Consider the following 57,671-nt stretch of genomic DNA (forward strand, 5'->3'; position numbering starts at 1 on the left):
GATAAGATCCCATGGAGACAACATGGTAGATAGGCCGGGAGTGTAAGAGCAGCAATGTTTTCAGCTGACCGGTACTAATCGATCGAGTTCTTGACCAAAGAAGAAGACGCAATACGAAGTAGCTGTTTAGTTTTGAGAGAATAGGTAAGACTATCGAAACAGATAAGAGTATTGAATAGGATAAAGTTTCTGGTGGCGATACCGGAGGGGGTACACCTGTTCCCATCCCGAACACAGCAGTTAAGCCCTTCAGGGCCGATGGTACTTGGAGCTCGCGCTCCTGGGAGAGTAGGTCGCCGCCAGATTAATTTTAAAACCCTACAGTCAGGATGGCTGTAGGGTTTTTTGTTTTGCCAGCAGGTAAGTGCAGGAAGTGGTTGTGTTCTTTACCTTCCCGGGAGACGATGAACCAAATCACCCCTTAAGGACATGCTAGGAATAATAAAAGTTAGCAAAACTTAATTTTTTCTTCCCACCAGCCAAAAGCAACTCTGCCTATTATTTTTTCACTACTTGTTTCTGGTGGAAGATAATTAATAGCAATAAGCCCAACAAAATATTTGCCTTGAAGCGATTTGTATAAGGGAATAGGAATATTAACGGATTCATGAATGTGCATTTTAACACTCCTAAAAAGTTTTTTGAAAATATGTATTCTAATATCAAATCAAAAAGAACCTATATATTGGTGCCGGGTAAATTGATATGGTTGTTAAAAACCTTACAGTTGTAACGCGACTGTGGGGTTTTGTTATGTTTGAGGTGCCGATTGTTGAATTGCTATCATGTTATGGTAATTATAAGTTATTCAACCATCGGACCTTTTTCTAAGCATTGACCTAAATAGTCTAATGTGATATTTTGTAAAAAAATACAGTAATTTCATTTATATTTTAATTAATTAGCATCCTTATTTCAACGGGGGTGATTTATTGAATAATAATCTAATTATGGCCAAACTCCGATTACCTTATTTAGGCAGGGGAATTATAGATAGACACAGGCTGTTATTAAAAATGGCGAATTTTAAGGAGAGAAAAGCAACCTTTGTTGTTGCTCCTGCTGGATATGGCAAGACAGTATTTATTAAACAATTCATGGATTGTGTGAAAGTACCCTTTGTATGGTATCAACTTGATTCCTTTGACAACGACCCTGTAAAGTTTTTCGAATATTTAGTAAAGGGCCTCGTGACAGCTTTACCAGATTTTCGGGTTATTTTACCCGAGTTTAACCCGGAAGATATAAAGGCCGATAAAAAATTTTATAGACTAATGGTCTCTATTCTTAATGAACTAGAAAATAAAGCGAATAATGGACTGATTATTGTTTTTGATGATTTACATTCGCTAAAAGAGACAGAGGTATTAGAGTTTATAGAATATTTTATTAGTTATATTCCGAGCACAGTCCATGTCATCATTTCCTGTAGGTATCAACCAAATTTTTACCTGTTAAACCTCAAGGCCAGTGGGAGTATCGTAGAAATAAACCAGCAGGACCTGAAATTCACGTCAACAGAAACTACGATGTTATTTAATGTAACAGATGAGTGCTATTTTGATGAAGAATATCTCGCAGCAGTTCACGGTAAACTGAGCGGCTGGGCTTTGGGTTTAAAGCTCTTTAAATTGGCATTTAGAGATGCATTGGATCAATCAACGGATACTGCATTATTTAAGGCCAAGAATGAAATATTTGACAACATCTTCAACGAGTTATATATGGGTCTCCCACCAGAAATTCAAAAATTTTTGCGGTATACTTCCGTACTCGAAAACATGACGCCGGGGGCCTGTAATTATATGCTTGACATACAGGATGCTGGGAAGAAGTTAAAATATATTGAGAGGAAAAACCTCTTTATTACAGTTACAGGTTCGGGGGACAAGATTTCATACAGGTATCATGATGTTTTTAAGGAATATTTAGTTAGTTTGATTGAAAATAAAAATGAAGTCTATGCCAAAGCGGGCCACTATTATATGCAAAGTGGTTCTAATGAACAAGCAGTAGAGTGTTTCAGATTAGCCAATAATGATGTCATGCTGGTAAAGGCGATCGAACAGACAGGAGAGCAAATGCTTCAACAAGGAAGATTAAAGACGGTCGAAGCTTGGCTTTCCATACTGGAGGAAAGGGGACTTTTAAACAGTCCAGTATTAATCATGCTAAAAGTAGAGCTTCTGTCTTATGGCGGAAGTTTTGGTGAGGCAGGGGACTGGATTAATCAAGCCTTCCATTTATTCAAGGAGACTGGCGACAAAGAAAGGTTGGTGAGAACAGCAATCCACAAGGCCAGGATTCTTAGGTACCGAGCTTCCTTTTCGGAAAGTACAAAATTTATAGACCGCTTTATGGAAGCTACAGAAGAAATTCCGGATATGTATAGACTGGAAATAGCTGCTGAAAAGGTTTACAATCAATGGCTGACGGGAAATATAACGGCAGCCATCGAAACGGCGAAATTAGCCCTAAGCCATAAAGAAAGCCGGAAGAATGAGAAAGCAGCGGCAAGACTTTCCAAGTATATGGCTGTTTTATACAGCCTGCGAGGGAGTTACTCCGTTGCGTTGGAGCTTTATCAACAGATTTTAGATTCCTGCCAGGGCAATGAGGATACCCTCGAACAGGGGTCCATTCCACTGTATATGTCCTGTATATACAGGGAGCGGGGTGATCCGGCAAGGGCACTGGATATGATGAAACGATCGTTGGACAGGAAACAAAGGGTCGGTTTTACCGAGGATTTGCATCTGATTTATTTCAATATAGCAATTACCTTACTCGGTTATGGGGAACTGCGAGAAATTGACCACTACTGCCGGCTGGCACAGGATGCTTTTAAACAAGCCGGAGGACAGCTTACATGTTATGAAATGATGCTGAAAGCTTTTCAAAGTGCAACTTTAACATATTTTAAGGGAGAAGCTTCCCAAGAGGCAGAATCTTTGATGGAACAAACGGTTAGTACTCTTAATAATGAATCGAAGTATATGCTGGTTTATATCACATCTTATTTCGTCATTTATTATCTTAAATACAAACAGCATGAGAAGGCCAATGGGCTATTAAAACTGGTCCTAGCTGTGGAAGAAACCAGCGGACTTAAATCTCAAGTAGCCATTCTCTATGGTCTAAAGGCCGTGATCTTAAAAGAAAAAGGTGACCAAAAAGGTGCAATTGCATTTACTAAACAAAGTTTAGAGTTGGCTGCGGCTGAAAGATATGAAAGGTTTTTTCTGACCTTTCCAGAGCTGTTTCCCTGCCTGGAAACTGCTATCGTAAATGGGATAGAACAGGAATTTGTAGAAAAAATAATTTCCCGTTATGATGCGCGGTTCATGCCACTGCTTTTAAACTTACTAAAGCATCCAGACACCAAAGTTCGCGGCAAGGTGGTAAAATTGATAAAAAGTGGTAATTACGGGCCAATACGAAAGGAAATAGAGTTGCTTTTCTTTGAGCCCGATATACGGGTGAGAGACACGGGATTTGCTTTATTAAAAGAAATGACTGTAGAAGAGGAACAAAGGACAAAACTTTTTGTTCGTTGTTTAGGAAACCTAAAGGTGTACCGATACGATGACTGGAACAATTCCCTGGTTTGGCGCACATCAAAGGCAAAGGAGCTTTTTGCCTATCTTCTGCACTGGCAAGAACAACCTGTTTTAACCGAAAGGATTCTGGCCGACCTATGGCCGGATACCAATGTTGATAAAGCTCGCAATCTTTTTCATACCAATCTTACACATGTAAAAAAATTGCTAAAACAGTGTGGGCTTAACGATAATCTGCGGAGGTACCAAACTGGATATGCACTGGCTACTCGGGGTATGGTCTGTGATCTTTGGCTGCCTAATGCCAGTGGATACAGAGGTGTATACCTTGAGGATATCTATTCTGATTGGCCGGAGGTCAGGCGATTAGAACTGGAGCAAGAGATTCTTACAAAAAAATAGGTTCATTTAGCTTCCTCTACAGGAAGATATTTATCTGGGCACTTATGTGCCCTTTTTTGTTTTGCCAAACAGCAATAATCACCGAAAATTGAGCACGGGTTGAATATTCTGTTTTCTATAATTTACATATAATTGATGTGCGAGAAGTAGTTCCGTGTTTCTCTCCACTTGAAAGCAAGAAAGCACATCACAAAGTGACTGAGAATTTTGTCAGGATTCCAGTGAAATACGGGTTTCACTTGAGGTGCTTTTTGCTTATCTTTTTAAATTATCCAGAGCGGTACACATGGTTTTTCTAGCATATTTATTTCCGGGAAAACAGTTCAAGTAAAAATTATAGCATGAAAAATGGAAGAGCATGTAACAGGATTTTTTGACTAACACGTGCCCTGACAGGCTGGCAGGCACAATTGAAAGTAAAATCTTGTTTGGAAAATGTTTGGAGATGCAATGTAAAATTTTTTTAGGAAAAAGGCCCCATAATAATGAACGATCTGAATATAAGTGTATCGTGCTACTAAGTTTGTTACCTAAAATTGGATGGTGGCAAAAGTTGAAATTTACAGTCTCAACCACAGATCAGGCAAGAATAAAAATATTATTGCTGGCACTGACCCTGCTGGTGGTAATTATGACCTATACAGGAACCCTGAACTACATGACTTATGCAGATAATTATAATAAATCCCTGGTAAGCACTTATTCCGTTGCCGGCAATGAGTTAGTTAGGAAAATAGAATATGCCTTATATTACGGGAAGTCGATGGAAAATTTTTACGGCATGAGCGATACCTTAAAGGAGTTAAAAGAAATTGTTAAAGAGGTTGAGCAAGTAAATATAATTTCGCCCGGTGGGGAGATCTTATATGATTTGAACGGTTTTGCAACGAATAAAACATTGCCTGAGGAGTTGCTAAAAACAGCCACTTTTCAGCAGGGGATGATCAATGATCAATGCAGCTACCAGTCATTCGCAGGAAAGCATTATATATTCCTAAAGATTTTTGGGCCGGATGCGAAAGCTATTGCTGCCTTGGAAATGGTTTTTCCAAGGGAATTATTTCAAAACTCGATCGATAAAAACCAAAAGGAATTAGTTGCATATCTGGGTGGCGTAGTCTTACTCGCATTTTCCTTATTATACCTACTTCTATTAAAGACCAACCTTTTAACCACGGACAGTAAGGTAAATAGGAAAAGGATTTTTATTACCTTTATTGTAGTTTTAAGTTCGGTTCAGTTGTTGTATTGCGGCCTTAACTATCATCTTTTTAAAAAGGCCTATGTCCACTTGGCCCTGCAAAGTAAAGGCTTTGTCGAGAGCACGGTGGCCCAAAACATGGAAAAGGTTTACCGTATGGGGATCAGCCTGTCAGATGTGGACGGGGTAGAAGAATATTTGGAAAACATTAAGGCCGGGCTGCCTTTAATTGAAAGCATCGATGTTATAAAGCCAGGCGGCGGTGCGGGGGAAGTTGTGCTTGATCCAGCTAATTCCCTGGAGGTTGCCCAGGTTAGAGTTAGTATTTCCTCTGCTTATATTGATCGGCTGATGTTCAAAATTTTGCTGGACATGATAACTGTCCTGGTGATTTCTTTCCTTTTTATGATTGAATTAACCCTATTGGCAACCATCTTAATGAGTAGAACAAGCTCCCAGGGAGAACAGGAGATGTTTAAACCACCTCTTCTGCATGCTTCCCAGTTAATTAGAGGATTAATATTTACTGTTAATATTTGCGTTTTTATGTCTATTACCTTTGTTTCCATCGTGATGCAAAAGTTATATCAACCCCTGCTGGGCTTACCCCGGGACGTGGTGCTGGGGCTGCCAATTTCTGCTGAAATGCTGGGAGGTATACTGGCCATTTTAGTGGCCGGGTTACTGATCGATAAAAAGGGCTGGAGAAAAATTTTTTATACGGGTGCAGTGTTGATAGCAGTGGGAAATTTGTTTTCGTGGCTAAGCTCCAGTGCGATTCTTTTTATTTTTTCCAGAATCCTAGCCGGTTTAGGCATTGGCTTTATCTTAATGGCTTTGCGCAGTTTAGCGGTCTCCTTGCCGGAAAGAAATATTGCCATTGCAGAGTTTTCTGCTGGTTCCATAGCTGGATTAAATTGTGGTGCAGTTATCGGGGGCATGTTGGCCGACAGAATTGGCTATCAGCCTGTTTTTTGCTTATCTGCAGCCATGGTGCTTTTTTCCTGTGTTTATGTAAACAGGTTAATGGCAGGTTTAGAAATTGGGTGCAGGGTTACCAGTAAAATCTCTGCCTGGAATAAGTTTATCAATTTTATAACCGACAGAAGTGTTCAGATATTTTTGTTGTTAATATTCGCTCCCTTCTTTATTGCCGGAACATTTCTGGATTATTACTTCCCATTATTTGCCAAAGGACATGGTCTCTCTCAAGGTGACATCAGCCGAGCTTTCTTGTTAAATGGCTTGTGCATTATCTACCTTGGCCCGGTTTTAACCAAGTTTGTGACCCACTTCGGGGATAAAAAAGGGATTGTGGCTTCATTGTGCGTGTGTGTTTGTGCGTTGGCGGCTTTTACCCTTTGGGGTACCATTCCCGCGGCTATTGTAACGGTTATTCTACTTGGTATTGCTGAAAGCTTCGGGGTGGCCATGCAGACAAGTTATTTTTTAAACCTAAAAACAGTTAAGAACTTGGAGATAAGCAAAGCCATTGCATATTTTAGTGTAATGGTCAACGCCAGCAGGATGGTTGGTCCTATTATTTTTGGTCTCACCCTAGCCCTGGATCTGAGAATGGGAGTGGGGTTGATAGCTGGGATTTTATTTATTTTGCTGATCATATTTATGCTCATACCTCATAGATACCATGAGCAAAGCCAATAAAAAGGGGAAATGGGGGCGGTGATATGAATAGGCTTGCTAAAATACTGTTTATTTGCCTTTTTTTATTATCTACAATAACTGGCTGTTTTAGTGCAGATTTGGCTAAACAAAGAGCAAAACAGGCTGGCAAAGGAGCGAACATTATGATTGGAGTTCCTGTTCCCCATGAATTTACCGAAAAAAATACCGGGTTTTTAAAGGGTCTAACCTTAGCCCTTGAGGATATTAATGACAAGGGAATAAATGGTAAAAAAATTCAGCTGGAAATTGCGGATGATCAGGCGGTTTTTAAAGATGCTGTGGACATCGCGCAAAAATTTTCTCAAAACACCCGCATGACGGCAGTAATCGGTCACTGGTACTCAGATATTTGTATTCCGGTGGCAGCTATCTATGAAAAAGCTGGCATGTTGGAAATAGTGCCCACCGTATCGAACCCTGAGCTGACGGAAAATAATTTCTGGTACGTCTTTCAAAACATACCCAGTGATAAAAAAGTGGCAGGACAAGTGTGCCAGTATGCCTTGCAGCAGGGGTATAAGAAGCTGGTTGTTTATTATGAAGATAGCTCCTATGGACGGAATTTGGCCGATGCCTTTGAAAGAGAAGCAGAAGCGAAGGACATGAAAGTGATTGATAGAAGTTCAGGCCTGGTAAGTGATGTAGACCTTAAAAGGGCCCATGATAAATGGCAGGCCTTGGATTTTGATGCTGTTTTCCTGGCCTTGAATATGCCCGAAGGGGCACAGTTCATTAAAGAAATCAGAAAAATCAATCCAAGCATCCCGATTTTATCCGGCGATGGTCTGGATGTAAATGAATTTACGAGTACCCTGGGAAAGGATAGCGAGGGCGTGGTGATAGCCAGCATATCCAACCCCCACAATGAAAAACCCGAATTTAAGAAATTTGCCAACCGATACAAGCAGAGGTATGGTGAAGAACCCGATGTGTGGGCTGTACAGGGCTATGATTCACTGCTACTAATTGCACAGGCAATTGAACAAACGGATAGTTGCTCACCGGCGGTGTTGGCTGCTTATCTGCGGGATATGGAAAGTATGAAGCTTATTTCAGGTGATATCTCTTTTAATGAGGACGGGGAAATTCAGGGCAGAGAAATATATATGAAAAAAGTAGTGAAAGGCACCTTTGAATATCTTAATTGACCATCATAACCGGAGGAGGTAAGGACATTATGGCCGAAAATAAGGTTTTCCGAAAAGTATCCCTGGATCGCCTATCTTCACCGGAAGAGTTGGATCAGCGTCTAACAGTTACATCGCCCATGGGTTGGCTGGCCTGTCTGGCGATTGCTTTATTAATCTTAGCCGGCATTATTTGGGGGATCTTTGGGAAGATACCCGACAAGGCCATCGGTGAAGGAATTATTATTTCCAGCGGTGGTGTTACGAATGTAATTTCCCAGGTCAATGGACATATAACGGATGTCAAGGCCCAGGAAGGTGATTACGTAAACAAGGGAGATGTAATTGCTAGGGTAGAACAAACGGAAATTGTCGATAAAGTAAATCAACTGAAAGAGGATTTGGAGGTTATCAAAAATCTGGACACGGATAACCCCCAGTTAAAGGATAATAAGCTGAATTTAAATGTTTATGGGCAAATAATTGAAAATATTGAGGATATGGAATACGCCAGGACAAACCTTGACGTTCAGAGAGCAAATTTAACATCTGCAGATAAAAGTCAGGCGATCAATCTGGAGCAGGCTAAATGGGAACTGGAGCAGGCAACGTTGCAACTGGAAAAGGACAAGGAGCATTATGAAAAATCAAAATACCTGTTTGATCATGCTGTGTTATCCCAACAAGAATTCACAGATGCTGAGCGTAATTTTATATTGAGCGAAGCAGCTTTACAAAACAAAAAAGAAAAACTGCAGAATCTAATAGCGGAGGCCAATGTATTACCTCGGTCACAAGTTCTACAGGCTGAGCAGAATTTAGATGTATTAAAACAAAAGCTCAAGGATACCAGGTTGTTAATGGAAAAGGATTTGGAAAAACAAATTGCCAAGATGCAGTTGGAGCTTATAAATAGCAGTGAGATCACTGCTGACGTTTCTGGACGTGTTGTGGAGTTGCAGGTTAAAAAAGGTGGACTGCTGGGAACGGGCAACAGTGTTTGCAGTATTGCTAGACAGGAAAAAGAAGCAGAATCACTGACAGTGGTAATATACATGCCTGTGGAGCAAGGAAAAAAAGTACGGCCTGGCATGGCGGTCAACATTTCACCCAGCACAGTTAAAAAAGAAGAGGATGGGTTTATGCTGGGAAACGTGAAGTCCGTTTCCCAATATCCGGCCAGCAGTCAGGGCATGATGCTTACCCTAGGCAACTCGGAACTGGTAAATCGATTGACGGGTCAGGGTTCGCCCATAGAGATTCGAGTGGAATTGGTAAGGGATAGCAGGACAGTGAGCGGATATAAATGGTCCACACCCGAGGGGCCGGAAATGATCATTGATAGTGGTACCTTGTGTTTGGGAGAAGTTAAGGTAAGTGAAGAGAGGCCCATCAGTATGGTTATTCCCTTTATAAAAAGGATATTGCCTATTTAATGAAGCACTTCAATATTGGGGTGATTGCCTTGAAAAAAAAAGGTGAGATAAAAAAGGTTCCGTCTATTTTACAAATGGAAGCAGTGGAATGCGGTGCTGCATCCCTGGCCATGATTTTTGCCTATTATAAAAAATATCTCTCCCTTGAGCAACTTCGGGTTGATTGCGGGGTTACCCGGGACGGTGTAAAAGCAGTCAATATACTCAAGGCTGCCCGGAGACACGGATTTGAGGCCAAAGGCTTTCGCAAAGAACCAGAAGATCTCAAGGAGATGGCATTGCCTGCCATTATTCACTGGAACTTTAATCATTTTGTTGTTCTTGAGGGGTTTCGTGAAGGCAAGGTCTATATTAATGATCCCGGCAGTGGGCCTAAGGTGATTTCAGAAGAAGAGTTTGATTTATCCTTTACCGGAGTAATCTTGACCTTTCAACCCGGGTCGGATTTTCAACCCAGCGGTCAAAAAAGTAATTTTTTAGACTCTTTAAAAAACTGGGTCAAAGGGTCTCAAACAACACTGGGTTACCTGGTTGTTATTGGATTATTAATGGTGATACCGGGGCTCATTGTTCCTGCCTTTTCCAAGATATTTATTGATAATATTTTACTGGCCGGCAAGGAAGACTGGCTTAAACCTTTACTTTGGGCTATGGGCACAGTGGTTGTTTTACAGGCTGCCCTTACCTGGCTGCAGCAGTATTACCTACTGCGAATGGAAACAAAAATAGCCCTGACCAATGCGGGAAAATTCTTTTGGCATATTTTCAGACTGCCGGTGCTTTTTTTTCAACAGAGATCCGCCGGTGATATTTCCAACAGGATGCAAAGCAATGACCAGGTAGCTGCCTTTTTATCAAGGGAATTGGCCGAAACGGTTATCGGTATGATCACTCTGATCTTTTATTTAATTGTGATGTTGCAGTACAGTGTATATTTGACCCTTATTTCCCTGGTTATTGGTGGCATAAGTATTGCCTATCTGATTTATTCGTCCAATAAAATCGAAACGATGAATAAAAAACTGTTGCAAGATAAGGGTAAGGTGATGGGTTTTTCTATTTCCGGCTTATATATTATTGAGACCTTAAAGGCAACTGGTTCTGAGTCGGACTTTTTTGCCAAATGGTCAGGTTACCATGCCAAGGAGATTAATGCCCAGCAAAAGTTAGGCCGAACCACGCAAATCCTATTTCACCTGCCAAATTTCTTAGCGGAGTTTGCCGATGTCATGATCCTGTTTGTGGGTGGGATTATCATTATTAACGGCAACCTGACCATTGGTTCCTTAATTGCTTTCCAGGGTTTGCTGGCCAGTTTCATGAATCCGGTCAACAGTTTGACCCAAATGGGTATGAGGATTAAGCAGGTTCAGGGGGATATCAACCGACTGGAGGATGTTTTTAAATACAAAGTGGATGAAAATGTCAACCGAGAGATAACCGTCAACAACGAAGAAGACAATTATAAAAAGCTGGAGGGATATATAGAGATCAAGGATCTAACCTTTGGCTATAACCCCTGGGATCCTCCATTAATTGAAAACTTTAACCTTACATTAAAGCCCGGTTCCCGGGTGGCACTGGTAGGCGGTTCAGGCAGTGGAAAAAGTACAGTGGCCAGGTTAATTACAGGTATCTATCAGCCATGGTCTGGGGAAATTCTGCTGGATGGCGTGAATAAAGACCAACTTCCACGGAGTGTAATAACGAATTCGTTAGCTGTGGTTGACCAAGATATCACGATGTTTGATGGGACTATTAGGGAGAATCTCACCATGTGGGATGCTACGATACCGGAATTTGAGCTTATACGTGCTGCCAAGGATGCCTGCATCCATGATGTTATTTCTACCAGAGATAAAGGATACGAGTACCGGGTACGTGAAGGCGGCGCGAACTTTAGCGGCGGACAGAGGCAACGATTCGAAATTGCTAGGGCATTAACCGGCAACCCTGCGATCTTGATATTGGACGAAGCAACCAGTGCCCTGGATGTGCAAACGGAAAAGATGGTTGATGAAAACATTCGCCGGCGCGGCTGTACCTGCGTGATTGTTGCCCATCGTTTGAGTACAATTCGGGATTGTGATGAAATAATCGTCATGGATAAAGGAAAAATTGTTCAGCGCGGTACCCATGAGGAAATGAAAAACACCGGCGGGCCTTACGCTGAACTAATAAGTGCCAGTTAGTACTACAGCAGTATCAGAGCAAATGGGGGTTGGACCGTGGACATTTTATTGGACTTGGAATTTAACGAGATAAGGGCTGAGGGCAACAACCCTTTACTCCTTGATGCCGGTAAAATGTGGGTTGTTAAAAAAGGACAAATTGATATATTTGTTGCCAAGGTTTCAGGCGGTAATACAATTGGCCGCAGAAGATATTTGTTTACCTGTGAAAAAGGGGACATCCTTCTGGGAAATGAGCCTGTTGTCAGGGAGCAGGAGCAGTACAGGTTACTGGCCGTGGGGAGCACGGGAACCAGTTTGCTAGAGACTGAATTTCTGCAGTTATTTAATGTGACGATTGGTGAAAATATCAAATTTCTAATCGATCTATTAGAAAAGTGGGTCAGGCATTGGGACGGTATTGGGATTAAGGAAAAACCCCAGTTTGAACTGGCTACGACACAAAACGCTATACTGGATGCCATTGTTGAATTTAATAAAGCAGCTTTTAACCAAGTTGTGGAGCTATCTATTACTGAAAAAAAGCAAGAATTGTTAAGGAATAAACTAAAAAAAGAAAAAGATGATTATTTCATGAGTGCCGGTTTGCGCAAGCTGGCCAAATCAATGAAGCGGCAAAAAGAACCCACTGCAACTGAACAGGAATTTTCGGTGGATCATTTGCTGTTCAGGGCTTGTGCGGCGGTGGGCAGGGCCAAGAATATAAAAATTGTCCCTTCCAACGAGCTCAAAAAAGGAAACCCAGCGTCAAAGGACCTACTGGGGGATATCGCCAGATCATCCCAGATTAGAATAAGACAAATTATCTTAAAAGAAAAGTGGTGGAAAGAAGATAACGGTGCTTTGCTGGTTTACAAAGAAGAAGACGGGCGACCGGTGGCGTTATTGCCGTTGTCGCCGACAAAGTATGAGTTATACGATCCTTCCGACGAGACCAAGGTCATTGTAGATGACAGTGTAGCCGATTCTCTTAAGCCCCATGCCTATACCTTTTATCGTCCCCTTCCCCAAAAGGTGATCGGTTATAGTGATTTGCTTAAATTTTTAGCTGGTGGGATTTGGCAAAGGGATCTTACGATGCTTTTGACCATGGGTATTTTGGGGGGATTATTGGGCATGCTGACCCCCGTGGTGACGGGAATCATTTTTGACAGTGTGATCCCAGACGGTGAAAGGGTACTATTGACCCAAATCGGTTTTTTGCTTATGTCAATAGCAGCAACTACCTTTGCTTTTAACCTGACCCGGGCCTTTGCCATGCACCGGATGGAAGGAAGAACAGAGTCTGATTTGCAAGCAGCTATCTGGGATCGGTTATTGAATCTGCCCGTACCCTTTTTTAAGAATTACACCGCCGGTGAATTGGCAGGGCGGGCTATGGGCATCAGCCAGATCAGGAGTATCCTGTCCGGTGCCGTTGCCAACACGGTTATCTCAAGTATTTTCTCGGTTTTTTATTTTTTATTATTGTTTTACTACAGCTGGAAACTGGCCCTTATTTGCACGGGTATTGTCTTATTCGTGATGTCTATCTCCCTCTTATTCGGCTATTTACAAATTCGCTATGAACGACAATTGGTGGATTTGAGAAATAACCTTTCAGGGAAGATTTTTAATTTGCTCAGCGGCGTAAGCAAAATAAAAACATCCGGGGCAGAAAAGAGGGCCTTTCATAATTGGGCTGAACAATTCAGCCGGATTAGGGATATTACCTATCAAAAGGAAAGCCTGGGCAATAAGTTAGTTGTCTTTAATTCGACTGTTAATGTTATCGCAACAGGGATAATTTTTTATGCCCTGATAAAAATGCAAAATGTAGACCTGGTTGCAGGTGAATTTATCGCTTTTAACTCGGCCTTTGCAAAATTCCTAAGTTCGATGCTGCAAATATCAAATGTGGTGTTGCAGCTCAATATTATCAAGCCCTTATACGAAAGAACAAAACCTATTCTGGTAACTTTGCCCGAGTTTGACCTGGAAAAAGCGGAGCCCGGTGAACTTCAAGGCAATATAGAGGTTAGCCATGTCAATTTCCGCTATGAAAAAGACAGTCCCTTGATCTTAGACGATGTCTCACTGGATATAAAACAGGGGGATTATGTGGGCATTGTGGGGCCTTCAGGCAGCGGCAAATCTACCTTGTTCAGGGTGCTATTGGGCTTTGAGAAGCCGGAATCCGGACAGGTTTATTATGATCAACAGGATCTGGAAAATGTTGATATACGGGGCATTCGTCGTCAACTGGGTGTGGTTCTCCAGGGCGGTCAATTAATGTCCGGCAGTATATTTGATAACATCATCGGTGCAAACCCTGGTTTAACCATTGATGATGCCTGGGCAGCGGCCCGTATGGCCGGTATGGAAGAGGATATTAAAGGTATGCCCATGGGTATGCACACCATGGTCAGTGACAGTGGCGGCACACTCTCCGGGGGACAAAAACAGCGGCTATTAATTGCCCGGGCCATTATTTCCAAGCCTAAGATTGTTTATTTTGATGAAGCTACCAGTGCTCTGGATAATAAAACCCAAAGGATTGTCAGCGATAGCTTAGCCAGACTAGATGCAACGCGAGTCGTCATCGCCCACAGATTGAGCACAATTGCCGAATGCAACAAGATCATTGTTTTGGACCGGGGACGGGTGATCGAATCCGGCACCTATGATGAGTTGTTTGAACAAAACGGTGTATTTACTCAGTTAGCTAAAAGACAGCTGGCTTAGTTTTCGAGGGGGTAGGACCATGCAAGGACAATTGTTATTTTTACGGGAGAATCATTTCGAACATACCAATGATACGTCCTGGGAAGAGATACCCTTGCAGGATGAACTTTTTGTCAGAGACTGGGAGGAATATATAAGCGATATTTCTCAACAGGGTTTTATCGCTTCGTTATCAAAAAGATTGGTGCAGCTTAATTTTCCGGTAAGGGAAGGAATGAGCCAAAATTCCAATTACCAACTGGCAACCAGGAGAGGGGCAGACATTTCTAAAATGCCTGAAACAACGAAGGTTGAACTGAAAGAGCCTGGCCATATTAAGGTGTATCTTTATCAAACATTGGCCGGCAGAATACCAGTAATACAGGTCAGTGACAGGAGCGATTTTGAGACCTTCGTGCGTGTGTTTGCCCACCGGAATGAACCGGTACCGATACCACCTTCCATGGGAGCCTGTATGATTAAAGGTTATAACAATTGGGATCGGGTAAAAAATTACAAGGAAAAATGGCAAAGAGATAACGCTTATAAAGAAAACGCAGATTTATTGTGGCAACTGGCATTTGAGAAGATGAAATCTCAAACGGAATTTTACAGGGATACCTTTTTAATCTTAAGCAATAAGGAATACAGCAATGTTCCCGCCAAGCTGCTGGGTATTGCCGATGCAGAGTGGCGGCGATTATCCTTGCTGCTTCGCCGGGAACATGAGGCCACTCACTATTGCACGCTGCGGTTTTGGGGCTCGGCCCGCAATCATTTATTGGATGAGCTGATTGCCGATTATATGGGCCTGGTTGCTGCCACAGGCAGTTATAAGGCCCAATGGTTTCTCTGTTTTATGGGTTTAGAAGATTATCCTGCATTCCGCACCGGGGGCAGACTGACGAATTATTTAAAGGACAGGGAGTTATCAAATAGGGCCTTTGAGGAATTAAAGTCTTATATCCATCAGGCAGCCCATAACCTAGAAGTGTTTAGTAACAAATATGCCCCAATTGTCTATCAGGGTGAGGGAAAATATCAGATGCTGTTAGCCATGGCCAAGATGAATTTAATTGAGTTGGCAGCAGAAGATATGGAGAAAAAATTACTCGATAGATTGGGAGGCCTTTTTGGGGGAGGTGCACAAAATTGAGTTTAGACCGTACACCTGTACAGGAAGCGCAATTGGATGTATCGGATGACTTTTCTGAAATATATCATAAATATTTTCCAAGGCTTTACAAGTACATCCTTTATAGGGTGGGTGACCTTAATAACGCAGAGGATCTGGTTAGTGATGTATTTGAAAAGGCACTGGCAAAATACAACACGTACTGCCCGGATAAAGGTAAGTTAAGCACCTGGCTATTTACCATAGCGAACAATACCCTAACTAATTATTTTAAAAAGAAAAACCAGAATACAGAGCGAATTAATCTTAATCATGTAGAAGCAAGAGATCGGCTGGAGGACTTGATTATCGACCGGGAACTAAAAGAAGTCCTTCTGAGGTCAATGGCGTATCTGAATGACAGGCAGAAAAATGTAATTGCCCTGAAATTTGGGGCCTGCTTAACCAATCGTCAAATCGCTCAGATGATGAATATAACAGAAAGCAATGTTGGAACCATTATCTTCAGATCCTTAAAAAAATTAAAGGATGTATTGAAGGAACAAAATATTATTTTTTGATCAAAATTGTGATTAGAGGTGTAACCAATGAATGATAAAAATTCCTTGGAGTCCTTTGTTTCAGATATAGATAAAATAGTTTTTGGCGAGTTAAGTGTTCAGCTTGAGAGGGATGATTGCGATGATGAGTACAAGGAATTATTATTCCTTGCTCAGATGCTGGTGCAAGCAGATTATTCCCAGGAAAGCCAGGGGCTGGTAAAAAAGGTGATCCCGAAACTGCAGAAAAACGACGAAATGGCAGATGATGAACTGGATATGGTTGCCGGCGGGGTGAATATGAACAAAATGACAGATGAACAAGGGAAAAAAGGTGGCCGATAGGCTGGGAGAGTATCACTAAGGGCTGATGTATAGATAAATTTAACTAAATATGCAAAAAGCATGTGATACCTTTTTGCTTTGCTTGTATAAGAAAGTAGCAACTTAATTACTGGGTATGCTGTAGTTTAGTTGATAACGGATGCGTGAACCAAGCACGAGTTTTCCCCGGAATAATAATAAGAGGAGGCTAAAAGTTATGGAATCAACTGTTTTAACAACCTATGAGCTGAACCAACTAATTGGCAAAAAGGTCGGTGAGAATGAGGAATTTCGTCTGGCACTATTAAATGATCCCATTGCAGCACTGGAAAAGGAATTTGCGGTCAAGTTTCCCGAGAATATTAAAGTGGAACTGCACGTGGAAAGCAGTAATGTGCTGCACCTAATTATTCCGGCTGCAAATACCGACGAATTGACGGATGATCAACTGGTAGATGTAGCGGGTGGTGTGATAAACCCGGGAAGTATGGTGGTTGCATATGGGATAACACCTGGCAACTGGAATTGGCCTAAGTGGTAGAAAAGACCATGATGCTTGGTAAACCAGTAACGGCGGTCTGGGAAATAACCATGGGATGCAACATGAGGTGCAAGCACTGCGGCTCCGGCTGCAGTACTGCCCTCCCGGGGGAATTATCCACCGAAGAAGCCCTCAAAGTATGTGATGAATTAGGGGCAATGGGACTCCAATGGGTAACTCTTTCCGGCGGCGAACCTACCACCAGGGATGACTGGCCCTTAATCGCGGCAAGGTTGCATAAAAATGGTGTGATTCCCAACCTGATTACCAACGGCTGGCTATTTGATGAAGGGATATTGGAGCGGGCCATTCATGCCGGAGTGGGAACCATTGCCTTCAGTGTGGATGGCCTGAAGGAAACCCATGATTTCATACGCAGGGAAGGTTCCTTTGTGAGAATCATGCAGGCCATGGAATTATGCCGCTCCAGGGAGATAGACGTAAAGGCCATCACAACCATTAATAAGATGAATCTGGGCGAGTTAAAGGAGCTTAAGAAACAGCTGGTGCTGCGGGGTGTCAAGGGTTGGCAGGTACAGATGGGATTTCCCATGGGCAACATGGCCAACCACAGCGGCATGGTAATAGAGCCGGGAGATATTGATACTGTAATTGATTTAGCCTACCAGTGCATGGTGGAGTCTTCCATCGAAGTTATACTGGGGGACTGCGTTGGCTATTTTAATCTAAAAGAAATCGAATTATTCAAGAAAAGATGTGGGGGCACCTACTCCCGGCAGGGATGCAGCGCAGGCAAATACACCTTTGGGATACTTCATAATGGTGATATTTTAGGCTGTACCTCCATCCGGGATAAAGAATTTATAGAAGGTAATATCAGACAGACCCCCTTAAAAGATATTTGGGAAAACCCGAACAATTTTAGTTGGAACCGCAACATGAAGAAAGAAAGCCTGGCAGGTTTTTGTCAAAAATGCCGGTTTGGGGATCGGTGCTTGGGTGGCTGCTCCAATAGCAAGCTGACCACCGGGGGCAGTGTTTATGCCGAAAACCAGTATTGTTCTTATAATTATGCCAATAAAAAAAGAATTGAGCAGTACGAGCACATAAAAACCGAAGAGCTTATCGCCATGGCAAGGAAATTTGCTGCAAAGGGGTATTGCCAATTAGCTGAAACAGCCCTCTTTGTAGTCCTGCAAAGAGCTGGCGCGGAAAGTAATGTGAATTTATTAAACCTTTATGGCTACGTTAGTTTTAGGTTGGGTAATTATCATGTTGCCCTGAAAGCAAATGACAGAGTACTTCAACTGGAGCCCAATGAAGTCTATGCCCTTAAAGGAAAAGGACTATGTCTTTCGCGCTTAGGCAGCCCGGAAGAAGGCATAGCACTTTTAAGGAAAGCAGTGTCCTTAACGGATGAAAACTTTATGGATCCTTATTTAGACCTGGCCATTGTATTGTCCGAAAACGGTCATCAAGAGGAAGCGATTTCCGTTATTGAACAGGGCCGGCAAAGGTCGCAGCAATTTGTGGTGCAAAGTCAAAAATTATATCAGCAGTTAAAGGGACTCGGTTAAATTATATATCAAATTGCTTCAACCTTTGGGGTGACGAGATGATCGAACAGGGAAAAATAATAAATCAACGGGACTTACAAGTTAACTCCTGCGTGATTAGGATGCTTGATACGAATGATCTGCCTCAACTAATGGCTTTACAGGATTTTGTTTTAAGTTTAATGAAAAGCAGGAGTTTTTGTGTGCCTTTGTCCCCGGAAGAACATTATCAGATCATGAGCGGCAGCGGAGAATCCATAGGGCTGTTTATTGGGGACAGACTTTACGCTGTATGTTCCATTTTATTTCCCGGTCACCGCCAAGATAATATGGCCCGGCAGCTTAATTTCAATGATGAAGAATTGCTTGGTGTGGCCCAGCTTGAATTGTCCATGGTTCATCCCGATTTGCGGGGAAATAATTTGCAAAAGAGAATGGCGGATATACTAGCCCGGCGAGCAAAAAAGAATTACAGATATTTGTTTACCACCGTATCACCCTATAACTATCCCAGCATTAAAACAGTTACTTCAATGGGTCTTCATATCGCCAAGTTGGGTAATCTGTATTATCAATGGGATCGGTATGTTGTGTACAAAGATTATATTAAGCCATTAAAACTGGATAAAAGCAGCAGCATCCAGGTGCCCAACACTTCTTTTAAAGAACAACGGCAGTTATTTGACAAAGGTTATTTTGGTTTTTCCCAGTCTAGGGATGAGGAAGGTATCAAAATCATGTTTGCCAAAAAATTGAGGGAGCAGCATTGAAAAAGACAATCATAATTTCTTTCATTGTCATTAGTTTGTTAACGATAAATTTAAACGGGCTAGTCAACCTGAATCCTTCCCAGGCCACGGCTGGAGAAGATAAGCTTACCCCTGTTATCAGAAAAGATGGCAGCAAGTGGCGCATCGGTTATTGTGAGAGTGAGGGATTTATTACCTACTCCAAAACCTTGGTGGGAATTGTGAATGGTTTGTATGAAAGGGGTTGGCTTACTGACCTTAAAGGGTTTGAGCAGGTCAGCAACAGCAGTGATGCCAAGGAAATTTGGCAGTGGCTGGCAACCAGGGAGGTTAGTCCTTATATTGAATTTATTTACGATGCATTTTACAACATGAAAAATTGTGATAATGATGCAGTTATTAAGCGTTTGAAAATGCAGCAGGATTTGGATCTCATGGTGGTGATGGGAACGGAGGCGGGTGTTGCCTTAAGCGAGGAAACCCAGGGTACCAATATTTTCGTATTTGCCGCTTCGAATGCTGTACGTGCTGGAATTATTGATTCAGTGGAAGATTCGGGGCGTGATCACCTGTGGGCTCATATGGATCAAAGTCGCTTTGAGCGTCAGCTCAGGGTGTTTTACGATATTATGAAATTCAAAAAGTTAGGCATGGTTTACGAGGATTCCGATATAGCGAGGGTATATTCGGCGGTAGATGAGGTTGAAACCCTGGCCGCAGAAAAGGGATTTGAGGTAGTCAAGTATTATGTTGCCGAACCCCGAAATCCGGAGGATTACCAACGCTACTATCGGGAGGTTCAGGAAGCCTATGATAAGCTGGCGACCCAGGTGGATGCAATGTTTGTTACAGTTGCTTCGCTGGAAAGTACCAAGCTGCCGGAGTTATTTACGCCCTTTTATCAACAAAAAGTAGCAATTTTTTCCCAGTTGGGCAATGTGGAAGTTGCAAACGGGGCACTGCTGACGGTGTCGGTGATGGATGAATTAAACGTGGGACGTTTTGGCGCTGACAGCATCATTAAATGCCTTCGGGGCACCAAACCCCGGCAATTAACCCAGTCATTTCAATCTGCACCAAGGATTGTATTTAATACCAAGGTGGCTGAAAAAATAGGTTTTAAAATACCCTTTGAATTATTGATGGTTACGGATGAAGTGTACCGGGAAATCCCGGTACAGCAAAGGTAGGGTAATTTTCCAATCGATCAAAAGCCCTAGGGCCTTTTGAATAAAAAAAATAAGGGGGTCATAATATGACAGAGTCAATGAAGAGCTTTTTTGAAAAGCTGGGCAAAGATGAGGCTTTGCAGAATAAGCTGAAGGAATGCAAAAGCCCGGAGGAAGCCTTTGAGGTTGCCAAAGGTGCGGTTGGTGGATTAAGCTTTGATGATTTTACTGCCACCATGAAGAAACTCAATGAGTCTCTCTCGCAAAAACAGGGTGAACTTTCCGATGCGGATCTGGGGCAAGTGGCAGGTGGCTGGAGTGATGATAATACAGCAACTGTTGTTAGTTCTACCGTTACCGCAGCAGCACCTGCAGCTGCAGCTGCTGTTTAGTGAAACAGAAGCCGGAATAAAGGTAGGGCGGCTTGGGCCGCCCTACCTGCTTCTAACATATCAGTTTTGCGGCAAAAAATTTTATACCATAAGGTGGATTTTAAGATGATCTGGTCCAAATATTTTCAAAACCCTACCTATATGGAAATGACACGAAAAACATTATTGAGTGAAGACCTAAGGCCTTTAATTTTGAAGTTCTGTATGATCAAACAGGGCATGAAACTGCTGGACGTAGGCTGTGGCACAGGCTGTTTTACCCGTTATCTTGCTGCTGGGGCAGAAAACTTAAAAATTGTCGGCATCGATAACGATGCTTTATTTATTCAGCAAGCTCAGGTGACAGCACAGAATAAAGGTATGGCAGATAGGCTTGAATTTATGGTTGGGGATGCCTGTGGGTTGCCCTTTGCTGAAAATAGCTTTGATGGGGTGGTAAGCCATACTTTTTTTACAAGTATAGAAGACCCTAAAAGGGCCTTGGCGGAGATGATGCGGGTAACCAGACCCGGGGGAATGATTATATCCATCACGGCCATGTCCTTTGTTGACCAGACCTGGCATAGGGGCTACTATCCGGTTGAATGTGCCTGGCATAAAGAATTATGCCGGTTGGAAGCAAAGGTATGGCAGATGTACCAGGCAATTAATCCCCTGGCCAATTACACCGGAGGAATACCTTCATCAGAAATACCCCATTTTTTTGCCGAAGCAGGTCTCCATAACGTCTCTTTGTATCCCATTGGCAAGGTTTTCTCCCTAAGCAATGCGGCGATGGCTGCCAGTGAAAAGCAGGAATATATTCTGGGCATGTATGAAGCCGAAAGACAAAAGCTGCTGAACTATCTGGAGCTTGCGGAGACAGAAAAATATATCAGCAGGAAAGAATGCGACCAGTATCTAACTCTGCTGCTGGCCAAGCGAGATTACCTGCTTCAGAATATTGGAGAAAACTACATCTGGGAATGGCAGGGAGGGGCAAATGTGCTGGTGACAGGGGAAGTTGAAAAAGAAAAATATATTCAAAAGAGTGACAAGAATGGATGATTTGAGATATAGCCGGTTTAAGGATGCCTTACCAGTAGATACAGTGTACAAGATCAAGAATATTCTCTACGATATGGGTATTCTAACCATTGACAATTGGCTTGACACCGGCATTGAAGGTTGTTATGCCCTCAGGGTTACAATTGCCGGTACATCCATGGGTACCAATGGTAAAGGAACGGACCCGGCTTATGCAATGGCCAGTGCTTATGCAGAGCTTATGGAACGTATGCAGAATAATATGCTCTATCTTGGCGGCTTAAGCGATGAAGCCATTGCCCATGCAGATTTTCTGGTGGCCCCCGATGAAAGGTATTTTTCCTATGAAGAAATTGCAGCAATGGATCATGTCCTGTTGAATCATGTTATATCCATGAGTATGGGGCAGCCCCCTGAAATCAACAGCAGCCACAGGCTGGCGTGCATAAAAAGCTGGACCCTGTTTAATCCGCCGGGTCATCCTCACAGTGCCATTACTGTCCCCTTCTATAGCTATATCAAGAGGAAGCCCCAATATCTCGTTTATGATATGTATTCCTCCATCTATGGCAGCAATGGGATGTGTGCAGGAAATACCCCGGAGGAAGCCCTGGTACAGGGCTTGTCAGAAATAATGGAACGTTATGTAAACAAAAAGCTGATTACGGACCGGATCACTCCACCAACCATACCGGATCATTATCTGATGAACGATCCGAGTTTGTATAAAATCATCCAGGGCATTCAGCAAAGCGGACGCTATAAAGTTGTGGTAAAGGATTGTTCTCTAGGTAAAAAGTACCCAGTGGTAGGAACCATCATCATCGATACCAGCAAAGGTACCTTTGGCCTGAAACTTGGGGTCCACCCATCCTTTCGAATCGCCCTGGAAAGAACCATGACCGAAGCCTTCCAGGGCCAAAGCATTGAAAGTTTTACCCAAAGCTGCAGCCTGGGTTATGGTGACGACTTCCTAGATCACAGGGATAATGCTGTCAATATTGCCAAGGTTGGAGCAGGTCAATATCCTGCGGCATTACTTTCAGATAAATTCAGCTATGAATTTACACCCTTTATAGCGGAATCTGTGCAGCCCAACAAAGCCATGCTGCAGGGCATGGTTCAGCTTCTGGTTAACCAGGGCTACGACCTGCTGGTGAGGGATGTTTCATTTCTTGGCTTTCCCAGTTACCAGATCATTGTGCCTGGGTTCAGTGAAATGTATCCGGTGGATCTATTGAGGACAAAGGAACTTAAAACATACACTGCCTTATCTAAAACAGTTTGTAATCTTAACCAGGCTTCCAACCTGGAACTGGAAAGAATTATTAGGTATATACGATTTAAAAGGTATTCACTGTTAGAAAATCATATGCACATGATCCTAGGCAGACCCCTTGTCAAGGTACTGCCCGGTGGCAGTAGAGAAGTTGATTTTCTGATGGCTGTGTGTCTGTGCAAGCTTGGCAGATGGGACGAGGCCTGCCGGGTATTTAGGTCGATGGCTCTAATTCATGATGCTGCCGAAGGTGATCAATATTGCTATTATAACTGCCTGGCGGATTATGCTAAGGCAAAATCAGCCGGCGTAGACCGGGCGGAAACCCAGGCTGTTTTGCAGCAATTATACCAGCCGGAGATTGCCCAAAGGGTCTGCCACCAATTAAATCAGCCGGAGCAGGTTTTTGATCGCATTTACCCCCAATTTAGCTGTTGGGACTGCGATAATTGTCAGGCCCTTAAATACTGTTGCTACCAGGAGACTGAGAAAGTATATAAGGTGATCAAGGAAAGATATGTGGCCAATCCGGTAAAGCAGGAGGGACTGGCTGAAATCCTTCATGGCGGAGGTGTTTTATGAGCCTGCTTTTGCATAACAAGTATAAAGAGATTCCGCCATCGGAAACAGTGCATAAAATCAGAGGCATCTTGCATGGCCTGGGGATCTCTACCATTGATCGGTGGACGGACTCCAAGGTGGACGGGTGTTGCTCCTTGCGGGTGGAAATTGCGGGAACAGCAGTGGGACAAAACGGCAAGGGGGCAACGCCTGAGTTTGCTCTGGCCAGCGCCTATGCAGAATTAATGGAGAGAATCCAGAATGATCTGCTTTATCCCGGTGATTATGACGAGGCTGTTTGGCAATACGGTAGTTTTTATTATACGCCGGATGAAAGACTGATGAATATCAAGGAACTGGCGGCAGAGCATAACCCATGGGTAGACAAGTTGCTGGAAATAATCAGACAAAGGGATGAACAAATTGAGTCCGGCAGTGCTATGCTTGGTTCACTGGCGGCGAGGTTTTTTAATATTGATGGGGCGGCAGTTGAAAAATATGAATCGCTTAAACCGTGGAGTTTCTCTCGGCCAAAGGGCTGCAGCCATGATTTTGTGACCATCCCCTTTCTCAGTCTGCAGACTGGAAAGCTTTATTATATGCCAGTCTCCATTTTAAGGGCCATCTATGGCAGCAATGGCACCTGTGCGGGTAATACCAGGGAAGAAGCACTGTTACAGGGCTTGTCCGAGCTGTTCGAACGCCATGCCAATGTGCGCATCATTAATGAAAGTCTTTCACCTCCTACCATACCTGAGTGGTATTTAAGTAAGTATGAACGTCTTTACGGCCTAATTAGGAAAATAGAAAAGATGGGGCCTTACAGGTTAATGATCAAAGACTGTTCCCTGGGCGGCGAATTTCCCGTCATCGCAGCTGTCTTAATTAATCTGGCTGCCCGAACCTATGTGGTTAAATTGGGGGCTCATCCGGTGTTTGAAATTGCCCTGGAACGAACCCTTACGGAGATGTTCCAGGGCCGGGATATTTCAACTGCAGCCCAGGCCTGCCGCATTGCCGAGGGCTTTGAACAGGTGGACGGGCCGGACAATTTACACAATATTCTAAAGGTGGCGGCGGGACAATACCCGGAACAGTTTTTTTACGAAAAGTACAGCTATGAATTTACACCCTTTGCCGACCATAAGGGGAAAACCAATAATGAACTGCTGGCGTATGTTATTGGCCAATTCGTGAACCAAGGTTATGAAATAATGATCCGGGACGTTTCCTATCTGGGATTTTGCAGCTTTCAGGTAGTGGTACCCGGCTTCAGCGAAATTTTTAATTTTGGCAGCCAAAGGCTAAGAGAAAAAAACAGCTTGGATGTAATTAGAAATATCCTTAGAAAACTACCCGAAGCCTCTGATGCTGAGGTGGAAAAACTGGTTAGATATTTGTCATATAAAAGGAATTGGCTTCTTGAAAACAGCCTGGAGTTTAGTGCCGGAGTGCCTTTAAAACAGGACTTACCCGGTGGTCAGTTGAGCTGGGATCTTTTACTCGCGGCTTCCTGTTATAAACTGCGCCGATTTAAGGAAGCGTATAGGGGATTTAGTTATGTTGCGACGCATATGGAGAACATGAAAGATGCCAAGGCAGCTTATTATGCCTGTCTAAGGGATTATACCGGAGCGTTAATGAGAGGGATGAAGCATGGGGAGGTCGTTGGTTTTTTAAATCATTTTTATGACCGGGATATTTTAGATCAGGTTGTGCAGCAGGCCGGAGTGCCTCAAGAAATTCTGAAGTGTCTCTATAAATCCCTCGCTTGTTTTAATTGCCAAGCATGTGATGTCAGAACGAACTGCTCCTATGGGGTAATCCGGGAGATGCGGCTCAGGTTAAAGGAAAAGCAGATAGAAAACCCGATCGATCAACAAAAACATATGGCCTGGGGGGATTAAAGTGCCGGATGTATGTATTGTTTCAATGCCTTACGATGTACTGCACATGCCTTCCATCGGTGTGGGGCAGTTGGTTTCGGCAGCTAAGGGAAGGGGTATTGATGCCAAGGCGGTTCATACGAAGTTTTGGTTTGCGGAAAGAATCGGTATTAAAAACTATAATATCATTTTACATTTGTTAAATCCAGCGAGCCTTTTGGCCGAATGGACCTTTTCAAGGGCTGCTTTTCCCGACTTTCATGTTGATGACCACCAGTATCTTGACTTGGCGGTAGCCTCCTATCATGAACAGGAATTTATCGAAATTGTCCTGAATAAATTAAGCGAACATAAAAATATCTTCAAATTTTTGCTGGAAATAAGAAAAGAAGCCACTGCCTTTATCGATGAGGCTGCTACCAGGATACTGGAGATGAAGCCCAGAATTGTTGGCTGCAGTTCAATGTTCCAGCAGCACTGTGCTTCACTGGCACTGCTTAGGAAACTGAAGGAATTGAACCCGGAAATCGTAACCCTCATGGGTGGAGCAAACTGTGAAGGGATCATGGGACAGACCACATTAGAATGTTTTCCCTGGCTGGATTTTGTCATGTCCGGGGAAGCAGATTTAAATTTCCCGGATTTTTGCGAGAAGCTGCTTGCCAAGGGAACCGCTGTCAAGGTGACGGATTTGCCCTATGGCATGCTTTCCCGGGAGTCTGTGCAAATGGTTAAGCATAACGATACCACATGTCCTGTGGCGTCAATCGATGATTTGAATCTGGTTCCGGTACCTGATTATGTAGATTACTTTGAAGAACTGGGAAAATATTTCGATAAGACAGATATCAAACCTGCTTTAATGATCGAGACCTCAAGGGGATGCTGGTGGGGTCAACGGCATAAGTGCAGTTTTTGTGGGCTCAACGGAAAAAATGCCAAGTATAGAAAGAAATCGGTGGATCGAGTAGTTGATGAGATTACGGAGTTGTCACAAGAATATGCAACGTATAAGTTTTTTGCTTCGGACAACATTATGGCGATGAGCCATTTTAAAGAACTTTTACCCCGCATCTCCGAAACCCAGCCCCCAAAATATACATTTTTTTTCGAAACCAAAGCCAATTTAAATGAACAACAAGTAAAGGCCCTGAGAAGGGCTGGCATCAGCTGGATCCAGCCAGGTATTGAAAGCCTGCATGACAATTCATTAAGACTAATGAACAAAGGGAATTTTGCAGCCGGGAATGTTGCTTTGCTTAAATATGCCATGGAAAACGGCATCAAAGTAGCGTGGAATTACCTTATTGGCATACCCGGTGAAGATGATAACTGGAACCATGAAACAGCCCAGTGGCTTCCTTTGATTTATCATCTTGAACCGCCGAACAGTGTCAGCAAAATAAGATTTGACCGCTTTAGCTCCTATTACGACCAGCCGGACAAATATGGTCTAAAGTTGTCCCCATTTAAAACCTATGGCTACATCTATCCCCTTGACAGTTGTGAAATTGAAGATATGGCCTGCTTTTTTGAGGACTATACCCAGGCAGCAAGAGGTGCAGGTTTAGGTGCCCAGCGGATCAAGGCCTGTTTTAATGAGTGGAACAGGGCCTTTTATTCAGGTTGGAATTTAGACTTAGGTGGTGGCCTGCTAAGCATCAATAAGAGTGATAACAGGCCGCAGCTAATCATGTCTGAGTTGGAAGATATGACGATCATTACAGACACCAGGGATTGCGCCTTGCAAAATGAATATTACTTGGCGGGGCTTGAACATCAAGTGCTTCAATTTTGCAAGCAGCCCAGGCTGGCGGTTAAGTTGCTGGAAAACTTCAACCGGCATTACGGTTTGGCAGTAAAACCCCAGGAATTGGCTGATGTTATTAATAGACTGATGGAATATAAGCTGGTATTGAATCTGGGTGGCTGGGTATTGAACCTGGCAACAAGCGAAACCATTTACAATAAAAGGGCCAATAAGTCCGTACCGTCCTTGGCCTGGCTTAAGGACATTTGATAGGGCATGATCAACAGGTCTGGGCAAATAGACTGGAATGCAACAAACACGATACCCTACAACTTAATGGCTGTAGGGTTTTGTTCTGTGTAATTATAAGGTAAAATAGGTTGGTAGTAGCCCGGCTGATGGCTAATGGGAGGTGTTGCAGTGTTAAAAAATGCTGGAGAAATATTAAAACAATATTTTGGTTACGCATCCTTTAAAAGTGGCCAGGATAAAATATTAAACAGCATTTTACAAGGTAAGGATACCCTGGGTATTATGCCTACGGGTGGCGGTAAATCGGTTTGTTATCAGATACCGGCATTAATGTTTCAAGGCACCACCTTAGTTATTTCGCCCTTAATATCTCTTATGAAAGATCAGGTGGATGCACTAAATAGTTTAGGTATTGCAGCCACCTATATTAATAGTTCCCTGGCAGGCAATGAAGTGGAAAAAAGGATCTTTGATGCCAGTGGCGGCAAGTATAAGCTTCTTTATGTGGCCCCGGAAAGACTGGAATCGAAAAGATTTATCAATAGCATCAAATCCATACCCATCAGTATGCTGGCAGTGGACGAAGCACATTGTGTGTCCCAATGGGGACATGACTTTCGACCCAGCTATCTGGCAATTAGCACATTAATTAAGGAACTAACCAAAAGACCAATAATTACGGCATTTACTGCAACGGCCACGGAAGAGGTAACCCAGGATATTGTACGGTTACTATCGTTAAAAAAACCAAGCATCTATGTGACCGGGTTTAACCGTGAGAATTTATTTTTCTCAGTTATCAGGGGGGAAAATAAAAAGGATTTTATTGCCGATTACATTGCCAGCAATAGGGGACAAGCAGGCATTATTTATGCTGCCACCAGAAAGGAAGTGGATAATCTTCAGCACTGGTTGCAGCGAGAAGGTTATGCGGTGGGGAAATACCATGCTGGCTTAACGGACCAGGAAAGAATCCGCAGTCAGGAGAAATTCCTTTATGATGACCTGCAAATTATGGTGGCCACCAATGCCTTTGGCATGGGCATTGACAAATCAAATGTTCGTTACGTGATTCATTACAACATGCCTAAAAATATGGAGGCCTATTACCAAGAGGCAGGCCGTGCCGGCCGGGATGGGGAACCGGGTCAATGTATTTTGCTTTATAGCTCACAGGATGTACAAATACAAAAATTCTTAATCGAACAAAATCAAGTAGCACCGGAAAGAAAGGCAAATGAATACAAAAAATTACAGGGGATGGTTGATTATTGCCATACCACTCGCTGCTTGCGGGAAACGATTTTAAAATATTTTGATGAAGAAAATGCTCCGGAAACATGTAATAACTGCAGCAATTGCAAGGATGACAGGGAACTGGTGGATAGAACCGTAGAGAGTCAGAAAATAATGTCCTGCATTTTGCGTATGCAGGAACAATATGGTATTTCCCTGGTAGCGAACGTCCTCAAGGGCTCACAAAATAAAAAGGTAGTCCAAAATGGATTTAACCGCCTATCCACCTATGGTTTAATGAAGGAGTACACCACCAAGGAAATCAGTGACCTTATGCATGTGTTAATTGCCGAAGGCTATATTTATTTGACCGAAGGACAATACCCGGTTGCTAAGTTGCAACCCAAGGCCATTCCGGTGCTAAAAGGTCACGAGAAGTTTTTCCAAAGGGTTAGAAAAAAAGAATTGGTAAATGAAACAGATAACTCCCTCTTTGAACAACTAAGAAAGATGCGCAAGGAAATATCCCAGCGAAATAATGTACCACCCTATATTGTGTTTTCCGATGGCACCCTAAGGGAAATGTGTAAGCATTGCCCCACAGATGAAAGGGAAATGCTTACTATAAAGGGAGTTGGGCAAGCAAAATTGGAGCAATACGGCCAGGATTTTCTAAAAATAATTAGAGATTTCGTGGGAGCAAATGTTCCAAATGATAAAGGGCATGATAAAAAGGAGCAGCCCAGTCATGTTGTTTCCTATCACATGCTTCAGGAAGGTCTTTCCATAGAAGAAATTGCCAAGCAGAGAAACTTAAAGTCAGTAACCGTACAGGATCATATCTTTCGCTGTGGCGTGGAAGGGTACGAGATTCTTTGGGATCAATTGATTCCTCAAAAGTTTGAAAAATTAATTTTAGAGAAAATTAAAGAATTGGGTGCGGAAAAATTAAAGCCCATTAAGGAAGAACTTCCGGCCGATATTGATTATATGGCCATTAAAGCTGTCATCTGTAAATATAAAATATTTAAGGCATAAATCGAATACCCTTTCGACATTTGTACTGTACTAAAAGCATATTTTAGTATTGATACAACAAAGGGGGGTGTTAACCATAACCCTATCAAAAATCCTTTATCAAGTAACATTGGCGGGACCGCTGCAAGTTGAGAGTGGAAATATTTTTTCCAGCGAGGCAAAGGATCTGGTGGCGGCCAGTGGTTCTACTATTTATGTCTATCGTCCAGCCAATGATACTTATAAACAAGCAGCCGTTTTCAATCTGGGGCAGCCGATATTAAGTTTAAAAGTAGGCTTTAGCCCCTTTGGTCAGAACATCATATTTGCAGGAACGGAAGATCGAATGATAGCATTGGCCAATGTTGGCGGGGTTCTCAGTCAATTGTGGCAAACAGAACCGGAACCTGGTGCCAACATAATCGGTATAACGGTGACAGATTTAGACGGGGATGGCCGAGAGGAACTGGCTGCCATTGCCAGTGGTAATGACACACTTTATGTGTACCTGCTTACCGGGGAAAATATCCCATCCCTAAGACCACAATTGCTTTCCATAAGACAATTACCCGGTCCTCCCAGGTATATTACAGCCTTTTTGCCAGAACCCAACAAGCCAAAGTTATTGGCCATAGCTTATGGGGAGAATAATGCTTCGGCCATTGTTACGTACTTTTTAACGGAAACCGGCTTTGATGAAGGACCTGGACTGGTGAATCTACCCTATGGGATTTTGGGATTAGCCGCCGCTAATTTGCTGGCCAATCCAGGAGAGGAATTGGCCACTGCGGGCAATGATGGGTTGGTAAGAATTTATACAGCCGACAACCAATTGCAGTTAGGCATGGTGACAAATAATTTAGGAACGGTTGTTTCAGGGCTAGCGGCTCAATCGGTAATGGAAGAAAGATCTTTATTAATAGCCGGTTCCCCGGCGGGGTTTGTTTTTGGCTTTTTCAGCCCCGGCCTAACCAATGAACCGGATTGGGTAGTTAAAGCGGCAGGGCCTATCCATGACCTAGCCATTATAAGTCAAGATCGATTTATCGTAGGAACGAATAATGGGATACTCCAGGTGTGGCAAGTAAAATATCCGTTTTAGTTTTGGCCATGTGCCATGGGCTTTGGGCCATGCTATCGTTAGCGGTTTGAAGCCCATGGCCAAAGGCACATGTCCGTTATTGGACAGGTAGCATCGGAGCGGTTGTTTTTGTAGATGCACGGCAGGAGTATTTCACTTAAAGGAGAATTTAATAAAATTGTAGTTTTTTAATACACATTTTTTAGGAGGCCATCGTGAGTCTATATTCTTTTGACGGACAAGGTTTAAAAATGATGATTCTGGGCAGCACAAACTTGCTTGCCCGACATAAATCAGAAATAGATTCCCTAAATGTATTTCCTGTACCAGATGGGGATACCGGAAATAACATGTATCTAACCCTTCTAGCTGCGGCTAAAGAGGTTCAAAATATAGAGTCAACCCATATTGGTGAAGTTGCAGAGGCAGCGGCCCAAGCTTGTTTGATGGGAGCAAGGGGTAATTCGGGGGTTATTTTATCACAACTTGTGCGGGGATTGGCAAAGGCCTTAGCCGGCAAGGAAAAGGCAAATGCCCTGGAGGTTGTTGAGGCCCTGGAAGAAGGGGCTAATTTAGCCTATCAGGCGGTTATGAATCCCGTAGAAGGTACGATGCTGACCGTAATGAGACGCAGCGCAGAGGCGGCTAGAAATGCGGTGCTAAGAAACTATGATTTACTGAGGGTTATGATTATAACCTTACGCGAAGCAAGAATGTCACTTAGCGAAACACCCGAGCTATTACCGGTTTTAAAAGAAGCAGGAGTTGTGGATGCTGGCGGTAAAGGTTATGTCATTATCTTGGAAGGAATTCTAAGTATCTTAAAACGGGCTGAGGACATTACTCTGTTAATGGATTTTACTGCCCGGCAGGAGGACAAATATACGAAGGGTGTTGGCCGGGAATTAGATACGGAAATTCACTTTACTTATTGTACGGAATTTCTTGTCAAAGGTTCAGATATTCCCCTGGACACACTTCGTCATGAATTGGCCCCCTATGGTGACTGCCTGATGGTCGTTGGCTCAGAACAAGTGGCCAAGGTACATATTCATTCCAATCACCCTGGACTGGTATTGGAAAGTTGTCTAAACTATGGTTCCATCCATGAGGTAGCGATTCACAATATGAAGGATCAAAGTAAACAGTTAAAAAAAGAGTCCGTTGAAGAAAAAGAGTTTGGCATTGTTACGGTGGGTACCGGGGAAGGTATTATCGATATTATGAATAGCCTTGGTGCGGATGCCGTAATAGTTGGTGGTCAAACCATGAATCCTAGCACAGAGGAGATCGTCCGAGCCATACAGGGAGTGAATGCCAAGGGTATTCTGGTTCTTCCCAATAACAAAAATATTATTTTAGCCGCTGAACAAGCTGCCAACATGTCTAGTAATAAGAAGGTCAAGGTCATACCAACCCGTACAATTCCCCAGGGTTTAAGTGCACTGCTGGTTCAAAATCCAATGGGAGATTTAGAAGATAACTTTCAGAGAATGAGTGAGGCTGCTCAGTCTATAAAAACCGGGGAGGTTACCAAGGCTGTTCGGGAGACCACCCATAACGGTCTGAAAATCGAACAGGGCGACCTGATTGGACTAGCGGAAGGAACGATTGTTGCCGTAGGAACAGAACTTATTTTGGTTTTAAAAGATATGCTTAATAATATGCTGGCTGAGGATCATTCGCTGGTGACCCTTTATTATGGAGCGGAAATCGGAGACCGGGCAGAGGAAATACGGACGGAATTACAAAATATTTTTCCGGATATTGAATTTGAACTCCATTATGGCGGACAGCCACTTTATTATTTCATCTTATCAGTGGAGTAAAATTAGGCGGGTGATGTCATGCCAACGATAAATATCGTCACAGATTCTACTGCAGATTTACAGGGAGATTTATATCATAAGTTTAATATAAGCAGAGTGCCCCTGAAGGTGATAATTGGCCAGGATGTATATCGGGATGGGATTGATATTTCACCGGATCAATTTTATAATCGGTTGCTGCAAGGGGATTTTGCTACCACATCTCAGCCTTCCCCCGGTGACTTTGCCCAGGTTTTTCGAGAGAAAACTGCGGCTGGTGACAGGGTGCTTTGTCTCACCTTGTCCGGTAAGTTAAGTGGAACCTATCAATCCGCTTGTATTGCCAGTAGTATGGTTACCGGCCAGGTGGAGGTTATTGATACCCAATCAGCCACATGGGGTGTCGGTTTCATGGCCATTGCAGCTTCCCGGGCTGTAAATGAAGGAAAGACCTATGAAGAAGTAAAAAAAATTATCAATCAACTGACGATGAAGATGAGAATTTTGTTTCTTGTGGAATCACTTGATCACCTGGAAAGGGGAGGGCGAATTGGTAAGGCCCAGGCCTTTTTGGGTTCCCTGCTAAATATTAAGCCTCTCCTTTGTGTAAGGGATGGCCTGGTGTATCCCTATGAAAAGGTTCGTGGCAAAGCCAAGGGGTTAGAAAGAATTATGCAAATTATTGAAAAAGATACTGCCGGGGCTGAAATGGTTTGTGCAGTTTTAGCCGGAGGTGACCCGGAGGCCAGAGGGATTTTATTGCAAAAATCCAAGGAACGTTTAAATTGTCGTGAAATATGGCAGGGCGACGTGGGGCCTGTGATCGGTTGTCATACTGGGCCGGGAGTTACCGGAATCATTTATTATACTGTATAAGCAGCAAAAAAAATCCTAGCGAATTAATCTTATAGAAGGTTTTTTTTCTTAAACGAAGAATATCTCCTAAGAATATCTTTAGGAGGGATCTTATGAAAAGGATTGCTATCTTTACTTGTAAAAAAATTAGAGATGTTAGCTGTGTTGCTTGTTTGAAATGTTTTAAAGCCTCTGATTTAAAAGAGGGAGAATTTGCCCGTCATGAAGATGAAGTCAAAATTGTAGCTATGACCGGCTGTGGGGACTGCCCAGGCCTAGTAATGCCACGGGCACAGCTTTTATTGGAACAAGCCGATTACCTGGAAAGCGATATCGATGCAGTTCATATCGGAACTTGTATGGTTAAGGCCGTTCAGACTGCTGCTTGCCCCATTGATTTAGAGGGCTTGAAGAAAAAATTAGAAACAAAGTTTAAAGAGGTCATTATTGGTACCCATAATTACTAGCAGTTTAAAGGGTCAATAGGTGCAAAACTGCACCTATTGACAAACCGATTGCCTTTGTCTTATATTATAAATAGTTAGAGGGGAGTAGCCCAGAGAAACGGGGTCAACAGTACGGCGCATTTAAGTGCCTGGCTTCGTTGTTGGTTTTCCAATGGCAAGACCTTTAACACAAGGTTCTGTATCAGAGCTTTGTGTTAAGGGTCTTTTATTTTATACTTTTAGCCATAAAGAGGGGGTGATGGGCAATAATAATATAATACAGAGAAATCAAGATTACCTTAATAAAAATAATGAAGGAGGGACCCGGGAAATGAATAATATAAAAGCGATTCTATTAATGGGGATACTCAGTGTTATATTAATAACCATTGGCCAAGCAGTGGGAGGAACCCAAGGTGCTACCCTTTTTCTTCTGATTTCACTAGGGATAAATTTTATTAGCTACTTTAACAGTGATAAAATGGCCATCAAGATGACCCGTTCACAACCAGTATCGGAACAGGAAGCTCCTGAATTGTATGACATGATTAGAAATCTGGCTCGACGGGCCCAACTGCCCATGCCCAAGGTTTATATTACCCCCTCCCAGCAACCCAATGCCTTTGCCACAGGTCGTAATCCCGAACATGCCGCTGTGGCAGTAACCGAGGGCCTGCTGCACCTTTGTGACCGGGGGGAATTGGAAGGCGTGCTGGCCCATGAATTAGCCCATATTGCAAATCGAGATATTCTGGTAAGTTCCATAGCGGCGGCCTTTGCCGGGGCCATTACCTGGATTGCCAATATCATTCAGTGGGGTGCTATTTTTGGCGGCATGAGGGGGGATAATGAGGAAGGCGGCGGCCTTGGTGCTTTGGTATTGGCCATCCTGGCACCCATTGCAGCCACCATTGTTCAACTGGCCATTTCTCGCTCCCGAGAGTATGGTGCCGATGAATTGGGAGCCAGAATAGCCGGTAAATCCGATGGCCTAGCCAATGCCCTGCTAAAATTGGAAAGGGCAGCCCACCAAATTCCCATGCAAGTGAACCCGGCGGCTTCCCATCTGTTTATTACCAATCCATTGTCAGCACGATCCTTTGCCAGAGTTTTTAGTACCCACCCCACCACCGAGGAACGTGTGCAAAGGCTCCGTCAAATGAGGTTTTAAACAAAAATGGGGCACTCTGTTATCAGGGTGCCTTATTACACCCCCAAAGGAGGGCTATCGTTGATTATTGGTATAATGACGGTTGAGCTGCATATTAGTGGTGCCACCACCTTAAAGGAAAAAAGGCGAGTCTTGAAGAGTATGATTGATCGAATTCGCAGCAAATATAATGTGTCAATTGCAGAGGTAGACAATCAAAACCTCTGGCAGAGGGCGACCCTTGGCGTTGCGGCAGTTAGTAATGAAACCAGCCACGTAAACCAGATGTTGGATACGGTAATCCGAACGATAAAGTTTAATGGAGAAGCAGATTTAATGGATTATTCCATTGAAATCCTTTAAAATTACCGTAATGGTAAAAATATCTTGGTATGGAAAAGATAGTAGGAGGACAGGTAATGACACGGGTAGAAGAATTATTAAAACAAATCGAAGACTTAACCTTTGAAGAACAAAACATCCTGTTTAACCTTTTAGCGGATACCCTTGATAATTTTGGTTGGTTTAAGTTAAACGATATAACTTTTAAATAAGGGGGTATTTTTTAGTGACAGCCAAGGTTTATTTTGCTGATACCAGAGCCAATGTAAAGCAAAACATGATTGATAAGTTACAGCGACTTTATGAAAGATCCGGCATTAAGGATATTATTGCCCCAAAGGATCTGGTAGCCATTAAGGTGCATTTTGGAGAAAGGGGCAACACGGCTTACATCAGACCACAATTTGTCAGGCGGCTAGTGGACAAGGTAAAAGAGCAAAAAGGAAAACCCTTTTTAACAGATGCCAATACCCTATATGTTGGCAGCAGGTCCAATGCCGTTGATCATTTACAAACAGCCATTGAAAATGGCTGGGGCTACTCGGTTGTCAATGCGCCATTGGTTATTGCCGATGGTTTGACTGGCAAGGAGTATACCAATGTAGAAGTTAACCTTAAACATTTTAAAGAGGTTAAAATAGGTTCAGGAGCACTCCATGCAGATGCCTTTATTGCCATCAGTCACCTGAAAGGTCATGAACTGACTGGTTACGGTGGTGTGCTAAAAAACATTGGGATGGGGCTGGGTTCACGTAGTGGCAAGCAGATGATGCATTCGGATGTTCGTCCTAGAATCAACTTAGAAAAATGTACAGGCTGCAGTAAATGTCATGCCTGGTGTCCGGGCGAGGCAATCGCTTTAAGGGATGAAGATAGAAAATCCTTTATTTTGGAGGAGCATTGTATTGGCTGCGGGGAATGTACCGTAAGCTGTCCCTTTGGTGCCATTGCTGTTAATTGGAAGACTAAACCGGATATCATTCAAGAAAAAATTGCCGAATACACCATGGGTGTTCTCAAACACTATCCAGGCAAGTGTGGTTTTATTACTTTTGTAAATAACATTACGCCAGAATGCGACTGCTGCGGTTGGAATGATGCTCCCGTTGTGCGGGATATTGGTATTTTGGCATCCTTAGACCCAGTGGCACTGGATCAGGCATGTGTGGATTTGATTAACCAAGAACATGGCTTGCCCGGTTCCAGGCTGGAAGGTCAACCCCACGGCTCAGATAAATTCCGTGCCCTTTGGCCCCATGCGGATTGGACCAGGGGACTGGAGTATGCAGAAAGCATTGGTCTGGGCACCAGAAAATACGAGCTGATAAAAATCTGATTGACAAAATAAAAAGGTGTCGCAAAACTACGGTTAGTAGGCAAGCGACACTTTTTTGCATTTAAATTGCAGGGAACGATCCCGGTGTCGTTCCGCACCGCATGAGAACGGTATTATTTTAAATTTACCACAAAATTACATGCAACAATCGGTTATAGAAAAACCGACAAATATAACTTTTATTCATAATTAACATAAAAGGAAATGATGATAAGGTAGTTTAATATTAATTAAAGGAATAGATAAATCTACTGATGGAGGAAAAGACATGAGACCAGAGAGTATGAAAATATTTGATGAACTCCGTAATCTAAATGTGCTTACGGTTCAAAATGCCAAAAGAGAAGGGGAAAAAGTTGTTGGTTGTTATTGTACCTACACACCCCAGGAGTTAATTCTGGCCGCCGGGGCCCATCCGGTGACCCTCTGTGGGACACGTCAGGATCCTATTCCTGCGGCTGAAAGGGACTTACCAAGAAACCTCTGTCCATTGATTAAATCCAGCTATGGTTTTGCGGTCAACGGCAAATGCCCCTATTTCGAGTCGGCTGATGTGCTGGTGGCTGAAACAACCTGTGACGGTAAGAAAAAAATGTATGAGTTAATGAGCAAGATTAAACCCATGCATGTGATGAATTTACCCCAAACCTCCCAGGGGGAAGCGGCTCTGGCAGTCTGGACCCAGGAAATGGTTGTTCTAAAAGACTGGCTGGCTGAAAGGTTTGAAGTAGAGATCACAGAGGAAGATATCCGTAAGGCAGTTAAGCTCATGAATAAGGAAAGAGATGCCATGAGACGCTTGCATGCCACCACGAAGGCTAAACCATCCCCTATAACTGGTGTGGATTTATTGGTTTCCGTTTGGACCAAGGGCTTTAATATTAATAAAGAAGATGGTATTTCTTTGGTGGAGCAGCTCACAGCAGAAATTGAAGCATTAACTGCCCAAGGCATTAGCCCCTTCACCAAGGAAACCCCAAGAATTTTACTAACTGGTTGCCCAGTTGGTTTCGGATCGGAAAAGGTTGTTCGTTTACTGGAGGAAAGTGGGGCATCTGTGGTTGCCTTTGAAAATTGCTCCGGCTATAAGGCTTTGGATCGATTGGTGGATGAGAGTGAAACCAAAGATGTCATGGTGGCACTGGCAGAAAAATACCTAAACATTCCTTGCTCCTGTATGACACCCAATGATGGCAGACTGGAATTAATTCATAAAATGGCGAAGGAGTATCAGGTAGATGCCATCGTGGATTTAACCTGGCAGGCCTGCCATACTTACAACATTGAAGCCTTTGTCATCCGGGATTATGTGCAAAACCAACTAAACTTACCCTATCTGCATTTGGAAACGGACTACTCGGAATCGGATGTAGAGCAATTGAGGGTTCGTGTGCAAGCTTTTCTTGAGTTAGTTCAAGGAGAATAAAAGTATGATTACAGCTGGCATTGATGTGGGTTCAGTTTCCACAAAGGTTGTGCTCTTAATTGATGATGAGATAAAATACCTGGTTCGTCCAACCGGTTGGAGTCCCCGGGATGCCGGTTTAAACACTTATCAAGAACTATTAAATTCTGTAGGATGTAAGACCAGTGATGTGGAAGCTATCGTTGGTACTGGCTACGGTCGGATTTCCTTGGGCATGATCGACAAAGCAGTTACGGAAATTCACTGTCATGCCAGGGGTGCCAATTACCTGGTTGGGCGGGGTGGCTTGTTAATTGATATTGGCGGTCAGGACAGCAAAGCCATTCTGATGAATGATCAAGGTAAGGTTATTGACTTTGCCATGAATGATAAGTGTGCCGCGGGAACCGGGCGTTTTTTACAGGTAATTGCTGCTGCCCTGGGGGTTGATGTCAGTGAACTGGGGGAGTTGGCAGAGGGTAGATCCCCCTTGGATATTAATAGCATGTGTACTGTCTTTGCAGAATCGGAAGTGATTAGTTTACTGGCCAAGGGTGCCGATAAGCGGGATATCATTGCTGGGATTCATCGGTCCGTAGCAAGGCGGGTTTGGGGCATGGCCAGCCGTTTCGGAGCCAACCAAGGTGTTATTTTCACCGGCGGCGTGGCCCAAAACCACGATGTTCGCAACCGTTTGTCCGAGGAAGCTGGTTGTTCGGTAATTGTGCCAGAAATCAGCCAGTTGGCCGGTGCGCTGGGAGCAGCCCTTTCTGCCAGGGAACTAACGAAAACGCATTAAATTAACCTCAAAAATGTCGTGGCCAAAAGCTACGGCATTTTTATATATGCTCGGCATGGGCCTTACCTGTAGGGTGAAAGTCCCAACGCGTAAGGCAATAAAGAGTTGACAAAAGTGGACGAGAAAGTATACTTACAAATAACGACTTATTCTCAGGGCGGGGTGAAATTCCCCACCGGCGGTATCTCAGTTATACTGAGGAGCCCGCGAGCGCTCTTTAACTTTAAAGAGGTCAGCAGAACTGGTGAAAGGCCAGTGCCGACGGTATAGTCCGGATGGAAGAGGATACGGCAGTCAGTAAAAATCTGCTCTTAATAATTATTTTAATTTATTTTGCATGAGTGCATGCTGTCTGTCTGGTGTGCCCTGATTCAAGTAAGTCCGACTAATTATTTAGGAGGAATATACTGTGAATCAAAATTTGCTAACTCGATTTGGAAATGCAACCGAAAGAATGGAAGCTGCTCTTGACGCACTTCGTAGTGGTCAGGGAATTTTAGTTACCGATGATGAAGACAGGGAAAACGAAGGGGATATTTTTTTTGCCGCTGAGTCTTTGACCAATGAGCAAATGGCCCTGTTAATCCGTGAGGGCAGTGGGATTGTGTGCTTGTGTTTACCGGAAGAAAGAGTCCAGGCTTTAGATTTACCGATGATGGTGGAAGTGAACACGAGCAGTTTTGAAACGCCTTTTACGGTTTCTATTGAAGCGGCAAGCGGAGTTACGACGGGTGTTTCCGCTGCTGACCGTGTAACTACTGTCAAAGCAGCGATTGCTGACCCTGCAAGACCCAATTTGCTGCGGCGGCCCGGACATATTTTTCCTTTGCGGGCTAAACGGGGCGGTGTGTTGGAACGACAGGGGCATACAGAAGCCAATGTAGACTTAATGCGACTGGCTGGCTTAAAACCTTATGGTGTATTGTGTGAATTAACAAATTCCGATGGTACAATGGCGCGGTTGCCTGAAATCGTGGCATTTGCCGAGAAGAATAATATGATTGTAGTTACAATTAGCGATATAATTGCTTATCGAATGGAAAAGGAAATCGTACCGCAACATGAACCGCAGTATACCTAACGGTACGTACAGTGGTAGGAGAGGAGGGGGGAAGCCCCCTCCTACTCAATCATCTTTCCTAATTTAAACATTAAATCGAAAGTGTATGATATCCCCATCTAGTACCACATACTCTTTTCCTTCCAATCGCAGCCTACCGTTTTCTCTGGCTTGGGCCATGGAACCAGCCCTTACCAAATCAGCATAGGAAACAACCTCAGCCCGAATAAAACCCCGTTCAAAATCGGTGTGAATAACACCGGCAGCCTGGGGAGCTTTCGTTCCAGCGGGCACAGTCCAGGCACGAACCTCTTGGACACCTGCAGTGAAGTAAGTTCGGAGTCCCAGCAGATGATAGGCCGCCCGAATGAGTTTATCCAACCCGGACTCTTCCAGGCCCAATTCTTCCAAAAAGAGCTTCTTTTCGTCTCCCTGCAATTCAGCAATTTCAGATTCCAATTGGGCAGAGACAGGGACTACGGTAGCATTTTCCAGTCTGGCATATTCCTTCACTTGTTGAACCAGGGGATTATTTTCAAAATCCTGGATGTCATTCTCGTCTATATTGGTGACATAGATAATTGGCTTTATCGTTAACAAATGAAAGGATTTAATCAAACTCATCTCTTCTTCCGAAAACGCCATGCTTCGTGCTGGCTTACCCTGGGCCAGAGCTTCTTCCTTTAACCTTTGGATTAACTGATACTCCGTTTTCGCCTGTTTATCCTGGGATTTGAGTTTACTGGCTAGCCTTTCCTGTCGACGCTCCATACTATCCAAGTCAGCCAATACTAATTCCAAGTTAATTACTTCAATATCATTGATTGGATCAATTTTACCGGAAACGTGAGTAATATCATTATTAATGAAGCAACGCACCACATGAGCAATGGCATCCACTTCCCGGATGTGTGCTAAAAACTTATTGCCCAAGCCCTCACCACGGCTGGCACCTTTCACTAAACCGGCTATATCAACAAATTCAAAGGTGGTTGGAACGGTCTTTTTAGGCACCACCAATTCAGTTAGTTTGTCCAGACGCAGATCAGGAACAGATACGACCCCTACATTGGGCTCAATGGTACAAAAGGGGTAATTTGCAGATTCCGCCCCCGCTTGGGTAATGGCATTAAATAAGGTGGATTTCCCCACATTAGGCAACCCGACAATTCCACATTTTAAAGACATTCAATTACTCCTTGTAAAAATATTTTAGGCATACCTTTAAAAGTATAGTAAGAAAAAATTTGCATGGCAAGTTAAAAAAATATTTAGTTATTATCGGTCATTGTTTGAAAAGTATCATTCTACTAAAACCCTGCGTTCTTAATTAACTTGTATGATTTGTATAGATTTGGGGTCCTGTAGAATGATATAGTATGAAATGAAGTGCTCGTTTTGGAATAAGCCAAGTTTGCTAAGAATTTGAGGTGAAATGTTTTCTATGCAAGGAACTTTAATTAAACATTTAGGAAAACATGTGGGTGAAGAGGTAACGGTTCAGGGCTGGTTGTACAATAAAAGGTCTTCAGGAAAGATTCAGTTTTTGATATTACGGGATGGTACTGGGATGGTTCAGGGAGTTTTAGTAAAGAAGGAAGCCCCGGAATTTTTTGATCTGGCTAAAGAACTTACCCAAGAATCAGCCATAAGATTAAAGGGTCTGGTGCGGGAAGAACCCCGTTCAATGGGGGGCTATGAGCTTACGGTTACTGGCTTGGAGATTATTAACCTGGCCCAGGAATATCCGATCTCCCATAAGGAGCATGGGGTGGACTTCCTAATGGATCGCCGTCACCTTTGGATTCGTACACCTAGGCAAAATGCCATTCTGCGTGTCCGGTCCGAAATAGAGCAAGCAGCGAGGGATTTCTTTCACCAAAATGACTTTACCCTGGTGGATAGCCCCATTATTACTCCGGCAGCCTGTGAAGGAACGACGACACTTTTTGAGTTGGACTACCACGGAGAAAAGGCCTTCTTATCACAGAGTGGTCAATTGTACAATGAAGCATCTGCCATGGCAGTGGGACGTATGTACTGTTTTGGACCTACCTTCCGGGCGGAAAAGTCTAAAACCCGTAGACACCTAATGGAATTTTGGATGATTGAAGCCGAGGCGGCTTTCTTTGATTTTGAAGATAATATGAAGCTGCAGGAAGAAATGGTTTATTTCATTGTTCAGCGGGTACTGGAACGCTGCCGTCCGGATTTAGAACGATTAGAACGGGATATTAGTAAACTGGAAGCCATCAAATTACCTTTCCCACGCCTTAGCTATACGGAGGCAGTGGAACTCTTAAAAAGCAAGGGTGAAGCCTTTGAATGGGGTGAGGACTTTGGTGCTCCCCACGAAACAATCATTTCAGAATGCTTTGACTCACCTGTATTCATTCACCGTTACCCCACTGAAATCAAGGCTTTCTACATGAAGCCAGATCCGGAGGACCCAAGGGTTGTGCTGGGGGCAGACCTAATTGCCCCAGAGGGCTATGGGGAGATGATTGGTGGGGGACAGCGTATCGATGACCTAAAGCTTTTAGAGGAAAGATTGGCAGAACATAAATTACCGAAGGAAGCCTTTGAATGGTATCTGGATTTACGCCGCTATGGCAGTGTACCCCATTCTGGCTTTGGACTAGGCCTAGAACGTACCGTTTCTTGGATTTGTAAGTTGGATCATGTTCGGGAAACCATTCCCTATCCTCGTATGCTTTACCGTGTCTATCCATAATATTTTTCAAAAGAAATGGCCTGGGATATAATGTCCTGGGCCATTTTTAAAAGATCCACTGGAACCAATTTTGTGTCATCCTGAGCGAGCGAAGGATCTCTCAGATTGAAAAAGGCTTGATGGTATTCTTCATGGGTTTATTAAGTTGGAAAGAGAAGGGAGTTTTATATGGCAAAGATTCTCCACGCTAAATACATGGCAAAATGTATCGGATGTTATTCCTGTATGCTGGCCTGCGCCCGGACCATTAGGCGCAGCTTTTCCTTGCACAAGTCAGCCATTCAAATCCACACTGCTGGTGGTTTGCAAAGTCGTTTTCTGGCCGACATTTGTCGGGGTTGCTTGGAACCAGCCTGTGCTAAGGCCTGTAATTGTGGGGCTTTAATACCAAGAAATGGTGGTGGAATTAGGTTTATACCAGACAAATGCATGGGCTGTCAGGATTGTGTAGAGGCCTGTATTGTAAATAGTATTCGTTTCGATCATGAAAGCAATAAGCCCATTGTATGCATCCAATGCGGCTCTTGTACCAGATATTGCCCTCACCAGGTAATTACAATGGAGGTGAGAGAGGATGGCTCCTAAAAGAAAAATCAAGGTACTGCAGATTAATTTAACGGAGGGAAAGGTAGAAACCATCCTTCGTGAAGATTTGGCTCCTTTTATTGGCGGTATAGGTATTGCTGCGAAGCTATTCTCTGAAATCGTAGACCCAGCTAAGGACCCGCTGCATCCGGAACAACCAATTATTCTGGCCAATGGTCCCATGTCTACCATATTTCCAGTGGTAACAAAGGTGGTAGCAGTATTTCGCTCACCACTGACCGGTGAATGGGGAGAGAGTTATGCGGGGATGCGTCTAGCCCTAGCCATGCGCATGAGTGGTTACCAGGCTATTGTTATACGTGGCAAAGCAACAAAACCAACCTATTTGTCCGTTAGTCATCAAGGGGTTCGTTTTAAAGATGCCTCAGCCCTCTGGGGTTTGTCAGTTTCTGAAACTGGCAGTATCCTAAGGAATCTGGAAAGGGGCAGAGGTCACCGCAGTAGCATTCGTATTGGCCCCGCAGGGGAAAGGGGGGTAGCCTTTGCCAATGTTAATGTGGACACCTATCGACATTTTGGCAGACTTGGCCTTGGTGCGGTTTTTGGTGCTAAGAACCTCAAGGCTGTGGTCATACATGGCGAAAGGGAAGAAAAAATAGAAGACTATCAAAGCTACAATCGCGTTTATAAAGCAATATATGACCGTGCCGTTAGTACGGACATAATGGAAAAATATCATGGGTTAGGGACAGCTATCAATGTTAACGGCTTAAACAATTTACAGGGGCTGCCCACCCGTAATTTGCAACAAAGTCATTTTGAACACGCCGAGGCCATCAGTGGTGAGGCCTTTGCCGAGAATTCGTTGGTTCGCAAGATGGCCTGTGCAGGTTGTCCTGTGGGCTGTATTCATATTGGTTTGCATCGCAGGGAATTTGGCCCTGGTTATGATTATGAGTCGAAAAACCTATCCTATGATCACGAATTGATTTTTGCCCTAGGATCTTTTCTTGGCATGTCGTCCCAGGGTAAAATCTATGAATTAATCGATGCGGTAGAAGAATTAGGTATGGATGCCATATCTGCTGGAGTCCTGTTGGGCTGGGTTACCGAAGCCTTTGCTAAGGGGATTATTTCTGAGGCTGAGCTGGGGGTTCAACCAAACTTCGATCAACCAGTCGCCTACCTAAAAATACTACAACAAATTGTTAAGCAGCCTAATCGATTATATCAAGTGATGGCTCAGGGTGCCTATAAAGCAGCCAATCTCTATGGTGGGACAGAATATGCCCTAACCCTAGGGAAAACAGAAATCGCCGGCTATCATACAGGTTATCTAAACATTCTTGGCCAAGCAGTGGGGGCTAGACACAGTCATCTGGATAACGCCGGCTATTCAGTGGATCAAAAACTAAAGGACAAGTCAGAGGCTGAGAAAGTAACGGCCCTTATTCAAGAAGAGAAATGGCGTAATGTCTTAAATTGCCTGACCATCTGTTTGTTTGCCAGGGAAATTTACCAGCAAGATACGGTTATTGAAGCCCTGGCTGCCATAGGCATTAGCACCACCGCGGAAGAACTGGCTACGTTAGGTCAGGCTATATACGAGATCAAAAACCAGACCAGGCAACTTCTAGGCTATCACCTGGACAAGCTTGAATTCCCGGAGCGCTTTTTTGAGACACCTAGTTTAACAGGTGCTTTGGCAAGGGAAAAAATGGATAACTTTTTGGAGATTTATAAAAAACAAACAGGCCGGTAGTTTGGCTGAGGATTAGCCGTCAGCTTTTGGGCGCAATAGGCCTGGGCTTTTTGTGCATGTTATGCTTAGAGGTATTTGATAAATTAATAGCATGAATTTTGCAAAACGACTGTTGGGAACACTTGTTCTATGATAAAATAATACGAAAGAGCTTACCTGTTAATATTGGAGCCGGTAATAAAAGAAAATCTTCTTCATGCTGAGCTAGCGAAGGATGACAGAAAGCTATGCCTTAACGGGGTGTTAAGATTGGAATTATTGGAAAAGCTAAGGATTTTATCCGATGCGGCAAAATATGATGTATCCTGTTCGTCCAGCGGCAGCAAGCGCAAAAGTATTGCCGGCGGCCTGGGCAACGCAGCCCAGAGTGGCATTTGTCATAGTTGGTCGGACGATGGCAGATGTATTTCCCTTTTAAAAATACTTCTTACCAACTACTGTGTCTTTGATTGTGCCTACTGTGTAAATAGGGTTAGTAACGACCTGCCTAGGGCTGCCTTTACCCCGGAGGAAGTGGTTGATTTGACCATCAATTTTTACCGGAGGAATTACATCGAAGGCTTATTCCTTAGTTCCGCCATCTGTAACAACCCGAATCATACCATGGAACTGCTGTTGCAAACGGTACGAAAACTAAGACTAGAGGAACGTTTTAATGGCTATATCCACCTAAAGGCTATTCCCGGGGCGGATTGGCGATTAATAGCCGAGGCTGGCACCCTGGTTGATCGAATGAGTGTAAATATCGAACTGCCTTCCAATGAAGGGTTAAAACTACTGGCACCGCAAAAAAGAAAGGAAACCATTCTTAAACCAATGGGTCTTATCGGTTCACATATTTTAGAAAGTAGAGAAGAAAGGAAAATCTCCAGAAAAGCTCCCTCCTTCGTGCCAGCCGGGCAAAGCACCCAATTAATTATCGGTGCCACACCGGATACAGATCTTAAGATTATTAATCTATCGGAAAATCTATATAAAAATTTCGATCTTAAAAGAGTGTATTATTCAGCCTACGTACCAGTATCCAATAAACCCGTACTACCACAAATCGCTACCCCACCACTTAAGCGTGAAAATCGGTTATACCAGGCCGACTGGCTGCTTCGTTTTTATGGTTTCAAGGCGCAGGAACTTCTTTCTGAAGATCAACCAAATTTTCAACTTGACCTTGATCCTAAATCCGATTGGGCCTTACGGAATCTTCATATATTTCCGGTGGAAATAAACAAGGCGGACTATCCTTTAATCCTTCGGGTACCAGGCATCGGGGTGAAAAATGCAAGGAAAATAATAACGGCCCGAAGATTTCACTCTCTGGGCTTTGAAGATTTACATAAGATGGGCATTGTCTTAAAACGAGCGCGCTATTTTATCACCTGTAAAGGCAAATATTATGGTGAAGTACCTTTTAGGGCAGAGGCAATCAAAAGCCGCCTATTGCCCCACCCCAAAAAAGAAACCTACACCCAATTGGCCCTGTTTACTGAGCAAAGCTTGGGTTACCAATTGGAAGATGCCCAGGCTTGTATTACAGGGGAGATTTAACATGATTTATTTTATTTATGATGGAAGCTTTGAGGGGTTATTAACGGCTGTTTACGAGGCTTATTACCGAAGTGAGAGGCCGGATTATATTGTTTACCAAGATGAATTTCAGCAGGATTTATTTAGTCAGGCCATAACCATTCACACGGATCAAGAGAAAAGCGACAAAGTCTATCGGGCCATAGAGGATAAGATATCCTTTTATACCCTGCAGCAGATATTTTATGTTTATTTATCAGAATTACAGGGTAGCGGAACACTAATTTATCAATATCTCAGATTGGGATTCCAGCTAGGACCCAAAATAAATTCTAATTTGGCTGAGGATACAGTGAGAAAGGTATATGAACGAAGTCAAAGGGTTAGTAAGGAAAGGCACCGTATGCTAGGGTTAATTCGTTTTCAAAAATTAGCCAACGATTGTTTTTATGCAACGATGGAACCGGACCATAATATAGTTGGGCTAGTGTCACCCCACTTTGCCAATAGATTGTCTGACCAAAATTGGATGATCCATGACTTAAAAAGGAAAATCGCCGCTGTATACAACAAAAAGGAATGGCTATTAACAAACCTGGACATCCCACAAGGGCTTACCTTGGCTGCAAATGAAGCCTACTACCAGGAATTATGGAAAAAATATTTTTCCAGCACAGCAATTCAAAATCGGATTAACCCCAAGCTGCAAAAACAGTTTATGCCCATCCGATACTGGAAGCATCTGATAGAGAAAAAACCAAGCAAATAGAAAACCGCACCTTTTTGGTGCGGCTTAAATTTATATCTAATCCTCCCGATCGATATGGAAATGATTGTGATGAATTTTGAGCCGATGTTTTATACCACATTCAGGACAGGATAATGCTTCACCGTCTTTAAAGCGCATTTCACCGATGTGCTTACTGCAACAGATAATTTCGATGCCAATCAGGGATCCATCGTACTTTTGGTTGACCCGATAACCATAATTAGGTTTTAGAGTTTCCATTTTAATCATCCCCCTTGTGGTTACTTTATTATTTCTTCTCCATGAAGTCCAAAATTCCTGCCGATGTTGATGTTGAATTGAGTTTTGGTAATAAAATAGAAAATTATACATACTTTTGTCAAAAACATGAAACTTTTGGTAATTTCTTTAATATTCGTTTATATATAAACATGTTTAACGTTAATATATAGCTATATTTAGTTAGATAATTATAATTAATCCCTATGCCATAAAACTACACAAAATTACATGATTTGATTTTTAGATCCATTATAAATAATATTTAGAGTAATATTCTTAAATTTCCAGGAACATAGCTCTTGATTTATTTCTGCAAAGTAGTATAATCTATAATTGTCGCAGGAATGCGGCATATTCAAAGTACAGTGAGTAGTCGCTGTTGCGTTTTAGACGCAGCAGAGGAAAGTCGAGACACGCACACAGGCTGAAAGAGCCAATAGGCAGCGGCTTGTGTAAGATGGTGCCCGGCGCAAGCCGGGGCAGGGCGACCTGACGACGGTGAAAATAACTCCCGGAGTTATTAGTAACCCTAAAGTGCCACAGAAACGATGTCACCGGGCGACCGGTGAATGCAAGGGTAAACTCCACCAGCGTGCAACCCAAATAGGCAGGGACAATTGTCACCTGCGGGTAGGGGCACCTCGCATAGCGAGGAAGGGGATCATTCCCCTTAGATAGATGACTACTAAAACAGAATCTCGCTTACAGCTGTATCTTTGGATATTATTTTTTTAAAATGGACTTGCACAGTTTGTCAAACTATGCTAAAATAACTTTTGTCGGAAAGAGCTGGGGGCGTGGCGCAGCTGGGAGCGCGCTTGAATGGCATTCAAGAGGTCAGGGGTTCGATCCCCCTCGTCTCCACCAAAAAGAATTGAAAAAACCCTTGGAATTGTTGAGATTCCAAGGGTTTTTTATTTTTTAGGGAAGTGCCCAAAAGTGCCCCGAAATTTGATTAGTAAGTTTACTAAACCAAAAAGAAGCAGAAAGAGCTACCGGCTAATGAACATTTGGCTTAAAAAGCAAAACAATTAAGCCCAGGAACCCAGTGCTCTTACTTATCGTCTATCTAAATAAAGATAGGTAATTGCACATCTTCTAGGAGGGGTTTAGTTGAGGGAAAAATATATTGGTCTTTTCACGGCTTTTCTTTTAATTAGTATGCTTGTCTCTCCAATCACCGTTTTTGCGTCAAATAACAATTTAAGACTAGGGCAACCAAACCAACATGTAGATGATATTGTTTTTAAAGAAACAATAAAAGGAGCCCTTAAAAGTAGAAGCGAAATGAACTTTGTTTTACCCAAAGGAGTTACTTTTACATCTTTGCCGATAGTTGAAGTTTCTAACGGTAACCTAGAACTTGATACGATTACGGACGAATTTAAGTTGGATGGAAGAGAATACATTAAAGTTAAAATTAAGAGCGAAAGTAGTATTCCAAGTACAATAAAAATAAGAGATATGAGGCTTACGGTAGACCGAACTGTTCCAGATGGACCCCTGTATTTAGAACTCACTGGCACAGCAATTAGTGAAACAGGTTCTGTTTTCCCAGGGGAAGATGCAATGCAAATACAACTTGGTGAAGTAGTTGAAGCATCAACAGATATGCATGTGGCTTTTAAAATTGGATCTCAGGTTTATTATCAAGGTAGCAATGCGAAGGTAATGGATGCGGTACCCTATTTAAAGGGAAATCGTACTTTTGTTCCACTTAGATTTTTAGTTAATACTGTAGGAATCACAGACAAAGACATTGCTTTTGATAATGGTAAAGTTACAATTAATAAAGGTGCTAATTTAATTGAGTTATCGGTAGGTAAAAATGAAGTTATTGTTAATGGAGAAAGCTATACTACAGATGTTGCGCCAGAGGTTCGGGATGGGCGAATTATGTTACCAACGCGTGCTGTTGCAGAAATTTTGGGAGCTAACGTAGACTTTGTGGAAGACCAGATTATTATAACGACTACAAATTAGTTTAAACTTATAACGCCTTCGGGGCGTTATTTTTATGCCCTGGTGCCAGTTGGTGCCAGGGCCATTGTTACCGGGAGGTGGGGGGCTTTTTTATTTTTCTGTAACATCTCTGTAATATCCTGGTGTTAGAATTTACTCAAACTAAAAAAATGGGGTGTGTTTATGAAAATAACCGTTAACGGCAATGTTGATCAAAAAGAAATTGACAGTATAGTCGCGGAAGAAAAGGAACGCCTTGCAGCAATGGGCAAGGAGGTAGGCACTATTGAAATATCAGTGGTAAGTCCTGAGGAATTAGAAGTTAAGACCTGGGCAAAATCTAATATTCGCCGGGTCAGGCGTATCACTGGGTATTTGAGCACGGCCGACAGGTTCAACGATGCAAAGCGGGAAGAGTTAAGGGATAGGGTAGTACATAGTTAGTTGGGGCACCTGCCGAGAGGTGGGGGTATTTTGTGTTTACAAGATCAAATAATGAAACGGTCCCAAAAGGTGACCGATTAAATATCAAACCTTATCAATAAAGCTAAGCGCTACAGCAGGCACTTAGCTTTATTGCATCACACTACCCGGCGGGCTGTTTTCCCAAAAGGAATAACCCCTAGCCAGGGGGAACTAGGGGTTATTCCCAAGGAGATAAACAAATGTGTTAGTGAGGCATTCACCCAATGGTATAATATGGTTAATGGACCAAAATGTTACTATAAAACAGAATTTATATATTGCCACCGCACGCATATTTGGCAGACTCAAACCAAACCGGCGTGCGGTGGTGATTGTTATGTGTAGATTGTATCGACAGTCTGTAGAAATCCACCCTGGTCCGCCAGTCCCTTAGTTTTCAGTGGAAAGGCTACTAGAAATATTTAGGACCATTTAACTAAAATGATCATATTATGAACGAAAGATTATAAAGGTGTTGATGCCCATGGCCTCTTATATCCGAGTGCTACACGCTTCCCCGGATTCGCCATCCGTTGATGTCTATGCGAATGAACGGACATTAGCAAAAACATTAACCTATCGAAATTTTACCGAATACATTCCTTTACAAGAAGGTAACTATAACATTAAAGTAAGTCTTTCAGGGTCGCAAGGGGAAGCGATTGCGCAAGATAACATGAGAGTTTATCCTAATTCTATCTATACCGTGGCAGTGACAGGGATGCAAAGGAAAATCTGCATTATGCCCATATCCGACCTAATAGACCGCGTGGGCTTAAATGTTAATTTCAAGTTGGTTCACCTTTCCCCGGATACTGCTAATCTGGATATTGGATTTCAAAATGGAACGAATTTATTTAAAGACGTACCCTATTGCGAAGCAACTAGTTATATTACTTTTCCACCCGGCACCTATACCTTCCAGGCAAAGGTCACGAATACAGAAAACGTGGTACTGACAGTTCCTAATCAGAAACTAACTTCTTCTAAAGTCTATACCGGATATATTGTGGGACTTAGTAACAGCAATCCTCCCTTACAGATGCTCACTCCACTTGATGGGAGTTCATACTTGAACACGAATGATAGTCCGTCAGGGAAGTTAATAATAGATTCAAAGAAAGCGGATGTTAGCGGCGATCAAGTTGTTGATACGGTTTTTTTATATGGAGATAAGCCTGACCCCACAAGTCCTTTTACGGATAACTTATCGGTATGTGTGGAAGATGGAAAAAACAATAAAAGCATCTGTGCGGTACCTCCCTCAAATGCCGGTTATAATGCCAATCTTTTTTTGGGAGATTTCAATGATGATAATGTTGCTGATATTCTCGTTCGCATAGAATCAGGTGGTAGTGGAGGTTATTTATTTGCGTATGTTTATACAGTTCTTAACAACAGACTAGTAAATATCTTTGATTATGAAGATTTTAATGCAAATAGTCAGTATCAGGTAAATTTTATGGATAATTACTTAGTTGAAGTTACTCAAATAAACAACCATAATACCTTTTTGATCGATCTAAGTAACCGTAAGGAGGAGTTTTCCGATATATATGATGAAAACGGAAAATTAATTCAGCCTTTACAGGGTAGTGTGTTGCCATTAGGTGGGCTTATACCTCAAGATACCGATAACGATGGTAATTTTGAACTAATTGCGATCCAACGCATTATCGGAAGGTTTAATGCGGAAACCCTTGGCTATGTGAAAACAACCTTGGATTGGGATGGAACAGGTTTTACTACAATAAAAACAGAGATTGTTACCTCGATAGATCAATTCTAATATAGCTATGGACTAATGACGAGGTTCATAGTTTTTGCTTATCTACAAGATCGGACACTTGATAAAACCGAATCAAGAAGCTACAAAAGACCTGAACAGGGAAGAAATGTGCAGGTCTTTTTGTATTTACTTCTGAACGCAAAAACGAATGGATGCATGTCCCCTTTGATACCTAAAGAAACTTTTCCTCTTAATGGTTTCAGCTAATTGACAAAGGAAAGTTTCTTGGATATTATGTTATACGATATATCGCATGCCATAATATTAAGGAGAGGGATAATGTGTCCTATTCAGGGGGCCCGATGACGGAAGCAATGTATTATATACTTTTGGCTTTAATGAATCCGAATCATGGTTATCAGTTAATGGCTGCAATTGAACAAGTATCAAATGGGCGCATAAAAATGGGTCCAGGAACGTTGTATGGCGTTCTTACAAGACTGCAAAAGGATAATCTCATTGAAATATTAAGTGATGATGGCAGAAGGAAGACCTACGCTATTACGGAAGAAGGCAGGGTTGCCCTCAAAGCGGAATATGAAAGGTTAAAAGACATGATTCAGGATGGAAGAATAATAGAAGGGTGATTATAGATGGGAAGGATAGTAAAAAGACTAATGCTTGACGATATCTATGCTATTGGTCGAAATGAAAGCTGGTTTTCTGCTATGGCAAGTAAAGGTCTGCATTTAAAAAAAATCGGGCGTCTATTTGTTTACTTCGAAAAAGGGGAACCAAAAAAAACCAAATATAGAATTGATTATCTTAAGGAAACACCTTCGCAGGAACAACTGGATGTTTATCATGATTGCGGTTGGAATTTTATCGCAAATAGTGGTTATTTCTATGTTTTTTCTGCTGACGAGAAATCATGCACCACGGAGCTGCATACTGACCCAATTGAGCAAGGGTTTTCCTTGTCAGAGTTAAATAAGCGGCTTAGAAATAATTTAATCATTATATCCATTGCCATGTTATTGTTCTTGGGCATGATGATAAGCATCTATGCTTTCAACGATGAGCCCGTTTTATTTATGATTAAAGGCCAGTTTGTCCAGCAAATGTTCCTTGTGATTGTTGAGCTGTACGTTTTTTATTCGGTAATACGCAACTATATGGTGATTCACAAGCTCAAACAATCTCTACTCCAGGGTACAGAAATTAATCATAACGAGGATTATAGGAAAGCCAGGTTGCTGGGGGGTATATTGGCAGGTATATCGATACCCATGGCATTATTTACAATTATCATACCCTTTGCCGAATTTGCTGCAAGCAAAGACTATACACTTCCAGAAGGCAATGCTAATCTGCCAATTATCAGGCTGGAAGAGATAGAGAAAGGTCCGAATCTTATGCGTGAAACAGGTTATAATGGCGATCATGTTGATTGGGCAAATCGGGTTAGCTACGATTGGAACCTGTTAGCACCTGTTCAGTATGAAATAGATGAACATGGAGTCGTTCGTGGTGAAATGTGGGAAGATAAAAGCGGTGTATATTCGCCGAGCATAACCACCCGATACTATAAGTTAACCTTTGGCAGCATGGCAGAAAACCTTACTCTTGATCTTATTCATCGCTACGTTTGGCGTGATAACACGGAAGTTAAGAATATCAATCATCCGAAGTTTGATAAACTATATATTGCTCAGGATGGTATTCGCAAACAGATCTTTGTCTATTTGGATAATCAAGTAGTCCATGTTACCTATTACGGCAAAGAGCGAATAGAGGAAATCATACCGTTGCTTGCCCAAAAGATGATTGCTTATCAGGAACGAATGGCGAAGGGGTAATAGCAGAAGAATGCGAAACAAAGATTTATTTATATAGTGTGAGGGGTGGATTTTATTATGAAAAAGAAAAAAATAACGATTTCTGTCTCTATTATTCTGATAATCGTTTTGGCCTATATAGCAATTGGTAACCCGATGGTATTCTTTAATAATCAGAAACTAAAACGAGAAGTTACAGCAATTGAATCCGATAATGTGAAGTTGAATGAAATTGTACCTTTTGAGTGGGATACGGTATATACATTCGGACCATATACAAATAAAGAACAAATTGAAGATGTTATAGGTTTTAAGAGTCATTCTATTCAAGAGACTGTAAGCGAAGGAATGGTTCAATTACTTTTCGTCAAAGACAAAAAAGTGGTATCTAGTGTATGCGGCTACAGCAGTACTTTGGGTTATAGAATAGATTTTTTTGATAGAATCAGGTACACAGACAATGCTGTTTTTTCAGTTGAAAGAGATTCTGATATAGTTAGGCTAACTTATAAAAAATGAGCATTATTTTAGGGGAATCGTATGTTAGATCATTCTTTGTTACATATCAGCAGAAAGGTGTGCAACAATAGGGGAGAAATTTTTATGGGAAGAATTATAATGGCGATTGTTTTAACTGCTATGGGTGGTGTTCTTGGAAGTTTTTTAGAACCACCCGCATTGCAAATAGCATACCGCTTGCAATTATGGGAGGATTTATTTTAGCAGCGATTCAACGTAGAAATGATAAATAAATTGCGTATAATAGAATATGACATAAATATTTATAAACCATAGCGTAGGTTCGACATCGACACGAAAGCGCCAGCCGGCAACAATGCCTCGACTGGCGCTTTCGTGTTTCTTATGGCCCTAAATCCAAACATAATGCCTTTGTTAACAAGGGTGAAGCTATCGATAGTGCTTTGAGATTATCTTCAAGCATCGTATGCTGCCAAGTGCCCTGCGCTAATTTTTTCTGGGCTTTTTTACTTTTGCTAATCAGTGAAGCTATTGGTGCAAGCGCTTTTTCCAAGTCCTCTTTCGTATATTTGTCCGTTGCGTCATGCTTTGCTAATTCCCTTTTTATCAATGACGATGCGATATAAAGCGCTTTAATCCGGTTCTTTTGTAAGGTGTACTGGGAAGTACCTGGTGCAAATTTTTCTTGTGCTTTCTCACCTCGCTCAATCATTGAGGCGATAGCTCGAAGCGCTTCTTCCATATCTTTCTTCGTAAAATCACTCATAAACTCAACCTTCCATAATTATGGGAAAGGGGACAAGGGGATAGGTTGTTTGTTCCGGTTTTAAATTAATATGAGTTCAGGTAAAAATATACCAACGAGTTTTTCTCGACAGACACTTTTCCCTTATCAAGGACACGCTAAACTATAAATACTCTATTTAAAACCAATTGACAATTATGTAAAAAATGGAAAAAATTGCACCTTTTAAAGGGGCAATACTTAATCTAAATCATAGCATAACCAAAATAAAAAGTATAGTATTTTTTTTGTTTCTTCTTATACTTAAATTGTAACTTAAAATAAAAATGCATAGGGAGTTGTTGCATCCTGTTTAATCAAAAAGAAACCTGCGAAAGAAAGCATTTAAATCATGTTCAAGAAAAGCTCAAAATGGCACTTGAGCGTATTGAACAAAAAATAACGAATTACTCCAATGAGATATTAGAAATCAAACGGTATATGTATGAAAATCTGGCCCAACTTGACCTTGCGGAAAAAGCAGCAAATCGAATTGCGGTTTCTGAGGGTGTTGCTTTTGGAGAAGAAGCTGTCAAGGAAAGAGAAAGGCTTCAAAAATTAATCCAATCCCCCTATTTTGGAAGAATTGATTTTGCTGAAGCAGAAGAAGTAAAGGAGGAAGCATTCTATATCGGAGTACATGCATTTGTTGATCCCGTGACGGCTCAACACATCATTTATGATTGGCGAGCGCCTATTTCGAGCATGTTTTATGATTTTGAATTAGGTCCGGCATTTTACGTAGCCCCTATCGGAAAAATTGACGGAGTACTAACCCTAAGGCGGCAATATAAAATCAAACAAACTCAAATGGAATATATGCTTGAAAGCTCTCTGAATATTGGCGACGAAATTTTGCAGAAGGAATTAAGCCAGAATTCCGACGATAAAATGAAAAACATTGTAGCAACCATTCAGAGGGAGCAAAACGCGATTATCAGAAATGAAGCAGCAAAAGTATTGATTATACAAGGAGCGGCTGGTTCTGGAAAAACATCGATTGCATTACACCGAGTCGCGTTTTTACTGTATCGATATAAAGAAACTTTGAAATCGAAGAACATTCTGATTATCTCTCCTAATAAAGTCTTTAGTAACTATATTTCTAGTGTCTTGCCGGAATTAGGAGAAGAAAATATATCGGAAATGGGCTTTGAAGATATTGCTTCAAGCATGATGGATAAGAAGTATCAATATCAAACATTTTTTGAGCAGGTGGAGAATTTGTTGGATAATGGGAGCTCGGATGCCATTGCCAGAATGGAGTTTAAATCAACGAATCATTTTGTTGAACAACTCCAAGCCTACTTGGAATATGCCGAAGACGAATATTTTGAGCCAATCAACCTTGATTTTGGTGTTCTTTCTATTTCTAAGGAAGACTTACTTTCGCGCTATCATGCTTATAAAAGACTACCTATTAAGCGGCGTTTTGATAAAATTGCCAATGATGTAATTGCAAAATATAAAAATTATATAGGGGGAAAGCTAGATGCTAAAATTGTCCGGCAAATAAGAAGCAGCATTTTGAAATTGTATCGATTCCCTAACGCGGTATCCTTGTACCAAAATTTTTATCACCACATAAAACGCGAGGATTTATTCCAGTTCATCACTAAAAATACATTTGAGTTCTGTGATGTCTTTCCATTTATCTTAGTAAAAATGTATTTTGATGGAGTGGAGCAAGATTACAAAGGTATACAACACTTGCTGGTTGATGAAATGCAGGATTATACGCCCATTCAGTATGCCGTATTGGCAAAATTGTTTTCCTGTAAGATGACGATTTTAGGGGATGGATATCAAAGCGTTAATCCTTACAGTTCCTCAACCGTGGAGAAAATACAACCATACTTTGCTGGCTGTAATTGTGTGGAATTATACAAAAGTTACCGCTCAACCATTGAAATTACTCAGCTTACGAAAAAAATTATAGAAAATAAAAAGCTGATTCCTATTGAGCGGCACGGTGATACACCAACGATAACGGTATGCCGGACCCAAAAGGAACAACTTGATAAAATACGATACTGGATTGAACAATTCAAGCAATCCGGACATGCCTCACTGGGTATTATCTGCAAATCACAAAAACGAGCGAGGCTGCTGTTTAAACAGATTCGTGCTGTTTATGATGATGTTATTCTGTTAGATTTTGGAAGCAATGAGTTTAAAGATGGTATCGTCATTACTTCTGTTCATATGTCTAAAGGGCTTGAATTTGATCAAGTAATTGTACCAGATACCTCAGAACACTTTTACAAAACACCATTGGATAGAAGCCTGTTATATATCGCTTGTACAAGGGCAATGCACAAATTGGATTTAACCTGTTGCGGAAGAAAAACCACTTTTTTATGTGAACCAGAAAAGGTATTTGAATTGGCTGTCGATATGGCTAATATTTGAGAAAGGCTAGCTCAATTTTTAACTTTACCTGGCTCTTTCATCTTCTTCCTGAAAATCCAACCAGAGCGACGTGCATCCACAAGGATCACTACGATGTCGAGATGGGTTTTTTAGGTGATTCATTTGATCGAATATATAAAAAGCCGCAGGTAATTACCGTCAATGGGATTGTCAATATAATCGCTGAACTGCCAATTAACGCCTGTAAAAGCTCGACAATGATTATCTCGCGGTTTAAAAGATGCAGGAGGGAATCAGAGTAGGTCAGCAGTAGCATAATAGTTGTTAAGGAACTTCCAATATAAGCCAATACCAAGGTGTTTGCCATGGTACCCATGATGTCACGCCCGATGCTCATGCCACTTTTAAACAGCTTTTGAAATGTAATATTGGGAGCATGTTCGCATAATTCAAAAAGTGCAGATGAAATATCCATTGCGACA

General features: G+C 42.4%; 47 protein-coding genes, 1 tRNA gene, 2 rRNA genes, 1 other RNA gene and 1 riboswitch (1 of these 52 running past the window's edge). Of the genes, 46 read left to right on the top strand and 5 right to left on the bottom strand.

Going from position 1 to position 57,671, the window contains the following annotated elements; translation table 11 throughout:
• Together AC1U9Z_RS13605 and rrf are read left to right on the top strand one after the other, a co-directional pair.
• Positions 1 to 98, top strand: a 23S ribosomal RNA gene (locus AC1U9Z_RS13605); the annotation flags it as partial.
• A gap of 90 nt (positions 99 to 188) precedes the next feature.
• A 5S ribosomal RNA gene (gene rrf / locus AC1U9Z_RS13610) occupies positions 189 to 305 on the top strand.
• A gap of 143 nt (positions 306 to 448) precedes the next feature.
• Here the strand turns inward: rrf and AC1U9Z_RS13615 are convergent.
• Positions 449 to 619 (bottom strand): hypothetical protein, encoded by a 171-nt coding sequence (locus tag AC1U9Z_RS13615; RefSeq protein ID WP_479957862.1) that lies wholly within the window; start codon positions 617 to 619, stop codon positions 449 to 451.
• A 313-nt stretch (positions 620 to 932) separates the two neighbouring features.
• On the opposite strand from AC1U9Z_RS13615, the gene AC1U9Z_RS13620 reads away from it, so the two are divergent.
• From AC1U9Z_RS13620 to ribB, 30 genes are all read left to right on the top strand, one after another.
• Complete coding sequence (locus AC1U9Z_RS13620; protein ID WP_479957864.1) at positions 933 to 3,962, top strand: AfsR/SARP family transcriptional regulator; 3,030 nt, start codon at positions 933 to 935, stop codon at positions 3,960 to 3,962.
• Between the two features lie 553 nt (positions 3,963 to 4,515).
• Positions 4,516 to 6,828, top strand: a complete 2,313-nt coding sequence (locus AC1U9Z_RS13625) for an MFS transporter (protein WP_479957866.1) — start codon at positions 4,516 to 4,518, stop codon at positions 6,826 to 6,828.
• Between the two features lie 23 nt (positions 6,829 to 6,851).
• Positions 6,852 to 7,997: an ABC transporter substrate-binding protein gene (locus AC1U9Z_RS13630; protein ID WP_479957868.1), complete on the top strand. Its 1,146-nt coding sequence runs from the start codon at positions 6,852 to 6,854 to the stop codon at positions 7,995 to 7,997.
• Positions 7,998 to 8,026: 29 nt separating this feature from the next.
• Positions 8,027 to 9,412, top strand: a complete 1,386-nt coding sequence (locus AC1U9Z_RS13635; RefSeq protein WP_479957870.1) for an NHLP bacteriocin system secretion protein — start codon at positions 8,027 to 8,029, stop codon at positions 9,410 to 9,412.
• Positions 9,413 to 9,432: 20 nt separating this feature from the next.
• A complete protein-coding gene (locus AC1U9Z_RS13640) occupies positions 9,433 to 11,604 on the top strand; it encodes an NHLP family bacteriocin export ABC transporter peptidase/permease/ATPase subunit (RefSeq protein WP_479957957.1) in 2,172 nt (723 codons plus the stop codon).
• Between the two features lie 36 nt (positions 11,605 to 11,640).
• The gene (locus tag AC1U9Z_RS13645; RefSeq protein ID WP_479957872.1) at positions 11,641 to 14,328 is read left to right on the top strand and encodes an NHLP bacteriocin export ABC transporter permease/ATPase subunit; all 2,688 of its coding nucleotides are present in this window, start codon (positions 11,641 to 11,643) and stop codon (positions 14,326 to 14,328) included.
• Between the two features lie 19 nt (positions 14,329 to 14,347).
• Positions 14,348 to 15,463 (top strand): DUF7005 family protein, encoded by a 1,116-nt coding sequence (locus tag AC1U9Z_RS13650; RefSeq protein WP_479957874.1) that lies wholly within the window; start codon positions 14,348 to 14,350, stop codon positions 15,461 to 15,463.
• Entirely contained in the window at positions 15,460 to 16,002 is a 543-nt protein-coding gene (locus AC1U9Z_RS13655) for an RNA polymerase sigma factor (protein ID WP_479957876.1), read from the top strand. Before AC1U9Z_RS13650 ends, AC1U9Z_RS13655 begins: the two co-directional genes overlap by 4 nt.
• A 27-nt stretch (positions 16,003 to 16,029) precedes the next feature.
• Complete coding sequence (locus AC1U9Z_RS13660; protein WP_479957877.1) at positions 16,030 to 16,326, top strand: hypothetical protein; 297 nt, start codon at positions 16,030 to 16,032, stop codon at positions 16,324 to 16,326.
• A 196-nt stretch (positions 16,327 to 16,522) separates the two neighbouring features.
• A complete protein-coding gene (locus tag AC1U9Z_RS13665; protein WP_479957879.1) occupies positions 16,523 to 16,846 on the top strand; it encodes an NHLP leader peptide family RiPP precursor in 324 nt (107 codons plus the stop codon).
• Complete coding sequence (locus tag AC1U9Z_RS13670; RefSeq protein ID WP_479957881.1) at positions 16,840 to 18,384, top strand: radical SAM protein; 1,545 nt, start codon at positions 16,840 to 16,842, stop codon at positions 18,382 to 18,384. The genes AC1U9Z_RS13665 and AC1U9Z_RS13670 overlap by 7 nt, the downstream gene beginning before the upstream one ends.
• Positions 18,385 to 18,422: 38 nt before the next feature.
• Complete coding sequence (locus AC1U9Z_RS13675) at positions 18,423 to 19,133, top strand: GNAT family protein (RefSeq protein ID WP_479957883.1); 711 nt, start codon at positions 18,423 to 18,425, stop codon at positions 19,131 to 19,133.
• Positions 19,130 to 20,302 (top strand): ABC transporter substrate-binding protein, encoded by a 1,173-nt coding sequence (locus tag AC1U9Z_RS13680; protein ID WP_479957885.1) that lies wholly within the window; start codon positions 19,130 to 19,132, stop codon positions 20,300 to 20,302. The genes AC1U9Z_RS13675 and AC1U9Z_RS13680 overlap by 4 nt, the downstream gene beginning before the upstream one ends.
• A 65-nt stretch (positions 20,303 to 20,367) precedes the next feature.
• Positions 20,368 to 20,673: a Nif11-like leader peptide family RiPP precursor gene (locus tag AC1U9Z_RS13685; protein ID WP_479957886.1), complete on the top strand. Its 306-nt coding sequence runs from the start codon at positions 20,368 to 20,370 to the stop codon at positions 20,671 to 20,673.
• A gap of 105 nt (positions 20,674 to 20,778) precedes the next feature.
• A complete protein-coding gene (locus AC1U9Z_RS13690; protein WP_479957888.1) occupies positions 20,779 to 21,720 on the top strand; it encodes a class I SAM-dependent methyltransferase in 942 nt (313 codons plus the stop codon).
• Positions 21,713 to 23,560 carry a YcaO-like family protein gene (locus AC1U9Z_RS13695; RefSeq protein ID WP_479957890.1) on the top strand — a complete coding sequence of 616 codons (1,848 nt, stop codon included), beginning with the start codon at positions 21,713 to 21,715 and terminating at the stop codon, positions 23,558 to 23,560. Before AC1U9Z_RS13690 ends, AC1U9Z_RS13695 begins: the two co-directional genes overlap by 8 nt.
• Positions 23,557 to 25,446 (top strand): YcaO-like family protein, encoded by a 1,890-nt coding sequence (locus tag AC1U9Z_RS13700; RefSeq protein ID WP_479957892.1) that lies wholly within the window; start codon positions 23,557 to 23,559, stop codon positions 25,444 to 25,446. The genes AC1U9Z_RS13695 and AC1U9Z_RS13700 overlap by 4 nt, the downstream gene beginning before the upstream one ends.
• Before the next feature lies 1 nt (position 25,447).
• The gene (locus tag AC1U9Z_RS13705) at positions 25,448 to 27,445 is read left to right on the top strand and encodes a RiPP maturation radical SAM C-methyltransferase (RefSeq protein ID WP_479957894.1); all 1,998 of its coding nucleotides are present in this window, start codon (positions 25,448 to 25,450) and stop codon (positions 27,443 to 27,445) included.
• Between the two features lie 150 nt (positions 27,446 to 27,595).
• Positions 27,596 to 29,701: a DNA helicase RecQ gene (gene recQ, locus AC1U9Z_RS13710; protein WP_479957896.1), complete on the top strand. Its 2,106-nt coding sequence runs from the start codon at positions 27,596 to 27,598 to the stop codon at positions 29,699 to 29,701.
• A 67-nt stretch (positions 29,702 to 29,768) separates the two neighbouring features.
• Positions 29,769 to 30,782: an FG-GAP repeat domain-containing protein gene (locus AC1U9Z_RS13715; RefSeq protein WP_479957898.1), complete on the top strand. Its 1,014-nt coding sequence runs from the start codon at positions 29,769 to 29,771 to the stop codon at positions 30,780 to 30,782.
• Between the two features lie 194 nt (positions 30,783 to 30,976).
• Complete coding sequence (locus AC1U9Z_RS13720; RefSeq protein ID WP_479957900.1) at positions 30,977 to 32,590, top strand: DAK2 domain-containing protein; 1,614 nt, start codon at positions 30,977 to 30,979, stop codon at positions 32,588 to 32,590.
• 18 nt (positions 32,591 to 32,608) lie between these two features.
• Complete coding sequence (locus AC1U9Z_RS13725) at positions 32,609 to 33,445, top strand: DegV family protein (RefSeq protein WP_479957902.1); 837 nt, start codon at positions 32,609 to 32,611, stop codon at positions 33,443 to 33,445.
• A gap of 92 nt (positions 33,446 to 33,537) precedes the next feature.
• Positions 33,538 to 33,891 carry a CGGC domain-containing protein gene (locus AC1U9Z_RS13730; RefSeq protein WP_479957904.1) on the top strand — a complete coding sequence of 118 codons (354 nt, stop codon included), beginning with the start codon at positions 33,538 to 33,540 and terminating at the stop codon, positions 33,889 to 33,891.
• A gap of 310 nt (positions 33,892 to 34,201) precedes the next feature.
• Positions 34,202 to 35,041 carry a zinc metalloprotease HtpX gene (locus tag AC1U9Z_RS13735; protein ID WP_479957906.1) on the top strand — a complete coding sequence of 280 codons (840 nt, stop codon included), beginning with the start codon at positions 34,202 to 34,204 and terminating at the stop codon, positions 35,039 to 35,041.
• A 60-nt stretch (positions 35,042 to 35,101) separates the two neighbouring features.
• Positions 35,102 to 35,383, top strand: coding sequence for a DUF503 domain-containing protein (locus AC1U9Z_RS13740; RefSeq protein ID WP_479957908.1), 282 nt, complete (start codon positions 35,102 to 35,104; stop codon positions 35,381 to 35,383).
• Between the two features lie 56 nt (positions 35,384 to 35,439).
• Positions 35,440 to 35,574 (top strand): hypothetical protein, encoded by a 135-nt coding sequence (locus AC1U9Z_RS13745; RefSeq protein WP_333529368.1) that lies wholly within the window; start codon positions 35,440 to 35,442, stop codon positions 35,572 to 35,574.
• Between the two features lie 14 nt (positions 35,575 to 35,588).
• Positions 35,589 to 36,698: a DUF362 domain-containing protein gene (locus tag AC1U9Z_RS13750; RefSeq protein ID WP_479957910.1), complete on the top strand. Its 1,110-nt coding sequence runs from the start codon at positions 35,589 to 35,591 to the stop codon at positions 36,696 to 36,698.
• A 268-nt stretch (positions 36,699 to 36,966) separates the two neighbouring features.
• Positions 36,967 to 38,124 carry a double-cubane-cluster-containing anaerobic reductase gene (locus AC1U9Z_RS13755; RefSeq protein ID WP_479957911.1) on the top strand — a complete coding sequence of 386 codons (1,158 nt, stop codon included), beginning with the start codon at positions 36,967 to 36,969 and terminating at the stop codon, positions 38,122 to 38,124.
• A gap of 4 nt (positions 38,125 to 38,128) precedes the next feature.
• Complete coding sequence (locus AC1U9Z_RS13760) at positions 38,129 to 38,902, top strand: acyl-CoA dehydratase activase (protein WP_479957913.1); 774 nt, start codon at positions 38,129 to 38,131, stop codon at positions 38,900 to 38,902.
• 144 nt (positions 38,903 to 39,046) lie between these two features.
• Positions 39,047 to 39,193: riboswitch (FMN riboswitch) on the top strand.
• Positions 39,194 to 39,311: 118 nt separating this feature from the next.
• Complete coding sequence (ribB, locus tag AC1U9Z_RS13765) at positions 39,312 to 39,983, top strand: 3,4-dihydroxy-2-butanone-4-phosphate synthase (RefSeq protein ID WP_479957915.1); 672 nt, start codon at positions 39,312 to 39,314, stop codon at positions 39,981 to 39,983.
• 63 nt (positions 39,984 to 40,046) lie between these two features.
• On the opposite strand, the gene ychF is transcribed toward ribB, so the two are convergent.
• The gene (gene ychF / locus AC1U9Z_RS13770; protein WP_479957917.1) at positions 40,047 to 41,150 is read right to left on the bottom strand and encodes a redox-regulated ATPase YchF; all 1,104 of its coding nucleotides are present in this window, start codon (positions 41,148 to 41,150) and stop codon (positions 40,047 to 40,049) included.
• 256 nt (positions 41,151 to 41,406) lie between these two features.
• Here ychF and asnS point away from each other — a divergent pair, with 256 nt between their 5' ends.
• From asnS to AC1U9Z_RS13795, 5 genes are all read left to right on the top strand, one after another.
• Positions 41,407 to 42,696 carry an asparagine--tRNA ligase gene (gene asnS, locus AC1U9Z_RS13775; protein WP_479957919.1) on the top strand — a complete coding sequence of 430 codons (1,290 nt, stop codon included), beginning with the start codon at positions 41,407 to 41,409 and terminating at the stop codon, positions 42,694 to 42,696.
• A gap of 168 nt (positions 42,697 to 42,864) precedes the next feature.
• Positions 42,865 to 43,281, top strand: coding sequence for a 4Fe-4S binding protein (locus tag AC1U9Z_RS13780; protein WP_479957921.1), 417 nt, complete (start codon positions 42,865 to 42,867; stop codon positions 43,279 to 43,281).
• The gene (locus AC1U9Z_RS13785) at positions 43,271 to 45,004 is read left to right on the top strand and encodes an aldehyde ferredoxin oxidoreductase N-terminal domain-containing protein (protein ID WP_479957923.1); all 1,734 of its coding nucleotides are present in this window, start codon (positions 43,271 to 43,273) and stop codon (positions 45,002 to 45,004) included. Before AC1U9Z_RS13780 ends, AC1U9Z_RS13785 begins: the two co-directional genes overlap by 11 nt.
• A gap of 249 nt (positions 45,005 to 45,253) precedes the next feature.
• Positions 45,254 to 46,549 (top strand): putative DNA modification/repair radical SAM protein, encoded by a 1,296-nt coding sequence (locus AC1U9Z_RS13790; RefSeq protein ID WP_479957925.1) that lies wholly within the window; start codon positions 45,254 to 45,256, stop codon positions 46,547 to 46,549.
• A gap of 1 nt (position 46,550) precedes the next feature.
• Positions 46,551 to 47,297, top strand: a complete 747-nt coding sequence (locus AC1U9Z_RS13795; RefSeq protein WP_479957926.1) for a TIGR03915 family putative DNA repair protein — start codon at positions 46,551 to 46,553, stop codon at positions 47,295 to 47,297.
• 36 nt (positions 47,298 to 47,333) lie between these two features.
• On the opposite strand, the gene AC1U9Z_RS13800 is transcribed toward AC1U9Z_RS13795, so the two are convergent.
• On the bottom strand, positions 47,334 to 47,537 hold the full coding sequence (locus tag AC1U9Z_RS13800) for a hypothetical protein (RefSeq protein WP_479957927.1): 204 nt from the start codon (positions 47,535 to 47,537) through the stop codon (positions 47,334 to 47,336).
• 382 nt (positions 47,538 to 47,919) lie between these two features.
• Between AC1U9Z_RS13800 and rnpB the strand changes: the two genes are divergently transcribed.
• The 8 genes from rnpB to AC1U9Z_RS13840 all read left to right on the top strand — a co-directional run bounded on the left by rnpB (position 47,920) and on the right by AC1U9Z_RS13840 (position 54,071).
• Positions 47,920 to 48,268, top strand: an RNA gene (gene rnpB / locus AC1U9Z_RS13805) — RNase P RNA component class B.
• 81 nt (positions 48,269 to 48,349) lie between these two features.
• Positions 48,350 to 48,425: transfer RNA gene (locus tag AC1U9Z_RS13810), tRNA-Ala, on the top strand.
• A 246-nt stretch (positions 48,426 to 48,671) separates the two neighbouring features.
• Positions 48,672 to 49,541, top strand: coding sequence for a copper amine oxidase N-terminal domain-containing protein (locus tag AC1U9Z_RS13815; protein ID WP_479957929.1), 870 nt, complete (start codon positions 48,672 to 48,674; stop codon positions 49,539 to 49,541).
• Between the two features lie 162 nt (positions 49,542 to 49,703).
• Complete coding sequence (nrdD, locus tag AC1U9Z_RS13820; protein WP_479957930.1) at positions 49,704 to 49,964, top strand: anaerobic ribonucleoside-triphosphate reductase; 261 nt, start codon at positions 49,704 to 49,706, stop codon at positions 49,962 to 49,964.
• A 505-nt stretch (positions 49,965 to 50,469) separates the two neighbouring features.
• A complete protein-coding gene (locus AC1U9Z_RS13825) occupies positions 50,470 to 51,774 on the top strand; it encodes a DUF4397 domain-containing protein (RefSeq protein WP_479957932.1) in 1,305 nt (434 codons plus the stop codon).
• A gap of 281 nt (positions 51,775 to 52,055) precedes the next feature.
• A complete protein-coding gene (locus AC1U9Z_RS13830; RefSeq protein ID WP_479957934.1) occupies positions 52,056 to 52,361 on the top strand; it encodes a PadR family transcriptional regulator in 306 nt (101 codons plus the stop codon).
• Positions 52,362 to 52,367: 6 nt separating this feature from the next.
• A complete protein-coding gene (locus tag AC1U9Z_RS13835; RefSeq protein ID WP_479957935.1) occupies positions 52,368 to 53,573 on the top strand; it encodes a DUF2812 domain-containing protein in 1,206 nt (401 codons plus the stop codon).
• Between the two features lie 57 nt (positions 53,574 to 53,630).
• Entirely contained in the window at positions 53,631 to 54,071 is a 441-nt protein-coding gene (locus AC1U9Z_RS13840; protein ID WP_479957936.1) for a hypothetical protein, read from the top strand.
• 343 nt (positions 54,072 to 54,414) lie between these two features.
• Here AC1U9Z_RS13840 and AC1U9Z_RS13845 read toward each other — a convergent pair whose 3' ends face one another.
• The gene (locus tag AC1U9Z_RS13845; RefSeq protein ID WP_479957939.1) at positions 54,415 to 54,798 is read right to left on the bottom strand and encodes a hypothetical protein; all 384 of its coding nucleotides are present in this window, start codon (positions 54,796 to 54,798) and stop codon (positions 54,415 to 54,417) included.
• Positions 54,799 to 55,125: 327 nt separating this feature from the next.
• Here AC1U9Z_RS13845 and AC1U9Z_RS13850 point away from each other — a divergent pair, with 327 nt between their 5' ends.
• A complete protein-coding gene (locus AC1U9Z_RS13850; protein WP_479957959.1) occupies positions 55,126 to 57,228 on the top strand; it encodes a HelD family protein in 2,103 nt (700 codons plus the stop codon).
• An 88-nt stretch (positions 57,229 to 57,316) separates the two neighbouring features.
• On the opposite strand, the gene AC1U9Z_RS13855 is transcribed toward AC1U9Z_RS13850, so the two are convergent.
• A protein-coding gene (locus AC1U9Z_RS13855; RefSeq protein ID WP_479957940.1) for a YibE/F family protein crosses the window boundary here: on the bottom strand, positions 57,317 to 57,671 show its 3' portion. 854 nt of this gene lie beyond the right edge of the window; 355 of the gene's 1,209 nt are visible here — the last part of the coding sequence; the start codon falls outside the window, past its right edge; the stop codon is at positions 57,317 to 57,319.

This window comes from Desulfotomaculum sp., assembly GCF_982386235.1.

Coding starts and splice junctions, on each gene's coding strand:
- AC1U9Z_RS13615 (WP_479957862.1), bottom strand. CDS start 619: ATGCACATTCATGAATCCGTTAATATTCCTATTCCCTTATACAAATCG.
- AC1U9Z_RS13780 (WP_479957921.1), top strand. CDS start 42,865: ATGGCAAAGATTCTCCACGCTAAATACATGGCAAAATGTATCGGATGT.
- AC1U9Z_RS13840 (WP_479957936.1), top strand. CDS start 53,631: ATGAAAAAGAAAAAAATAACGATTTCTGTCTCTATTATTCTGATAATC.
- AC1U9Z_RS13825 (WP_479957932.1), top strand. CDS start 50,470: ATGGCCTCTTATATCCGAGTGCTACACGCTTCCCCGGATTCGCCATCC.
- nrdD (WP_479957930.1), top strand. CDS start 49,704: ATGAAAATAACCGTTAACGGCAATGTTGATCAAAAAGAAATTGACAGT.
- AC1U9Z_RS13635 (WP_479957870.1), top strand. CDS start 8,027: ATGGCCGAAAATAAGGTTTTCCGAAAAGTATCCCTGGATCGCCTATCT.
- AC1U9Z_RS13785 (WP_479957923.1), top strand. CDS start 43,271: ATGGCTCCTAAAAGAAAAATCAAGGTACTGCAGATTAATTTAACGGAG.
- AC1U9Z_RS13675 (WP_479957883.1), top strand. CDS start 18,423: ATGATCGAACAGGGAAAAATAATAAATCAACGGGACTTACAAGTTAAC.
- AC1U9Z_RS13730 (WP_479957904.1), top strand. CDS start 33,538: ATGAAAAGGATTGCTATCTTTACTTGTAAAAAAATTAGAGATGTTAGC.
- AC1U9Z_RS13665 (WP_479957879.1), top strand. CDS start 16,523: ATGGAATCAACTGTTTTAACAACCTATGAGCTGAACCAACTAATTGGC.
- AC1U9Z_RS13845 (WP_479957939.1), bottom strand. CDS start 54,798: ATGAGTGATTTTACGAAGAAAGATATGGAAGAAGCGCTTCGAGCTATC.
- AC1U9Z_RS13755 (WP_479957911.1), top strand. CDS start 36,967: ATGAGACCAGAGAGTATGAAAATATTTGATGAACTCCGTAATCTAAAT.
- AC1U9Z_RS13795 (WP_479957926.1), top strand. CDS start 46,551: ATGATTTATTTTATTTATGATGGAAGCTTTGAGGGGTTATTAACGGCT.
- ychF (WP_479957917.1), bottom strand. CDS start 41,150: ATGTCTTTAAAATGTGGAATTGTCGGGTTGCCTAATGTGGGGAAATCC.
- AC1U9Z_RS13630 (WP_479957868.1), top strand. CDS start 6,852: ATGAATAGGCTTGCTAAAATACTGTTTATTTGCCTTTTTTTATTATCT.
- AC1U9Z_RS13650 (WP_479957874.1), top strand. CDS start 14,348: ATGCAAGGACAATTGTTATTTTTACGGGAGAATCATTTCGAACATACC.
- AC1U9Z_RS13800 (WP_479957927.1), bottom strand. CDS start 47,537: ATGGAAACTCTAAAACCTAATTATGGTTATCGGGTCAACCAAAAGTAC.
- AC1U9Z_RS13725 (WP_479957902.1), top strand. CDS start 32,609: ATGCCAACGATAAATATCGTCACAGATTCTACTGCAGATTTACAGGGA.
- AC1U9Z_RS13745 (WP_333529368.1), top strand. CDS start 35,440: ATGACACGGGTAGAAGAATTATTAAAACAAATCGAAGACTTAACCTTT.
- asnS (WP_479957919.1), top strand. CDS start 41,407: ATGCAAGGAACTTTAATTAAACATTTAGGAAAACATGTGGGTGAAGAG.
- AC1U9Z_RS13660 (WP_479957877.1), top strand. CDS start 16,030: ATGAATGATAAAAATTCCTTGGAGTCCTTTGTTTCAGATATAGATAAA.
- AC1U9Z_RS13685 (WP_479957886.1), top strand. CDS start 20,368: ATGACAGAGTCAATGAAGAGCTTTTTTGAAAAGCTGGGCAAAGATGAG.
- AC1U9Z_RS13700 (WP_479957892.1), top strand. CDS start 23,557: ATGAGCCTGCTTTTGCATAACAAGTATAAAGAGATTCCGCCATCGGAA.
- AC1U9Z_RS13695 (WP_479957890.1), top strand. CDS start 21,713: ATGGATGATTTGAGATATAGCCGGTTTAAGGATGCCTTACCAGTAGAT.
- AC1U9Z_RS13835 (WP_479957935.1), top strand. CDS start 52,368: ATGGGAAGGATAGTAAAAAGACTAATGCTTGACGATATCTATGCTATT.
- AC1U9Z_RS13690 (WP_479957888.1), top strand. CDS start 20,779: ATGATCTGGTCCAAATATTTTCAAAACCCTACCTATATGGAAATGACA.
- AC1U9Z_RS13735 (WP_479957906.1), top strand. CDS start 34,202: ATGAATAATATAAAAGCGATTCTATTAATGGGGATACTCAGTGTTATA.
- AC1U9Z_RS13760 (WP_479957913.1), top strand. CDS start 38,129: ATGATTACAGCTGGCATTGATGTGGGTTCAGTTTCCACAAAGGTTGTG.